Here is a 55481-nt window from a genome sequence, read left to right as displayed (position 1 = left end):
CACGCAGGTCAGAGTTTCGGTGTCGCCCGGTAAATTAGTGATAGAGAATCTTGAGCTGGCGCCGCCGGTAACGGGGCTCCCGGCAGGCCAGTCGTGCGCCGTCGGGGAGCCCTGATCGCCGCAGGGTTAATCGTCTGCGGCCTCCAGCCGGGCAAAGCCGCCGTGGCCCTGCCAGCCTGCCAGCTGCTGGTATACCCGGGCAACGGCCTCTTTTACCGGCTGGGTCATCGGATAATAAAAACCGACGATATCCGGCTGAATGCCGAGGAAGATCACCTCGCCGACGTCCTCTTTCAGCTGATCGACCAGATAGTTGAGCGGCATGTTATGGGTGGTCATCATAAACATCTCGGCGATGTCGTCGGGGTCGATGACGCGAATGTCGCCGGGGTTAAGGCCCATGTCGGTGGCATCAACAATCAGCAGGCGTTCGGGGCGTAATTCACGGATCGCCACGATGTCGTTTTCCGGCGCGCTGCCGCCGTCGATGACCACCCACTGGCCGGCCGGGTTCGCCGCGCACATCTCCGCCAGCAGCGGGCCGGCGCCGTCGTCGCCCATCATGCTGTTGCCAACACAGAGTAAAACGTCAGTCACGTAATCTCCTCACCATCAGATAGATGGCGCTCTCCTGGTGAATATCATGCAGCATGCTGAGCATCGCTTTGCTCCACGCCTGCTGCTGCGGGGTCTGCGCGGACTGCGCTTTATCAAAGGCGTTGGCCAGCATTGCCACGTGGCTGCTGTCGATGACGATTTCGCCATACTTCGGCACGCCCTCCATTTTGCGCCGCGCGACGCTGCCGGCCTCAAGGGTGGCGATCCATGCCAGATACGCCTCCCACGGGCAGCTCAGCGCCGCCTCAAGACAGTCGATGACGCCGAGGTGGTGGCCAATCGCCAGGCTGTAATAGACCACCTGCTGCGCCTGATCCGGCGTGGCGTCGTTCTCATCAATAAATTTACGGCTCAGCTGACTGAACACCACCGTCTCGCTCATCGGATACGCGCCCCCTCAACCACCTGGTTGAGATGGGTGACGATCTCGGTCAGACGCGGATCTTTTTCCGCCTCCAGCCAGCGCAGCACCTGGCTGTCGCCCTGGCCAAGCAGACGCATATAGTCGTCAGCAATCTGCCGGCCATAGCGATAGCCCGCCAGACGCCGCGCTTCGCGGTCGATGCGCACCCGCAGGGGTTGCACCATATCGGCGTGCAGCAGCTCGGTCGGCTGTTCGTCAAGCTCGCCCGGCAGGCGGGCGTGAATTTTCTGCTCCAGCAGGCCGAGGGCCATGGCGAAGCCGTACAGGGTGGCGGCGGGCGTCGGCGGGCAGCCCGGAATATAGACATCGACCGGTACGATTTTATCGGTACCGCCCCAGACGCAGTACAGGTCGTGAAAGATGCCGCCGCTGTTGCCGCAGGCGCCGTAGGAGATACAGATCTTCGGATCCGGCGCCGACTGCCAGGCTCGCAGCGCCGGGGAGCGCATCGCGCGGGTCACCGCCCCGGTAAACAGCAGGATATCGGCATGGCGCGGCGAAGGCACAACCTTAATCCCGAAGCGTTCAGCGTCGAACAGCGGCGAAAGGGTGGCGAAGATTTCGATTTCGCAGCCGTTACAGCCGCCGCAGTCGACGCGGTAGACGTAGGCCGAACGTTTAATTTTCTTCAGCAGCGAGGCCTTCATGCTGGCGATGGATTCATCAACCGTCATTGGCACCGGAATGCCGTTTTCATCGCGCGGGCCAAGTAAAGTGCTCATCAGCTGGCCTCCCTTATGTGGCGGGTCAGTTCAATACGATCGGACGGCACCAGACATTTCTGGCGCTTGCATTCCGGGCAGGTTTCGAAGCTTTCGCGGTGCAGCTCGGCGCGGGTATCGCCGTTATGCTTGAGCAGCGCGATGGCGTAGTCGATCTCCTTCTGCACCGCGAACGGCCGCTGGCACTCCCGGCAGTGGCAGATAGAGAAGCGCGACTGCTGAAGGAAATCCTCTTTCTTCCACACCGCCAGCTCATACTCCGGCGACAGCTTAATCGCCGCCGTCGGGCAGACCTCTTCGCAGCGGCCGCAGAAGATGCAGCGCCCGAGGTTGAACTGCCACGCCAGCTGGTTAGTGGCCAGATCGGTCTCGACCGTCAGGGCGTTCGATGGGCAGGCATTCACGCAGGCCGCGCAGCCGATACACTGCTGCGGGTTATGCTCTGGCTTGCCGCGGAAGTTTTTATCTACCGGCATCGGCTCCAGCGGGTAGGCGTGCGTCGCGGAGCCGGTCTTAATGACTTTTTTAATAAAGGTAAACATGGCGATTCCTTATTTCAGCGGCGAGTTTTTACGCTCGATGCTATAGCGCTCCAGCTCTTTGTACGGCACCACTTTGCTCTTCTTCTTGCGTACATCGACCACGGTCATGCGGTCGGTACAGGAGTAGCACGGGTCGAGGCTGCCGATGATCAGCGGCGCATCGGAAACGGTATTGCCGCGCAGCATATAGCGGAGGGTCGGCCAGTTGGCGTAGGTCGCCGCCCGGCAGCGCCAGCGGTACAGTTTTTGGTTGTCGCCGGTCATGCTCCAGTGGATATCGTCGCCGCGCGGCGCCTCGGAGAAGCCCAGCGCGAAGCGGTGCGGGATATAGGTGAACCCTTCCACCATCAGCGGACCGCCGGGCAGGTTATCGAGACCGTAATCAATCATGTTCAGCGCGGTATAAACCTCGTTGATCCGCACCTTGAGGCGGGAGATCACGTCGCAGCCCTGCTCGCTGTGGACTTCCATCGGCAGCAGGCCGTAGCCGACGAACGGATGGTCGGCGCGGGTATCGCGGGCGTGGCCGCTGGCGCGCACCATCGGGCCAACGTTACTGAAGTCGCGGGCGATTTCCGGGTCCAGCCGGCCAATGCCGACGGTGCGCTGCTCCATGTTCGGGGTGCTGAGCAGCATATCCACCAGCTCCTGCACATCGCGACGCATCTGCTGCGCCAGCTGACGGGTCTGGATCATGTCCTCTTTCAGCAGGTCGCGGCGGATGCCGCCGATCAGGTTCAGACCGTAGGTTTTACGCGCGCCGGTGAGGATCTCCGCCATCTTCATCGAGGTTTCGCGCACGCGGAAGAACTGCATAAAGCCTGAGTCGAAGCCGGTGAAGTGGCAGGCCAGACCAAGGTTCAGGAGGTGCGAATGCAGGCGTTCCACCTCCAGCAGAATGGCGCGGATCATCTGCGCCCGCTCCGGCACCACGATGCCCATCGCGTTCTCCACCGAGGTGGTATAAGCGGTACTGTGGGCGAAGCCGCAGATGCCGCACACGCGGTCAGACAGGAAAGTCACTTCGTTATAACCCATGCGGGTTTCCGCCAGTTTCTCCATGCCGCGGTGGACATAGAACAGACGGTAATCGGCATCGATAATGTTCTCACCGTCAACGAACAGGCGGAAATGGCCGGGCTCATCGGAAGTGACGTGCAGCGGGCCGATCGGCACCACGTTGTTTTTCTTGCTGCCGAGCTCGTTGATGAACTCGTAGGTTTCGGCGTCGGTGGTCGGCGCCGGACGCTGGCGGTAGTCCATGCTGTCTTTACGCAGCGGATAGAGTTCGTCCGGCCAGTCGTCCGGCAGCACCAGCCGGCGTTCGTCCGGCAGGCCGACCGGCACCAGGCCGTACATGTCGCGCACTTCGCGCTCGCCCCACACCGCCGCCGGCACGCGCGGCGTCACCGACGGGTATTCCGGTTTGTTGGCGTCCACTTCCACGCGCACGGTGATCCAGCATTTGGTGCCCTGCTCCATCGACAGTACGTAATAGACCGCGTAGTGGCCGTTCAGCTTACGTTCATCGTTGCCGAACAGCACCGACAGCCAGCCGCCCTGCTGGTAGTAGAGAAACTCCACCACTTCCGGCAGGTAATTGACCTTCACGGTGATGGTTAACTGGTCTTTGGTCTGCCAGGCTTCGTCCAGCACCACGCCCGGAAAGGCCTGGTGCAGCGCCGCAAGATAGTGTTGACCGATTTTTTCTTCAGACATGCTCAAACTCTCTTAAATCACGCCACCAGCAAGGAGACGAAGGCTAAAAAGGCAAAACCAAACCCGGCCCAGGTGACGCGGGAGGTGGCACAAAAACGCAGACGCGCCATGCTGTTCTCGAACAGCGCGATGATCAGCACGCCCACCACCAGCTTGACGACGGCCACCACCAGCGCCAGCAGCAGGCCGCCGACGCTGAAGCTGGTCATCTGGCCCCACGGGAAAAAGACCCCGACAAACATCTGCAGCACCACCAGCTGTTTGAGGCTGATGCCCCACTTCAGGATGCCAAAGCCGCTACCGCTGTACTCGGAAAGCGGCCCCTCCTGCAGCTCCTGCTCCGCTTCCGCCAGATCGAACGGCAGTTTGCCCATCTCGATAAAGGTGGCGAAGGCGCAGGCGCACAGCGCCAGAATCAAGGGAATGCTGCGCGCTGCCGGCCAGTGATAAAGGGTATCGGTAATGGTGCTGATGTGCGTCGAGCCGGCGACCTGCGCGGCGACCCACAGGCCCAGCAGCAGGATCGGCTCCACCAGCACGCCGAGCATCGCTTCGCGGCTGCTGCCCAGCGCGGTAAATGGGCTGCCGGTGTCCAGACCGGAAATCGCGAAGAAGAAACGGGCGATGGCGAACAGGTAGATCAGGGTGATGAGATCCCCAAGCACCGGCAGCGGAGAGTCCACCGTCACCACCGGCAAGGCGGTGGCGATGGTCAGCATCACGCCCACCATGACGTACGGCGTCAGGCGGAACACCCAGCCCGAGGCGTCGGGACCGACGCTCTGGCGGCCCAGCAGTTTCAGGATATCCCGATACTCCTGCAGCACGCCCGGACCGCGGCGGTTATGCAGCCGCGCGCGGGCGACGCGAACGATCCCGGATAACAGCGGCGCGACGGCAAACAGCGCCAGCGCCTGTAGCAATGCAATTAACAAACTCATTCTCAGGCTCCTCGCGAAATGACAATCACCACCAGCACCGCCAGCTCAACCAGCGCCATTCCGCGCAGCAGCGCTGGCGCCGAGGCCGATCGCCAGCCCGGCACCAGACGCACCGGATTCAGCCAGTGACGCAGCTTCAGCAGCGGCGCAAAGGCCTCTTTCACCGGCATGGCGAAACCGTGGGCAGTGACCACCATCGACTGTTCGTGATCGTAGCCGCAGACCCAGGCCGCGCCGCGCGAGCGCGCCGCCAGGCGATCGCCTTTAAAGAAGATCATCAACAAGAACGGCAGCAGCGGGCAGGCGATAAGCAGCAGCGCGATCATCGGCTGCGACACCACGCTCGACACCTGGGCCTGCAGCGGGAAGGCACCGCTCACCAGCGGCAGCAGCCACGGCGCGGCGATGCCGCCAACGAGGCAGAAGACCGCCGCCATGACCACGCTCAGGGTCATCAGCCAGGGGGCGCAGGTGGCGTTTTCCGCTTCTTTGCTCCGCGGCGCGCCGAGGAAGGTGACGCCATAGACTTTGGCCATACACATCACCGCCAGCGCGCCGGTGATCGCCAGACCGACCGCCAGCAGCGGCCCCAGCAGACGGCCAATAAACAGGTCGCTGGTGCTCATTTTGAAGAAGGACTGGTAGATAACCCACTCGCCGGCGAAGCCGTTCAGCGGTGGCAGGGCCGCCATCGCCATCAGCCCCACCAGCATGGCGAGGGAGATCAGCGGCATTTTTTTACCGATGCCGCCCAGCTTCTCGATATCGCGATGGCCGGTGCGGAACCACACCGCCCCGGCGCCGAGGAACAGCGTAGTTTTGAACAGGCTGTGGTTAATCAGGTGATACATGCCACCGATGAAACCCAGCACCATCAACGTGCTGTTGCGGGTGGCCACGCCGGTGACGAAGGCGCCCAGCCCCAACAGGATAATGCCGATGTTCTCCAGGGTGTGATAGGCCAGCAGGCGCTGAATGTTATGTTCCATCAACGCATACAGACCGCCGATAAAGGCGGTGATCATCCCCAGCACCAGCAGCATCACGCCCCACCACAGCGGCGGCACGCCGCCGGCCAGCGAAATGGTTAACATGCCGTACAGACCGACCTTCATGACCACAGTGGAAAACAGCGCGGCGGCCGGCGCGCTGGCCCCGGCGTGCGCCTGCGGCGCCCAGCCGTGCAGCGGGATAGCCCCCGCAAGCAGGGCGAACCCCGCCAGCCCCGGCAGCCACAGCAGCGGGCTCTGCATCATATCCACCGCCTGAAGATTGATCTGCGCCAGCTCGAGGGTGCCGTAGGTCGACCACACCAGCCAGCAGGTCCAGGCCATCAGCAACGTGCCGAGACGACCCAGGGCAAACCACAGCTTGCCGGAGGCGGCGCAGCCGGTGAGAAACGCCGCGCAGAGCGCCATGATCTCCGCCATCACCACCAGCAAGCCGATATTGGTCACCACCACCGCACAGGTGGCGGCGGCCAGCAGCAGGTTGACCAGCAGGCCGTTGGCCTTCACCTGCGGGTGGCGATGCCAGCTAATGTTAAACAGCGACACCGGCAGCGCCGACAGGCCAATGGCCAGCAGCCACAGGGCGTTCACGCCGCCCACCCGCATCGTCAGATGGAGAAACTGCAGCATGCCGCCGTGGATCCGATCCGGCATCAACAGCGCGGCGCCGCCGGCAACCACCAGCATGGCGCTGGCCACCGCGCCGCCGATCCCGGCAATGGCGCCGCTGAGCGGTTTACGCATGGCAAACACAAAGGCCAGCACGGCGCTGGCGGCGTACCATGTCACCGCCTGATTGACTAATCCAATTACACTCATTCCCTCTCCCCCTGTTGCGCCTGGAACAGCGACAAGTCGCCAAGGTCGGTATTAAAGGTCAGCTGGCGTTTACGCTTGCTGGCCAGGGCGATATCACGGCTATCCACCAGCATCAGCGCTTTGGTCGGACAGGTCCGCACGCAGGCCGGACCCTGGTCATCGAAGTGGCAGAGGTCGCATTTCACGGCAATGGCGCGCACCCCAGGCACCCAGTCGAGCAGCGAGCTGACGCGGGCCGGCGCCGGCGGCGCGGGGGGCGCCAGTCGGGTATTGGCATTGGCCGGAATATCCAGCGGACGGCTGCCAGAAAATTCGATCGCGCCAAACGGGCAGGCGATGCCGCACAGTTTGCAGCTTACGCACAGGCTCTCGTTGAGCTGGACAGCGCCATCGACGCGCTGGATGGCGTTAACCGGACAGACAGCGGCGCAGGGGGCGTCTTCGCAGTGGTGGCACATCTGCGGTGCCGATTCTTTTTCATTACGCATCACCTGCAGCCGCGGCATCGCCTGCAGGCCATGCTGGCGATGCGTCTCAGAGCAGGCGGCTTCGCAGGTGCGGCAGCCGATACAGACAGTGGAGTCAGCAATTACAAAACGGTTCACCGGGTCATCCTCGGGTGAAAGTCACTTTTGACGAAATCAGGTTGCGCAGGTGTCATTTTCGACACATGTCGACACCTTGCGATCAGTGGGTCAGAGCCAGATGGCTTAAGTCCACCGGTTGGTCTTGCTCCATGGCGTCGTACAGACGGTCATAGACGGTGGCGATAATCGCCAGATAGTGCTCCAGCACCTGGTCGCGGGAGCGGTTGCTGATCCGCCCGTCCACCGTGCCATCCGCGGCGAGCGTGGCCTGAGCAATCAGATACTTATCACCGCCGCCTTTGTTTTCGACGTAGTATTCGATGGTGTGGCTGTTGAAGCCTTCCGCCAGGGCGACGAACACCTGAAAATGGCCGAACAGCACGAAGCACAGCTCTTTGTCCGGCGCGCAGCTCATCGCGTGATGCAGGCGGGCTTTCGACAGGGTGATCCCCTGAACCAGCGAGTTACAGTAGATATGCCACTGCTCCTGCTGCTGCCGGTGACGGTCGGCGATGTAATCCGCCTTTTCACTTATTTCCCAAATAGTCATATCGGTTTCTCCGTAGCATGAGATGCACCGTTTAAGCATTTTCCGTGCCACATTTTATTTATTTGATTTAATTATGTTTTTATATTTATATCCTGCCGACGCGACATGTCGATGACAGCCCCGGCGCGTCGTCATCGACATTTCCCACCGCCATGAGTCTGTTCTGGCATCGTTATTGCATAAAAGGCGCATCGCGATACGGAGGCGACTATGCACGAAATCACCCTCAGCCAGCGGGCGCTGGAAATTATTGAACAACAGGCGCAGCAGGCCGGCGCGCGACGGGTGACCGGCGTGTGGCTTAAGGTCGGGGCATTTTCCTGCGTCGAAGCCAGCGCCCTGACCTTCTGCTTTGAGCTGGTCTGCCGCGGCACGCTGGCGGAGGGGTGTGAACTGCATATCGCCGAACAACAGGCTGAATGCTGGTGCGAACGCTGTCAGCAGTACGTCCATCTTGTCTCGCAGCACGTCCGCCGCTGCCCGCACTGCAATAACGACCAGCTACAGATCGTGGCGGATGACGGCTTACAGATTCAGCGTTTAGAATTGGAGTAAATTATGTGTACGACATGCGGCTGTGGCGAAGGCAACCTCTATATTGAAGGAGACGAACGAAACCCGCATTCCGCGTTCCGCAGCGCCCCCTTCGCGCCCGCCCCACGCCAGACGATGACCATCACCGGCGTCAAAACTGACCACTTCGCCCCCACCCGCACGACAGAGGGCGATCTGCATTACGGCCATGGCGAAGCGGGGACTCACGCCCCGGGCCAGAGCCAGCGGCGGATGCTGGAAGTGGAAATCGACGTGCTGGATAAAAACAACCGCCTGGCGGCGCGCAACCGCGCGCGCTTTGCGGCAAAGCAGCAGCTGGTGCTGAATCTGGTTTCCAGCCCCGGCTCCGGCAAAACCACCCTGCTCACCGAAACCCTCACCCGGCTGAAAGGGCGTGCCGACTGCGCGGTGATCGAAGGCGACCAGCAAACGGTCAATGACGCCGCCCGCATTCGCGCCACCGGCACTCCGGCGATCCAGGTCAACACCGGGAAAGGCTGCCATCTCGACGCCCAGATGATCGCCGACGCCGCCCCGCGACTGCCGCTGGCTGACCACGGCATTCTGTTTATTGAAAACGTCGGCAACCTGGTCTGCCCGGCGAGCTTTGATCTCGGCGAACGCCATAAGGTGGCGGTGCTGTCGGTCACCGAAGGCGAAGACAAGCCGCTGAAGTATCCGCATATGTTCGCCGCCGCCAGCCTGATGCTGCTCAACAAAGTCGACCTGCTGCCGTATCTCAACTTTGACGTGGATAAATGCCTGGCCTGCGCCCGCGAGGTCAATCCGCATATTGAAATTATCCTCCTCTCCGCCACCAGCGGCGAAGGCATGGACCAGTGGCTCACCTGGCTGGAGACGCAACGATGTGCATAGGCATTCCGGGACAAATTTGCGCCATCGACGGCGTGCTGGCGAAGGTGGAAGTCTGTGGCATTCAGCGCGACGTTGACCTGACGCTGGTGGGCGCCGTTGACGACCAGGGTCAGCCGCGTCTCGGCCAGTGGGTGCTGGTGCACGTCGGGTTCGCCATGAGCGTGATTAATGAAGACGAAGCGCGCGATACTCTCGAGGCGCTGCAAAATATGTTTGACGTGGAGCCGGACGTCGGCGCCCTGCTGTACGGCGAGGAGCGATAATGCGTTACGTTGACGAATACCGCGCCCCCGAGCAGGTCATGCAGCTGGTGGCCCATCTTCAGCAGCGTGCCCATCTGCTGCCGCACACCGCGCAGCGTCCGCTGCGCATTATGGAGGTCTGCGGCGGCCATACTCATGCCATTTTTAAATTCGGGCTCGACCAGCTGTTGCCGGAGAATATCGAATTTATTCATGGGCCCGGCTGCCCAGTGTGCGTCCTGCCGATGGGGCGCATCGACGCCTGCATTGAGATTGCCAGCCGCCCGGGGGTGATCTTCTGTACCTTCGGCGACGCCATGCGCGTGCCGGGCAAAAACGGCTCACTGCTGCAGGCGAAAGCCAGCGGCGCCGATGTTCGCATCGTTTACTCGCCGATGGACGCCCTGCGGCTGGCGCAGCAAAACCCGCAGCGTGAGGTGGTCTTTTTCGGTCTCGGTTTCGAAACCACCATGCCCGCCACCGCCCTCACCCTGCGTCAGGCGCGGGAGCGCAACGTCGAAAACTTCTTCTTTTTCTGTCAGCACATCACCCTGCTGCCGACCCTGCGCAGTCTGCTGGATCAGCCGGACAACGGTATCGACGCCTTTCTCGCCCCCGGCCACGTCAGTATGGTGATCGGCACCGAAGCCTACGGCTTTATCGCCAGCAACTATCATCGCCCGTTAGTGGTCGCCGGTTTCGAACCGCTTGATCTACTGCAAGGCGCGGTGATGCTGGTTGAGCAGACAATAGCGCAGCGTAGCGAAGTGGAAAATCAGTACCGTCGCGTGGTGCCGGATGCCGGCAACCCGCTGGCACAGGCGGCGATGGCCGACGTGTTTTGCCTTGATGGCGACAGCGAATGGCGCGGTCTGGGGGTCATCAGCGACTCCGGCGTGCACCTCACGCCGGCCTATCAGCGCTTCGATGCCGAGGCCCATTTCCGCCCGGCGCCGCAGCGCGTGTGCGACGACCCGCGCGCCCGCTGCGGCGAGGTGTTGACCGGTCGCTGTAAACCGCACCAGTGCCCGCTCTTCGCCAGCACCTGCAATCCGCAAAGCGCCTTTGGCGCGCTGATGGTCTCCTCGGAAGGGGCCTGCGCCGCCTGGTATCAATATCGCAGTCAGGAATATGAAGCATGAAAAGCGTCCAGTTAGCCCACGGTAGCGGCGGTCAGGCAATGCAGCAGCTGATCGGCGACCTGTTTATGCAGGCTTTCGCCAACCCCTGGCTGGCGGAGCAGGAGGATCAGGCGCGCCTCGATCTGGCGGCGCTTGCCGCTCAGGGGGATCGCCTCGCCTTCTCCACCGACAGCTATGTGATTGACCCGCTGTTCTTTCCCGGCGGCAATATCGGCAAGCTGGCCGTCTGCGGTACCGCCAACGACGTGGCGGTCAGCGGCGCCATCCCGCGCTATCTCTCCTGCGGGTTTATTCTCGAAGAGGGGCTGGAGATCACTACCCTGGAAGCGGTGGTCGCCAGCATGGCCGATACCGCTCGGGCGGCAGGGATCGCCATCGTCACCGGCGATACCAAAGTGGTGCCGCGCGGCGCGGCGGATAAGCTGTTTATCAACACCGCCGGCATCGGCGCCATCCCGGCGGACGTTCGCTGGGGGACGCAGCAGATCAGCGCCGGCGATGTGCTGCTGGTCAGCGGCACGCTGGGGGATCATGGCGCCACCATCCTTAATCTGCGTGAGCAGATGGGGCTCGACGGCGCGCTGTCCAGCGACTGCGCGGTGCTGACGCCGCTGATCCAAACCCTGCGGCCGCTGCGCGGCGTAAAAGCCCTGCGCGACGCCACCCGCGGCGGCGTCAACGCCGTCGCCCATGAGTTCGCCGTCGCCAGCGGCTGCGGCATTGAACTGCACGAGGCGAAGCTGCCGGTCAACGACACCGTGCGCGGGGTCTGCGAGCTGCTCGGGCTGGACGCCCTGAACTTCGCCAATGAAGGCAAGCTGGTGATCGCCGTCGCCCGCGAAGAAGCGGAAAATGTACTGACGCATCTACGGTCTCACGCCCTGGGATGCGAGGCGGCGATAATCGGCGAGGTGGTCGCCCGCCCGGGGGTGCGTTCCGTCGGGCTGTACGGCGTGAAGCGGACGCTCGATCTTCCCCACGCCGAGCCGCTGCCGAGAATTTGTTAACGACGGCGTCGGGGCCCGGTTAGCGGCTGGCGCCTTATCCGGCTACAAAACTGCGCGCACTTGTAGCCCGGCTAAGCGCAGCGTAAGCCGGGAAAAGCCAGCATGAGTATCCCGCCCAAACCAGCGGGCGCCCACGGATGGGTTAACGGCGGTCAAAACCGCCTTATTAACATACTATTATTTGTACCATCATTTTCTTATGCGCCGCGTTGCCGGCGCGTTTTGGATGTAAGCCATGTCGTATACACCGATGAGCGATCTCGGCCAGCAGGGTCTGTTTGATATCACCCGGCTTTTATTACAGCAGCCCGATCTGGCTGCGCTGAGCGAAACCCTGACCCGCCTGGTGCAACAGTCCGCGCTGGCCGACGAAGCGGCCATTATCCTGTGGAACGCAGGCAACCACCGCGCGGCCAGATACGCCTGCGATGAGGCAGGCCAGCCGGTGAGCTACGAAGATGAAACCGTGCTCGCCCACGGCCCTGTACGCCGCTTACTCTCCCGGCCGGATGCCCTGCATTGCGATCATGAGACCTTTGCCGACACCTGGCCGCAGCTTATCCGCAGCGGGATCTATCGCCCGTTCGGGTACTACTCGCTGCTGCCGCTGGCGGCCGACGGGCGGATCTTCGGCGGTTGCGAATTTCTGCGTCGTGACAACCGGCCATGGAGCGAGAAAGAGTTCCAGCGGCTGCATACCTTTGCGCAGATCGTCGCCGTGGTCACCGAGCAGATTCAGAACCGGGTCAGCAACAACGTCGATTACGATCTGCTGTGCCACGAGCGCGACAACTTTCGCATCCTGGTGGCGATCACCAACGCGGTCCTCTCGCGTCTGGATATCGACGAGCTGGTCAGCGAGGTGGCGAAAGAGATCCATCGCTACTTCCGGATCGATGCCATCAGCGTAGTGCTGCGCAGCAACCGCAAAGGGAAGCTCAACATCTATTCCACCCACTATCTTGACGCCAGCCATCCGGTTCACGACCAGAGCGAGGTGGATGAAGCCGGCACCCTCACCGAGCGGGTGTTCAAAAGCAAAGAGATGCTGCTGCTTAACCTGCACGAGCATGACACTCTCGCGCCGTACGAGAAAATGCTCTTCGAGATGTGGGGCAACAAGATCCAGACCCTGTGCCTGCTGCCGCTGATGTCCGGCAACACCCTGCTCGGCGTGCTGAAGCTGGCGCAGTGCGACGAACAGGTGTTTACCACCACCAATCTCAAGCTGCTGCGGCAGATCGCCGAGCGGGTGTCGATCGCTATCGATAACGCCCTCGCCTACCGCGAAATTCAGCGCCTGAAAGAGCGACTGGTGGATGAGAACCTCGCCCTCACCGAGCAGCTCAACAATGTCGAGAGCGAATTCGGGGAGATCATCGGCCGCAGCGAGGCGATGAACAATGTGCTCAAGCAGGTCGAGATGGTGGCTCACAGCGACAGCACCGTGCTGATCCTCGGCGAAACCGGCACCGGTAAAGAGCTTATCGCCCGCGCCATTCATAACCTCAGCGGACGAAACAGTCGGCGGATGGTGAAGATGAACTGCGCCGCGATGCCCGCCGGGTTGCTGGAGAGCGATCTGTTCGGCCACGAACGCGGCGCGTTTACCGGGGCCAGCGCCCAGCGTATCGGCCGCTTCGAACTGGCGGACAAAAGCTCCCTGTTCCTTGATGAAGTGGGCGATATGCCGCTGGAGCTGCAGCCCAAGCTGCTGCGCGTCCTCCAGGAGCAGGAGTTCGAACGCCTGGGGAGCAACAAGCTGATCCAGACCGACGTCCGACTGATCGCCGCCACCAACCGCGATCTCAAGCAAATGGTTATCGATAGGGAATTCCGCAGCGATCTCTACTACCGGCTCAACGTGTTCCCGATCCACCTGCCGCCGCTGCGCGAGCGTCCCGACGACATCCCGCTGCTGGTGAAGGCGTTTACCTTCAAAATCGCCCGCCGCATGGGACGCAATATCGACAGCATCCCGGCGGAAACCCTGCGCACCCTGACGCGCATGGAGTGGCCGGGCAACGTGCGCGAACTGGAAAACGTCATCGAACGGGCGGTCCTGCTGACCCGCGGCAACGTGCTGCAGCTCTCCCTGCCGGAGCGGGATATCGTCGAGCCTCCGCGGTCACCAGAGGTCCTGCCTGAGGAAGGCGAAGATGAATATCAACTGATCGTCCGGGTGCTGAAGGAGAGCAACGGCGTGGTGGCCGGGCCGAAGGGCGCTGCCCAGCGGCTGGGGCTGAAGCGCACCACGCTCCTGTCGCGCATGAAGCGGCTGGGCATTAATAAAGACGAACTGGTGTAGCCTCGCACGCTCCCTCTTTGCGCGCCGCCAGGAGGGAGCGCTGGCGCAGCGCGCTATTTGTCGCGGGTAAAACCGTTGCTGGTCGCCAGTTCGGCAAACCACAGCGCATTGCGTTTTATCTGTCGCTCGCCAGTCTCCAGATCCAGTCGCCAGAAGCCGTAGCGCCGTTTGAAGGCATTGATCCACGACCAATTGTCGATAAACGTCCACTGGTGCACGCCAAAGCAGTTCGCGCCGTCGGCAATGGCGCGGTGCAGCTGCACCAGATGCTCTTCCATCAGTTGAATGCGGAAAGTATCGTCTATGACCCCGTCCGCCCCGGGCTCTCCCTCTGATTGTCGATCCATCGCGATACCGATTTCCGCGAGATACCACTTAATATTGCCGTAGTTTTCACGAATATTGGCGGCAATGTCGTAAATAGCCTGCGGCAGGATCTCGTTGTTATCACGATAGGGGTTAAAGCGGCCCTGCGGGTTCACCGCGTTTTCGAAATAGTATTCCGGGGTGAAATAATCGAGGTCATATTCGCTCTCACGCGCTTTTACCCGCCGCGGCACGTAATAGTTCACCCCAAGAAAATCGATCTCCGCGCTGAGGATCAACGCCACGTCGTCTTTGCTGGTCGTCGGCAGGCAGTCGTGGGCGGCGAGGATCTCGCACAGCGCTTTAGGGAATTCATGTTTTACCAGCGGGTCAAGGAAGCTGCGGTTAAAAAACAGGTCGGCATACCAGGCGGCCTTTTTATCCGCGTCGCTGTCGGTGAGCGTATAGCTCGGAGTCAGGTTGAGCACCACGCCGATCTCGCCCGCCAGCGCCAGTTCACGATAAGCCGTTACCGCTTTGGCATGCGCCAGCATAATGTTAAACGCCACCTGCGCCGCCAGCCGGCCATCTTTCTTACACGGATAGTGGAAGTCGTACAGGTAGCCTCCCTCAACCGGTACAATCGGCTCGTTGAAGGTTATCCAGTATTTAACCTTATGGCCAAACAGGTTAAAGGCGGTGCGGGCAAAGCGGGCAAACAGCTCTGCTACGTGCGCCGATTCAAAGCCACCGTACTGTTTCTGCAGCACCTCCGGCATATCAAAATGGTAGAGATTGATCATCGGCTCAATGCCGTTGGCGATCATCTCATCAAGATAGGCGTGATAAAAACGCACCGCGTCCGGGTCCGGCGCGCCGGTTTCAAAATCCGCGATCAGTCGTGACCACTGAATCGAGGTTCGAAACGAGTTGAAGCCGGTCTGTTTCATCAGCGCCACGTCCTGCGGATACTGATGATAAGTATCACACACGGTTTGCGGCCCTACCTGTTGATAAAATCGCTCCGGCTGTTCAGCAAACCAGCTGTCCCAGATGGAACGATGGCGCTTATTGGTGACCCCTTCCGTTTGCGGGCCGGACGCCGCCGCCCCCCACAGAAACCCTTGCGGAAACTGATACTGCTGCATAACCTCTCCTTTCGAAAAAAGGCTGCGCCCGTCTGGCGCAGCCTGAGCGTACTACTCCGCGACCACTTCGATCGATTTAATAAACATATAGCCCCAGTCGCCGGCGAAGCGGCCGAAGTCAACCTGATTGCTCCCCGCTTTCAGCGTTACGGGTATCCGCAGCTGCTGGCCCTGCTCATCCGTCTGCGGGAAGGCCACGGCCTGCGGAGCGCCCCCGTTGACGACAAACGAGTTCTGCTTGCCGCCCCATTTGCCGTTGAAGGTTACGTTGAGCTGGAACTGACCGCTCCACGGCGCCTGCACCTGCCAGCTGATCTTATCCCCCTCGCTGGCAAATGGGCCGAGAAAACCGTCCTCGCCAACTGCCAGCGCGTCTTTATCACTCTTCATTACCGTCAGGCGCCCCTCAGCCACGCCATAGACTTTGCCGTGATAACGACAGAAATCCGCCGGCGCCTTCCCCGTCGCCTCGCCCACCGTCACGGTCACGGTTTTGCTGCTTTTCAGCAGCCCATCGTCGGCAGTGAACGTCAGCGCATAGGTGCCTGGCGCCGTGAACCAGGCCCGGGTTTGCGGCCGATCGGCATGGCAGAAATGTACCTGTCCGTCGCCGGCGTGCTGCCAGCCCACTTTCACCTCTCGCGACGGCAGGCCATCGTCCTGCCAGTTGGCCGTAAGCTCGACGCCCTGGTCCTGAGTGGTAGTTAAGGCGGGTTCCAGCGTGATAGCCGGCGGCTGATTCACCTCACTATGCTTCACGCTAATCACATTGGAAGGGGCAGAACGACCGCTCTCGTTTTTCGCCGTCACCCGGTAGTAGTACGTCCGCCCGAGCTGAAGCTGACGATAATCGTCGCGGAACAGAACCATGGTTTCCGGGTTCCATTCGTTAACGCCATCGGATATATCCCGGCCCACCACCGTCCACGGCCCGGTCGGCGAGCCAGCGCGTTCGACATCGTAGCTACGTCCTACCGCGGCACCCATCCAGTTGATCGCGAAGGGCGAGGTGGTCTCGCGCAGCAGAGGCGCGTCCGGCTTCGGCAGCGGCGCCATCCTCTGCTGTCCGGCCATCTGCGCTGCGGCGGTGCGCACCAGATCGACCACCGCCTGCTCCTGGTTCGCTTCGCCTTCTTTTGCAAACCCCGGCAGGTGGTAGCTGTAGTGTCCGGTCGACTCCTTATGCCAGTAGAAGCCGCCGTCGTGACGATGGCCGCGGAAGCCCCAGATAAGCCCCCCGGCGGCTTGCGCCCCGTTGACCTCGCTGTGAACAATCGACTGCATAATGGCGTTCAGCTGATCCGCCGGCAGCAAGCCAAACTCGCCGACGAGATAGACTTTTTGCCCGCCGACGGCGCGTAGATCCTGCGTCACCTGCCCGGGATGGTTATTATCGGCGTTGGTGTAATAGTGATTACTGACGATATCCACATTGGGGTCAGTCAACGCAAAAGAATTGATTTTCTTATAGGTGCCATCCATCACCAGCTGGTTGGGAGCCCACTTTTTAATCCACGCCGCGGTCTGCTGCAGAAAATCGGCATTGGTATCCTCCAGCTCGTTACCGGTCTCCCAGGCCATGATCGCCTTCTCATCAAAATAGGCGCGGCCGGTGACGGTATTTGTCCGGGTGATGACCTGACGGATCACATCCAGATAGGCTTTGAAGGTCTTGCTATCGGTACGATAAAAGTCTTCCGCTTTTTCGTGGTAGAACGCCGCCAGCTGCTCGCGCCCGCCCCACCACCACCAATGGTCGATAAAGGGCAGGATCAGACGCAATCCCTGTTTATCCGCTTCGGCAATCATGTTGTCATACACCCGCATGGCTTTCTCATTCAGCCGCGGCATGCCGTCCGCCGTTTCCGGCGCGAGAATATGGGTCTCGCGGCCGCAGGCCTTGTCAAACTCCTGCTGCACCGACAGCACGTAGACGCGCTGGGCTTTCGCCCCGGTTTGCACCATCGCCTGGATCCAGTTTTGCTGCTCCTGGGCCGTCGGCCATTTAAAGTATTGCCCCCAGCCGCGCGGGTCTGCCCTGCAGGGGCCGCGGGCGTCGTCTTCAATGCGGTGCAGCTCCGGCGCGTGGATCCCGGCGAAGCGAAACACCTTATCGCCATCCTTGAGAGCGGCGCCGTCGCGAGTGATAAAGTGTTCAAAATGCGAGCGCTCGGCGGCCAACGCCCCGCCGGCCCCCAGCGCGGACAGCAGCCCCATTAGCAGCAGGTTTTTCATCGGCTTCATCGCTGTCTCTCCTTAGAACCAGACTTCGGCCTGTACGCCGAAGTTAACGGTGTCGGTTGAGCCACTGCGGGAATAACCGCCGGCGGTGATGGTATTGGTATCCCAGTTGTAGTTGCCGTCCAGCGCATCGGAGACACCTTTGTCCCACTTCGCGTAGGTGACGAAGAAACGCAGCTGCGGGCGCGCCCAGAAGCCGGAGTCAAAGGTCAGCGTTGGCGCAACGGTGACTTTGGTCAGGCCGCCTTTGCCTTTGCCGTTAACCCCTTTGTAGTTTTTGTCATCCAGGTATTCGTAGCCCAGCTCGTACTGCATGGCAAAGTTGCGGGTGATCTGATGATAGGGGCGGATACCGGCGACCCACATCGAGCGTCCCCAGCCATTGTCATCTTCCGTCCACCAGCGGTAGTTTTTATCCTTCTGCCAGAAGGCGAAGGTGGAGATTTCCAGATCGCCCATCGAGGCCACGCTATCCAGCACCACCCGCCAGGACTGGGTGTTTTCCAGATTGGCCCAGCCCCAGCCGTTTTTACCCAGCGAATCGCCCGCCGCCAGCCCTTTGCCGTACTGCAATGCGAGGCGGGAGTACCCCCCGGTGAGGCCATAAAAACCGTCAAAGTTATAAATACCGGTCACGCCATAGCCCTTTTCGGCGGAAGTCGGATGTTTTTCGTTACGGTTCATGTGGTGGCCGATCAGCTCCAGATCGAAGCCTGTCCCGGCGATCTTTTTCAGCCACAGGTTGAGGGAGTAATCATCCGGGTAGCCCTGATCTCCCTTATCCACCGGGTAGGCTTTGGTTTCATCGGTGGGCGAAAAGGCGTAGACCCCGGCGTCGAAGCGGGCGAAGCCCAGATCCATGTTATCGAAGCCGCCGCCGGTGCCATTGTATTGAATGTACTCCCAGTCAAACTGATGGCTGGAAGTGTTGGAGCTGCTGTAGCGCTTACCGGCCCAGAAAGTCATTTCCGGCGCAAAATCCAGATTGCTCAGCTCGGCGAACCCTTCACGAAACTGCACATCATGGCCATCGTCATCCTGACAGTTCCAGTCGGAGGTGCATTTCGACTGGTGAGTGAGGTTGGCCTGCACTTTCGCCACCACGCCGCTGTCCGCCGTCAGCGTTACGGTGGGGATCAGTTCGATCTTGGTGTCTTCTTCGTTGCCCAGTCGCCACTTGCCGTCCGGCATCAGGCCGACGGAGTCCGCGCGGTTGCCATCAGAATTGGCAAGGATCCCGGAGCGAATATAGCCATGCAGCGCAAAATCATACTTCGGATCGGCGCAGGCCAGGCTGCTGGTCCCGGCCAGCGAGAGGAGAGCCAGAGGTATTGAGTGTTTCAGCTTTATCATTATTTTTTTCCCACGTTATGTTTGTTAACACGAACCGATAACGGAGGGGAAATTTACGGATCAAAAATGGAAATGTACATCCACTAATGGAAAGCGCTTTCCATAATTGCCTATCTGGTTCACAAAATTCGCTCTGCGACGAATATATTCGTGAGACTGATCACATAAAATAACAAGAATACCGCCGGAAGCCGGCAGCAGAGCGGAAGAAAGAGAAAGTGAACAGGTGCCGTCGGGGGATAAGCCGCCGACGGCGAGGGGATCAGCGCTCGGTTTCCGCGAGCTGGCGTTCGTAAACTTTGAAGAAGGGGCGATAAAGCATCCAGGCGTTAAACATCGCGAACAGGCTCATGCACAAATTTTTCCAGCTGCCGTTCGCCGACCATGCCGCCCCCAGCGGAGAAGGCATCGACCAGGGTAGCATCGCCACCGCGCGATCGAGGATGCCCAGCTGAGTCAAATACCATGCAATACAGGCATTTATCAGCGGAACAAAGAGAAACGGCAGTAAAAAAACCGGGTTCATGATCACCGGAAAACCAAACAGTATCGGCTCGTTGATATTAAACAGCGACGGCAGCAGGCCAATTTTGGCCACGCTTTTCAGCTGCCGTGAGCGGCTGCGCATCGCCATCAATACCAGCGGCAGAGTGGAGCCGATACCGCCGATCAGCAGGTAAAAATCCCAGAATCCCTGCAGATAAATATGCGGCAGCGTTGGCGAACCCGCTGCCAAAGCCTGCTGATTTTCAAACAGATAGGTCATCCAGAAGGGGTTCATAATCCCGGTGATAATCAGCGCGCCGTGGATACCGATAAACCAGAGTAAGTTACAGATTAACAAAGAGATAAGTACCGCCATCAACGTGTCGGACGCCAGCACCAGCGGTCGCACCGCTTCGCTGATTAGCTCCGGTACGATGCGCCCGGTCGTCTGCAGCAATATGGCATTCATCACGCTTATCGACAGCATCACCACCAGCAGCGGGATCAGCAGTTGAAAGCCATTGCGAGTCATCAGCGGCACTTCATCAGGCAGGCGGATACACCAGCCTTTTTTGTAGAAAAAACGAATTATCTCAATGGAATAGGTACTGGATATCAGGGCGGTAAATATCCCCATGCCGCCGAGATAAACGTTGCTCACCGCAGTCTCGCGAAAGCCAATAAACAGCAGAAAAGCCAGACACCCGGTTAAACCACAGAGCCGTTCCGGCAGACGGTACTGCTTGGCGAGACTGGCGCTGGCGCCGAAAGCGACAATCAGCGCCACCAGGCCAATGGTTAGCTGAAAGGTCGGCAGCAGGATAGGCCGCAGCAGCAAATAGACCTGGCCGAAACGCGAGGCGCCGTCGATGGAAACGGGCGGAAACAAAATGGGAACCAACAGGCTGCCAACAATCACAAATGGCATCGCCAGCGCAAAGCTATCGCGCATCGCCGTAATGTGGTTGTTGCGCGTCAGAACATTCGCCAACGGCGCCAGCCGCTGCTCGATGATGTCCACGGCCACATTCATTAACTGAATGTTCATACTCCTACCTTTGCGAATGATTGTCTCGCCGGGATGATCGCCCACAACACCGGAAAGTGAAAGCCTGCCATAGGTGATCATGGTCACAATAAATAAATCCATAAATGGAAAGCGCTTTCCGTAATGCATCCATTTTGACTATAGTCCGCACATCCAACCTCATCAGGAGCGGTACTTATGAAAAAAATTATGTTGTGTTGTTCGGCAGGCATGTCCACCAGCCTGCTGATGAAAAAAATGATTGCGGAAGCCGAACAGCGGGGCCTGCCGGTAGAGATCAACGCCTATGGCGTAGCGGAGTTCGCCGAACAGGTTGGCCATTATCAGGTGGTGCTGCTGGGGCCGCAGGTGAAATACATGCAGCAGGATTTGCAAAAGCAGGCGGATAAATACGGTATCCGCGTCGAACCCATCAATATGATGGACTACGGCATGCAAAAAGGCGCCGCAGTCCTTGATTTCGCCCTTTCCCTCATCGAAAACAAGAACTAAGGAAAGATCATGAGCTCTCTGTACGCTAAATTGATCGATGTGATCGAACGGCAGATCACGCCTATGGCGGGAGCGATCGGCCAGCAAAAATACGTTACCTCCATCCGCGACGGTTTTATTACCGCCCTGCCCTTTATGATCGTCGGCTCGTTTTTGCTGGTGTTTATCTTCCCGCCGTTTTCTCCGGATACGACGTGGGGCTTTGCCCGCGCCTGGCTGCAATTTTCGCTCGATCATCGCGAGGCGCTGATGCTGCCGTTCAACTTCAGCATGGGGGTGATGACCCTGTTTATCGCCGTCGGGATCGCCGCCAGCCTCGCCAAGCACCATCACCTGGACTCATTGACCGCCGGGATGCTGTCGCTGATGTCGTTTCTGCTGGTCGCCGCGCCGCTGAAAGATGGCCAGATCTCTACTGCCTACTTCTCCGGCCAGGGGATCTTTACCGCCATTCTGGTGGCCATCTATTCCACCGAGCTGTACGCCTTCCTCAAGCGACATAACATCACCATTCGCCTGCCGCCGGAAGTGCCTGCCGGGGTAGCGCGCTCGTTCGAGATCCTGATCCCGGTGCTGGCGATCATCCTGACGCTACATCCGCTGAACCTGTTTATCGAGGCCCAGCTGGGGATGATCATTCCGGAAGCGATCATGTCGCTGGTGAAACCGCTGGTCGCAGCTTCCGATACGCTGCCGGCGATCCTGCTGTCAGTGCTGGTCTGTCAGGTACTGTGGTTCGCCGGGATCCACGGCGCGCTGATCGTCACCGGGATCATGAACCCGTTCTGGATGGCCAACCTGTCGGTCAATCAGGCGGCGATGGCCGCTGGCACCGCTATCCCGCACATCTATGTCCAGGGCTTCTGGGATCACTATCTGCTGATCGGCGGCGTCGGCTCAACCCTGCCGCTGGCGCTGATGCTGCTGCGCAGCAAGGCCGTGCATCTGCGGACGATTGGCCGGATGGGCGTGGTGCCGGGCGTATTTAACATCAACGAACCGATTCTGTTCGGCGCGCCGATCATCATGAACCCGCTGTTCTTCCTGCCGTTCGTGCTGGTGCCGATGGTCAACGCGACCCTGGCGTACTTTGCGCTGAAGCTGGACCTGGTCAGCCGCGTAGTGTCGATGACGCCGTGGACGACGCCGGCCCCTATCGGCGCCTCGTGGGCGGCGAACTGGAGCTTTAGCCCGGTGATCCTGTGCCTTATTTGTATGGCCACCGCCATGGTGATGTACCTGCCATTTCTCAAAGCTTACGAAAAACAGCTGCTGGCCCAGGAGCGTGAAAACGCCGTCGACCAGGCTGACAACGCGGCGCAAACCGCTTAACGCTAACGATTCAGAGGATAATCATGGAATTAGAAGAACAGGTGATGGGGATCATCATCAACGCCGGCCAGTCCCGTAGCCTGTGCTACGAAGCGCTGCACGCCGCTAAAGCGGGTGATTTCGCCACCGCCGACGCCAAAATGCAGGAAGCGGCGCACTATTCCCGCGAAGCTCACCTTGTGCAGACCCAGCTTATCGAAGCTGACGAAGGCGAGGGAAAAACCAAAATGACGCTGGTGATGGTCCATGCTCAGGATCACCTGATGACCTCCATTCTGGCGAAAGAGCTGATTGCCGAACTGATTGCGATTTACCGCGCGCAACCGCTTCACGCCTAGCGCCTTGCCCGGCCAGACGTGCTGGCCGGGTCTGATTCCCCGAGGTCACTATGTTACATCTTGGAATAGATATTGGCGGCACCAAAATGGAGGCCGTACTGCTGGATCCCGCAGGCGAATGCGTCCAGCGCCTGCGTCGGCCAACCCACAAAGAGAGCTATGACGCCTTTATGCGTCAACTGCTGACCCTGATTGCCGATATGCGCGCGGTCAGCCCGCAGCCGTTCACTCTGGGGATCGGCCTGCCCGGGGCTATCGATCCGCAAAGCGGACGCATTAAAAACTGCAACTGCCTGGTGCTCAACGGCCACGATCTGCGCCGGGATATCATGCAGCAGCTTGGCCAACCGGTGTGGATGGCAAACGATGCCGACTGCTTCACCCTTTCCGAGGCGGTCGATGGCGCCGGCGCCGGCGCCACCACCGTCTTCGGGGTGATTATCGGTACCGGCTGCGGCGGCGGGATCGCCGTTCATCAACAGCTGCTCAGCGGCCCCAACGCTATCGCCGGAGAGTGGGGACATAATCCGCTGCCGGGCTATACTCCTGAGCGCGATGGCCCGCCGCAGCCCTGCTACTGCGGCAAAACGAACTGCATCGAAAGCTTTGTTTCCGGCACCGGCTTCGCCCGCCGCTACGGGGAACAAGCGCGTGCGGAAGCCATTGTCGCCGCAGCGCAAAACGGCGATCCGCGCGCGCTGGCCCACTGGCGTCATTTTATCGACGCCTTTGCCCGCAGCCTGGCGTCAGTGATCAACATTCTCGACCCGCAGGTGATTGTGCTGGGCGGCGGTTTGTCCAACGTCAGCCAGATCTATCGCGATCTGCCTGCCGCCATCGTGCCGTGGATCTTCTCCGACAGCTGCCGCACGCAGATCAAACCGGCCCGCTTCGGCGACGCCAGCGGCGTGCGCGGCGCGGCCTGGCTGCCCCGGTTGCCCGGCGCCGCGGACGGGCCTCGGTAGACACTTTTTTCAGCAGGTATGTTAAGCTAGGCGAAAATGTCCAGACAGAAAAAGCCATGCCAACGATTGATGATGTTTCAAGATTAGCGAATGTCTCAAGAGCGACGGTTTCCCGCGTGCTGACCGGCACCCGGGGCGTGCGCGAAGAGAGCCGGGAAGCTGTGCTGCGGGCCGTTGAAGAACTCAACTATCGCCCGAGCTTTGCCGCGCAAAACCTCGCCAGTCAGACATCCAGCCACGTTGGCCTGGTGATTTCCGCGCAGGACGAGAGCCACGGCGCGCGTCTGTTGCCGCTCCTCTCGCAGGCGCTGAAAGGGCTGAATAAAAGCCTGCTGGTCCAGTACGTCAGCGACCCGGTAGAGCAGGCGGCGGCGATCGACGATCTGCAGCGCCAGTGCGTGGCGGTGGTGGTGCTGGGCGCCGTTGCCGCCGACGCGCCGCGCAACGTTATCGCCTTTGACCGCTTCGGCGTCGCTGGAAGCAACAGCCAGGGCTATGACTTCGCCTTCGCCACCGAAAGCGCCTGCCGCTATGTGATTGGCAAGGGACACCGCAACATCGCCCTGCTGGTGGACAGCGATAGCGACGATGCCAGCCGCCAGATGCTGGAAGGCTACCGCAACGTCCTGCAGAACTACTCCATTCCTTTTAACCGCCAGCTGGTGCTGACGGCCAACGATGATGTCGAGCAGGCGCTGCTGACCTTAATTAACAGCTTCAGTAAATACTCAGTCATTATCGTTAAACGCGACCGCTACGCGGCTGAAGCAATGCGCCTGCTGCGCGAATTCACCATCGCCGTCCCGCAGGAGGTCTCCCTGCTGAGCCTTGAGGATTCCCCCCTCGCCTCGCTGCTCTATCCGCCGCTGACCTGCATCTCATGGCCACTGGAGGCGCTGCTGGATAACTGTATTCAGCGTATTCGCAGCCTGATAGACGACCGGCCAACGTTCACCGCCGAGGGCCGCTCGCTGGCCGGCCGCCTGATCCCGCGCCAGTCGGTCGCCGATATCTCTTGATCTCCGCCCGGTTCGCGCCGGGCCAACCTTGCCTCCCCTTTCTCGCGTTTTCGTTTCCCGGCTCATTATTATCCCCGCACGCAAATAAGAATTATTTTCATTTATAAATAGCTTGTGCTATATAACATAGCAATTGCTATAAACGCTGAGAAATTAACCACACCATTGCGAGGGATCCTATGCTGCATCTGACACCGCTGAAATCATTGCTGCTGGCCAGCGCGCTGGCCCTGCTGGCCGCGGCGCCGGCCTCGGCGCAGGAGAAATTCAGGGTTATCACCACCTTCACGGTTATCGCCGATATGGCGCAGAACGTGGCCGGCGATGCCGCCGTCGTCAGCTCCATCACCAAACCGGGCGCGGAGATCCACGACTACCAGCCCACCCCCGGCGATATCAAACGCGCGCAGGGGGCGCAGCTGATCCTCAGCAATGGTCTCAATCTCGAACGGTGGTTTGCCCGCTTTTATCAGCACTTGCAGGGCGTCCCGGAGGTGGTGGTCAGCGAGGGGATCCAGCCGATGGGCATCAGCGCGGGCCCCTATAGCGGGAAGCCCAATCCCCATGCCTGGATGTCGGCAGATAACGCCCTGATCTATGTCGATAATATTCGCGACGCGCTGGTGAAATACGATCCGCCTCACGCCGACACCTATCGCCGCAACGCCGAGGCCTACAAAGAGAAGATCCGCCAGACGATGGCGCCACTGCAGGCCAGACTGGCGCAGCTGCCGGAGGATAAGCGCTGGCTGGTCACCAGCGAGGGAGCCTTCTCCTATCTGGCCCGCGACTATGGCCTGCACGAACTGTATCTGTGGCCGATTAACGCCGACCAGCAGGGTACCCCGCAACAGGTACGCAAAGTTATCGACACCATGAAGAGAGAACAGATCCCGACCATCTTCAGCGAAAGCACCATCTCCGATAAACCGGCCCGTCAGGTGGCGCGCGAAGCCGGCGCCCACTACGGCGGCGTGCTGTATGTCGATTCGCTGAGCGCCGCCGACGGCCCGGTGCCGACCTGGCTCGACCTGCTGCGCGTCACCACCGAAACCATCGTCAACGGTATCCAGGACGGGATGAGGAAACAGCCATGAATACAGCGCAAGCGGGTCTGTATGTCGAACAGCTCACCGTTACCTGGCGCAACGGCCACACCGCCCTGCGCGACGCCTCGTTCAGCGTACCACGCGGCGCCATTGCCGCGCTGGTGGGGGTTAACGGCTCGGGTAAATCCACGCTGTTTAAAGCGCTGATGGGCTTTGTGCGCATCGGTCACGGCGAGATCGCCATACTCGGCCAGCCGGTCAATCGCGCGCTGCGCCAGAATCTGGTCGCCTATGTCCCGCAGTCGGAAGAGGTGGACTGGTCCTTCCCGGTGCTGGTGGAGGATGTGGTGATGATGGGCCGCTACGGCCATATGGGCTGGCTGCGGCGGGCAAAGCCGCGCGATCGCGAAATCGTCGATGCCGCGCTGGCCCGCGTGGGCATGAGCGAGTACCGCCATCGGCAAATTGGCGAGCTCTCCGGTGGGCAGAAAAAGCGCGTCTTCCTTGCCCGCGCCATCGCTCAGCAGGGTCAGGTGATCCTGCTGGATGAGCCTTTTACCGGCGTCGATGTGCAGACCGAAGCGCGGATCATCAGCCTGCTGCGCGAGCTACGCGATGAGGGCTGCACCATGCTGGTCTCTACCCATAACCTCGGGTCCGTAAGTGAGTTTTGCGATTATACGGTGATGGTAAAAGGCACCGTGCTGGCCAGCGGCCCGACAGAAACCACCTTCACCGCCGAGAATCTGGAGCGGGCTTTCAGCGGCGTGCTGCGCCACGTCGCCCTCACCGGCGCGGAAGCGCAGATTATCACCGATGACGAGCGGCCGTTTATCAGCCGGCGCGCGGCGGGAGGACCACGATGAGCTGGCTGCTGGAGCCGTTTGGCTATCACTATATGCTCAATGCGATGTGGGTATCGGCGCTGGTGGGCGGCGTCTGCGCCTTTCTCTCCTGCTACCTGATGCTCAAAGGCTGGTCGCTGATTGGCGACGCCCTTTCCCACTCGATTGTGCCCGGCGTCGCCGGGGCCTATATGCTCGGCCTGCCGTTTGCCCTCGGCGCGTTTCTCTCGGGCGGCCTGGCGGCGGGCAGTATGCTGTTTTTGCAGCAGCGATCGCGGCTAAAAGAGGATGCGATTATCGGCCTAATCTTCTCCTCCTTCTTCGGTATCGGACTGTTTATGGTGTCGCTGAACCCGACGTCGGTGAATATCCAGACCATTATCCTCGGCAATATTCTGGCCATCGCCCCGGAGGATATTATCCAGCTGGCGGCGATCGGCTTTATCTCGATGGCGATCCTGCTGCTGAAGTGGAAAGATCTGATGGTGACCTTCTTCGATGAAAACCACGCTCGCTCGATTGGTCTGAACACCCGCGGCCTGAAGCTGCTGTTCTTTACCCTGCTGGCGGCCTGCACCGTAGCGGCGCTGCAGACCGTCGGCGCCTTTCTGGTCATCTGCCTGGTGGTCACTCCCGGGGCCACCGCCTGGCTGTTAACCGACCGCTTCCCGCGCCTGCTGGCCATCGCCGTCGTCATCGGCAGCCTGACCAGCTTCTTCGGCGCCTGGCTCAGCTACTATCTCGACGGCGCCACCGGCGGCATTATCGTGGTGGCGCAAACGCTGCTGTTCCTCATCACCTTTATCTTTGCGCCGAAGCATGGCCTGCTGGCCAACCGCCGCCGCGCCAGGGAGGCTGCATGCTGAATCTGTTCCTGGCTCCGTTTCAGTTTCCATTTATGGTCAACGCGATAACGGTATCGATGGTCGTCGCCGTGCCCTGCGCGCTGCTGTCGGTCTTTCTGGTGCTTAAAGGCTGGGCGCTGATGGGCGACGCCATGAGCCACGCGGTATTTCCCGGCGTGGTGCTGGCCTACATTATCGGCATCCCCTTCGCCATCGGCGCGTTTATCGCCGGGCTGCTGTGTGCCGTAACGACCGGTTTTCTTGACGATAACAGCCGCCTCAAACGCGATACCATTATGGGAATTGTCTTCTCCGGCATGTTTGGCGCCGGGCTGGTGCTGTACGTAGCGATCCAGTCCGACGTCCATCTCGACCATATTCTGTTCGGCGACATGCTGGGGATCTCCCTCAGCGATATTGGACAAACGGCGGCTATCGCGCTGGTGATAGCGCTGATTATCGGGCTGAAATGGCGGGATTTTTTGCTGCACGCCTTCGATCCGACGCAGGCCAAAGCCAGCGGCCTGCGCGGCGGGCTGCTGCACTACGGCCTGCTGTGCATGATCGCCCTGACCATCGTCGCGACGCTGCAGTCGGTAGGGATTATTCTGTCGATTTCGCTGCTGATTGCCCCCGGGGCGATCGCGCTCCTGCTGGTACGGCGCTTTATCCACGCCCTGCTGCTGGCGGTGGCAGTGGCGGTCTGCTGCTCGGCGGGAGGGGTGTGGCTGGCGTTTTATCTCGATAGCGCGCCGGCGCCGACTATCGTGGTGCTGTTCACCGCGCTGTTTGTGGTCGCCTTTGTGGCAAGCACGATCCGGGATAGCCGGAAACAGAAAACTTCAGCAACCATCCCCGGCGGCGGCTAACGCCTTACCGGGGCTACAAAAAACGCGAGTTGTCCGCCGGCTGCGCGCCGCGCAGGCCGGGGAAGGCCGCTATTTTTTCGGTCGGTATTTTTCCGGCAGCGGCGGCACCGGCCGCCTGTCATCCAGCAGATGGCGAAGGGTCAGGATCGGGTGACGCCAGAGCATTCGCGGCCCGGCCCAGCGCATAATCTGCTTCATCTCTTCGCGCTTCGCCGGCTGGTAGCAATGCACCGGACACTGCTTGCAGGCCGGTTTATTGTTGCCAAACACGCACTTATCAAGGCGCTTATCGGCGTAGGCGTTCAGCGCCTGATAGTGTTCGGCGTCGTCGCGGGCCTCCGGACAGCGGCGCTGATAAAGCCCAATCATCCGACAGATCGTCTGCTTTTCACGTTCGATGCGTTTGCCCACCGTCAATTTCCCTCCCCACAAAAAGATGCATCAATAATACACCTTTTAAGCCGGCCACGCAGCCGCTTTCCTAACGATCAGGTCGGGTTAGCGGGTTTATCAACATGCCCCAATGCTTTTTCCGGGAAGCAGAGATCGCGCACCCGGCGTTTCAGCTCTGCCGCATCCGGAAAGCCGCCATCCTGCTTGCGCTCCCAGATCTGCTGGCCGTCGATATCGATAGTGAAGATCCCGCCGGTGCCCGGCACCAGCGTCACCGAGGCGATATCGGTGCTGAAGGTGTGTAACAACTCCTGCGCCATCCAGCTGGCGCGCAGCATCCAGTTGCACTGGGAACAATAGGTGATGGTGATAGCCGCTTTTGAATTCATCGTCATCTCGCTCAGGCTGAAAGGGCACAGTGTAAACAAAGTGCAGTTTAAATGAGGAATACATCAACATTTTGTTGCAAACGATAATACCTATCATTACCATTCGTAATCAACAAATGGAGTTAGACCCTATCCGCAACGGAAAAGACGGAGCAACCTGCAACTCTGGAAGTAACGCGTGAGCCGATACTAATAACGATCAAGGCGTGGCGACTATGTACAAATCGACTCCGTCAGCAGCAGGGTGTAAAAAACGCCTGCTGGTGACCTCTTTGCTTGCAGCAATTTATCAAACTTCTGCCGTCGCAGCAGGCACTTCCGCCATCGGCGGCGAGGCGGTGGATGACACCTCGGAACAAATGACCGTCACCGCTCCCGCGCCGGCGCAAAAAGCCGGTAACGAGCACAGCATCAGCGCCCGGGAGCTGGAGGATAAAGGCGCTAACGATTTCGGCTCAATCATGCGCTATGAGCCGCTCATCAGCGCCACCGGGGCCAGCGGCGGCTCCGGCAACGGCAAAAGCGGCTTCGACCGCGGGGGCTACACCGGCTACAACATTCGCGGTATGGAGAGCAACCGCGTCGGCATCGACGTGGACGGTATCGCCCAGCCCAACGCCACCGGCCGTGGCTACGTCGGTCGCGCCGGGCTCAACACCTTCGGCATCGGCCGCGATTATATCGACCCCTATATGTACGGCAGCGTGGATATCCAGTCCGGCGCCACCTCGACGGAAACGGCCAACAGCGCCATCGGGGGGAATGTCTCCTTCCGCCCGAAATCGGCGGATGATTACCTGCGCCCGGGCAAAACCAGCGCCTTCGGCTATCGCAGCGGCTACGACTCCGCGGATCGCAGCTGGCACAACGGGGTGACCGTCGCCGGCGGCGATGAGTTCCTGCGCGGCATTTTGGTCTACAGCCGCCGCGATGGTCAGGAAACCGAAAATAACAGCGGCACCGTCGATGCCTACCCGGCGAACTGGCACTCCGATGCCTTTCTGGCCTCCGGGATCTGGCAGCCCAACGACGAGCACAAGCTAACCAGCACCTTCGACTATTACCATAAAACCAACCACACCCACTACGATACCTGGGACTCCAGCGGCAACAGCACCATCGGCACCGCCAACCAGACCAGCCAGACCCGGCGCTGGGGCCTGAGCCTGAAGGATGACTGGACGCCGATGAATGACTACCTCGACAGCGTCTCCAGTAAAATCTATTACCAGCATACCGAAGCCCATGACTGGACGTATATGCCGGACAGCGTCACCCGCAGAATGCAGACGGTGAACTCCAACTACGACACCGACACCTGGGGCCTGCAGACCGCACTGGCGAAAACCCTGGGCCGCCACGATCTGAGCGCCGGCTTTAACGCCAGCACCAGCAAAACCCAGCGGCCGTTCAGCCAGTCGCCAATCCCCAGCGTTTACAGCGAGATCATGCAGCCGGAGGCGGATAGCCGCAGCTACACCCTCGGCGGTTTTGTTCAGGATAAGATCAACTTCGATCTCGATAGCCACAATTTCGCCATTATTCCCGGCGTGCGTGTGGTACATCAATCGACGAAGCCGGAAAATCTGTCCGACCTCGCCGCCAACAGCAGCGCGCTGACCGAATCGTCAGTGGCCAGGCTGTATGGTAAAAACAGCGATACCCAGGTTCTGCCGTCGTTGACCTTCCAGTACGACCTCACCCCGCGTCTGATGACCTACCTGCAGTACCAGCGCGGGGCGCAGTTCCCCAACGCCAGCCAGCTGTATGGCTCCTGGAACCTTGGCTCCAGCTACGCCGGCAGCCAGCAGTATGCCCTGATCGGCAATACCGATCTGAAGACGGAAACCAGCGATAATCTTGAGTGGGGACTGAAGGGGGAAGTTACCGAAGGCATCACTCTGCGCACGGCGCTGTTCTACAACAGCTATAAGAACTTTATCGCCTATACCCGCTATACCCGGGCGAATAATCCGGGCCAGTTCACCAACGTGCCGTCGAATATCTACACCATTTATCAGGCGGAAAACCGCGATAAAGCCTATATCTACGGCGGTGAAATCAGCACTAAATTTAACTTTGGCACCTGGTATGAGCAGGTGGACGGCCTGAGCGCCACCCTCGCCCTCGGCTATAGCGAAGGGAAATCGAAATCCAGCTACAGCGGCGATAAATACGTCGACCTCGACAGCGTAGCGCCGATGAAAGCCATCGTCGGCGTGGCGTGGGACGATCCGGCGAAACGCTACGGCACCGCCCTGACGGCGACCTTCGTCAAAGGGAAACAGGCGACCGCCACCAATCGCGAAAGCTACAGCAACAGCGGATCCGCCATCACCGATGCCAGCAGCGACTATATGCGCGTGCCGGGCTACGGCATGCTGGACTGGACCGCGTACTGGCAGGTAGCGAAAAACGTGCGCCTCAATGGCGGGGTCTACAACCTCACCGATCGTAAATACTGGGATTACCTGAGCAGCCGCAATATCGAGACCGGCACCAACCAGGACGCCAACGATAAAGCGCTGGCGGTGATGCCGGGCCGCACCTGGCAGCTCGGAGTCAACGTCGACTTCTGATTGCCCGAATAACCACTCACCTGCCCCGGCCCACCGGCCGGGGATATTGATCATCGAGAAGGATATAATTATGCCCAATGCCCACCCCGATTTGTGGCAGCGCTACCAGGCCACCAAAGCGGCCAGCGCCGCGAAATATGCCCGCGATATCGCCGCGGAAATGGGGATCAGCGAAGCCGAACTGACCGCCGCCCGCCTCGGCCATGATGCCGTGCGCCTGAGCGATGACGCCCGGGCGCTGATTGCAGCCCTGGAGCGCGTCGGTGAAACTAAATGCATCTGCCGCAACGAGTATGCCGTGCATGAGCAGGTCGGCCAGTTCACGCACCAGCACCTCAGCGGCCACGCCGGGCTGGTGCTCAACCCGCGCGCGCTCGACCTGCGTCTGTTCCTCAGCCAGTGGGCCAGCGCCTTCCATCTGAACGATAACGGTCGCCAGAGCATTCAGTTTTTCGACCACCACGGTGACGCCCTGCTGAAAGTCTATGCGACCACGCAGACCGACATGGCGGCCTGGGACACCCTGATCGCGGAGTATCGGGTGGCGGCCCCGGCACCGCTGACCCTGCGCCCGCTGGAGCCGGTGAAATATGCCGAGAGCGCCGATGGAGCCGCGCTGGAGAACGACTGGCGCGCGATGACCGACGTACACCAGTTCTTCGGTCTGCTGCGTAAATATCAGCTTTCCCGCCAGCAGGCCTTCCGTCTGGTGAGCGACGACCTCGCCTGCCGCGTTGATCGCCATGCGCTGCCAGCGTTACTGGAGACGGTGCGCCAGGAGGGCAATGAAATCATGATCTTCGTCGGCAATCGCGGCTGCGTGCAGATTTTCACCGGCGCCCTGGAAAAGCTGGCGCCGATGCGCGGCTGGCTGAATATCTTCAATCCCACCTTTACCCTCCATCTGCGCGAAGAGAGCATCGATGAAGTGTGGGTGACCCGTAAGCCGACCTCAGACGGACACGTCACCAGCGTCGAGCTGTTCGCCAAAGACGGCACCCAGATTGCCCAGCTCTATGGCCAGCGCAGCGAGGGCCACCCCGAGCAGGGGCAATGGCGCCAGCAGGTGGATCGTCTGACCCGCGAAGGACTGCCCGCATGATGCGCTGGTTACTGCTTCTCATCGCCTTCCCGCTGCTGAGCCACGCCGCTGTGGAGCGGCTCGTCACCCTCGGCGGAGATGTCACTGAGATCGTCTATGCCCTTGGCGCGCAACAGAGCCTGGTCGCCCGGGACAGCACCAGCAGCTGGCCCCCGGCGGCGCAAAAACTGCCGGATGTCGGCTACCTGCGGCAGCTGAACGCTGAGGGGATCCTCGCATTACGTCCGCAGCTGGTGTTAGCGAGCGCCCAGGCGCAGCCCTCGCTGGTCTTACAAAAGGTGCAGGCGAGCGGCGTGAAGGTGGTTAACGTGCCTGGCGGCGAAAACCTGGCCGCGATCGATAAAAAAGTGGCCGTCATTGCCGAAGCATTAGGCAAAACCCCGGCAGGCGACGCGCTGCGCCAGCAGCTTCAGCAGCAGATCGCCGCCATTCCAACGCAGCCGATTGCCAGGCGGGTGCTGTTTATTCTCAGCCACGGCGGAATGAATACCCTGGTGGCCGGGCAACACACCGCGGCCGATGGCGCCATTCGCACCGCCGGTCTGCAGAACGCGATGCAGGGCTTCGACCACTATCGGGCGATGTCGCAGGAGGGAGTAGCCGCCAGCCAGGCGGATCTGGTGGTGATCTCCGCCGATGGTCTCAAAGGGATGGGCGGCGAAGCCGGGCTGTGGAGCCTGCCCGGCCTGGCGCAGACCCCGGCGGGGCGTCATAAACAGCTGCTGACGATCGACGACATGGCCCTGCTCGGCTTTGGGCCGCGCACCCCGCAGGCAATTATCGCGCTGCGTGAAAAAGCGGAGCAACTGCCCTGATGCGCCCTGCCCTCGCCCGCCGTTTGCTGATGATGACGCTACTGCTGGTTTCGCTGACGCTGTTCGCCACCACCCTTGGCGCGATGCGTTTGCCGCTGGCCAGCCTGCTGCCCGCCGGGGATGAGATGCTGCGCCATATCTGGCTGACCATCCGTCTGCCACGGGTGCTGCTGGCCCTGCTGGTAGGCGCGGCGCTGGCCCTCTCCGGCTGCGTGATGCAGGGGCTGTTTCGCAACCCACTTGCCGACCCGGGCCTGCTGGGCATCAGCAGCGGCGCCGCGCTGGCGGTGGCCTGCTGGCTGGTGCTCCCGCTTTCCGCATCGGGGCTGATCGCCCTGTATATGCCGATGCTGGCGGCGTTTATTGGTAGCCTGGCAGTGATGGTGGTGATTTTTATCCTCAGCCGGGCGGAGGAGGGTTCGCTGTCGCGCCTGCTGCTGGTAGGGATCGCCATCAACGCGCTGTGCGGGGCGCTGGTCGGCGTGCTGGCCTGGCTGAGCAACGACGCCCAGCTGCGCCAGCTGTCGCTGTGGGGCATGGGCAGCCTGGGCCAGGCCGAGTGGCCGACCCTGCTGGTGGCTACGACCCTGATCATCCCGGCGGCGCTGGCGGTGTGGTGGATGGCATCCCACCTGAATCTGCTGCAGCTCGGCGATGAAGAGGCGCACTATCTCGGGGTCAACGTGCGGGCGCTGCAGCGCTGGCTGCTGCTGTGCAGCGCGGTGCTGGTGGCCGCGGCGGTGGCCATCAGCGGAGTCATCGGCTTTATCGGCCTGGTGGTGCCGCACCTGATGCGCCTGTGGCTGGGGCCGGATCATCGCGGGCTGATCCCCGGCTCGCTGCTGGCCGGCGCCATCCTGCTTCTGCTGGCCGATACCCTGGCCCGCACCGTAGCGGCGCCGGCGGAGATGCCGGTCGGTCTGCTCACCAGCCTGCTGGGCGCCCCCTGGTTTCTGTGGCTGGTCTTTCGTCGGGAGAACTCCAGACATGGCTAATGCATACTGCGCCCAGGGTCTGTCACTTCGCCTTGGTAAACGACAGATTATCGACAACGTCTCCGTCGCGCTGCGCGGCGGCGAGATGACGGCGCTTATCGGGCCGAACGGCGCAGGCAAATCCACGCTGCTGCGGCTGCTTACCGGGTACCTGACTCCGGATAGCGGCACTCGCCATCTGGCGGGCACGCCGCTGGAGGAATGGTCACCCGAGGCGCTGGCGCGCCGGCGGGCGGTCATGCTGCAGCGCACGGCCCTGCAGGCTGACTGGACGGTGGAAACGGTCATCGCCATGGGGCGCTCGCCGTGGGGTCCGACCGCGGACCCGTCGGTGCTGGCGGCGGTAATGGCCGTCACCGGCTGCGATGAACTTGCCGGCCGCCGCTATCCCGGCCTCTCCGGTGGCGAGCAGCAGCGGGTACAGCTCGCCCGCTGTCTGGCGCAGCTGTGGCGCGACGGCGCGCCGCAGGGCTGGCTGTTTCTTGATGAACCCACCTCGGCGCTGGACCTTTACTATCAACAGTATCTGCTGCGCTTGCTCAAACGGCTCACCGCCGGCGGGCAACTGCACGTGTGCGTGGTGCTGCATGACCTTAACCTCGCCGCCCTGTGGGCCGACCGCATCCTGTTGCTTCACCAGGGCCATCTGGTCGCCCAGGGCACGCCGCAGGAGGTGTTCCAGCAGCCGGTTATCCATCGCTGGTACGGGGCGGATATCCGCCTCGGCCAGCATCCGGACAACGCGGCCCCCCAAGTCTATCTGGCGCCGTAACCCCCACGCGGCGCAACTGGAATCCGGATCGCGCCGCGCGCGTTCGTCAGTTTCCCTCGCCTGCCCATCTCCGTTATCATGTCTCATCCATGTGATAACGACGAAAACAACAAAATCGCAGCCATTTCAAATCAGGGATCTGGATAACACCCCATGAGCACAATTGACAATCTCGACGCCCACACGCCGATGATGCAGCAGTATCTCAAGCTGAAGGCGCAACATCCTGACATTCTGCTGTTTTACCGGATGGGGGATTTTTACGAGCTGTTTTATGACGATGCGAAACGCGCGTCGCAGCTGCTCGATATCTCGCTGACCAAGCGCGGCGCCTCCGCGGGCGAACCCATTCCCATGGCCGGCATCCCCCACCACGCGGTGGAAAACTATCTTGCGAAACTGGTTAATCAGGGCGAGTCGGTAGCCATTTGCGAGCAGATAGGCGACCCGGCCACCACCAAAGGACCGGTCGAGCGTAAAGTGGTGCGTATCGTCACGCCGGGCACCATCAGCGATGAAGCGCTGCTGCAGGAGCGCCAGGACAACCTGCTGGCCGCCATCTGGCAGGACAGCAAAGGCTTTGGCTACGCGACGCTGGACATCAGCTCCGGCCGCTTCCGCTTGAGCGAACCGGCCGACCGCGAAACCATGGCGGCAGAGCTGCAGCGCACTAATCCAGCGGAGCTGCTGTATGCGGAAGATTTTGCCGAATCGTCGCTGATCGAAGGCCGCCGCGGTCTGCGCCGTCGCCCGCTGTGGGAATTTGAAATCGACACCGCGCGCCAGCAGCTTAACCTGCAGTTCGGCACCCGCGATCTGGTTGGCTTCGGCGTGGAAAACGCCCCCCGCGGCCTGTGCGCCGCCGGCTGCCTGCTGCAGTATGTCAAAGACACCCAGCGCACCTCGCTACCGCATATTCGCTCCATCACCATGGAACGCCAGCAGGACAGCATCATTATGGATGCCGCCACCCGCCGTAATCTGGAGATCACCCAGAATCTCGCCGGCGGCACCGATAACACGCTGGCCTCGGTGCTCGACTGCACGGTGACGCCGATGGGCAGCCGGATGCTCAAGCGCTGGCTACATATGCCGGTCCGCGATACCGCCGTGCTGGTGGAGCGCCAGCAGACCATCGGCGCGCTGCAGGAGCGCTATACCGAGCTGCAGCCGGTGCTGCGCCAGGTCGGCGATCTGGAACGTATTCTGGCGCGTCTGGCGCTGCGTACCGCCCGACCACGCGATTTAGCCCGTATGCGTCATGCCCTGCAGCAGTTGCCTCTGCTGCGCGAGCAGCTGGCTGACGTTGACAGTCAGCCGGTGCAAAAATTGCGCGAGAAAATGGGCGAGTTTAGCGAACTGCGCGAACTGCTGGAGCGCGCGGTGATCGACGCGCCGCCGGTGCTGGTCCGCGACGGCGGGGTTATCGCCCCGGGCTACAGCGAAGAGCTGGACGAGTGGCGGGCGCTGGCCGATGGCGCCACTGATTATCTCGATAAGCTTGAGATCCGCGAGCGCGAGCGACTGGGCCTCGATACCCTGAAGGTCGGCTACAACGCCGTCCACGGCTACTATATCCAGATCAGCCGCGGCCAGAGCCACCTGGCGCCGATCCACTACGTGCGTCGCCAGACGCTGAAAAACGCCGAACGCTACATTATTCCTGAACTGAAGGAATACGAAGATAAGGTGCTGACCTCCAAGGGCAAGGCGCTGGCGCTGGAAAAACAGCTTTATGACGAACTGTTCGACCTGCTGCTGCCGCATCTTGCCGACCTGCAGGCGAGCGCCAGCGCGCTGGCCGAGCTGGACGTGCTGGTCAACCTGGCGGAACGCGCGGAAACCCTGAACTACTGCTGCCCGACCTTTAGCGATAAGCCGGGCATTCGCATCAGCGAAGGCCGCCATCCGGTGGTCGAGCAGGTGCTGAAAGAGCCCTTTATCGCCAACCCGCTGCAGCTGGCGCCGCAGCGGCGAATGCTGATCATCACCGGGCCGAACATGGGCGGTAAAAGTACCTATATGCGCCAGACCGCGCTGATTGCGCTGCTGGCCTATATCGGCAGCTACGTCCCGGCGCAGAAGGTGGAGATCGGGCCGATCGATCGCATCTTTACCCGCGTCGGCGCGGCGGATGACCTGGCCAGCGGCCGCTCGACCTTTATGGTAGAGATGACCGAAACCGCCAATATTCTGCACAACGCCACCGAACACAGCCTGGTGCTGATGGATGAGATTGGCCGCGGCACGTCCACCTACGACGGTCTGTCGCTGGCATGGGCCTGTGCGGAAAATCTCGCCAACAAAATCAAGGCGCTGACGCTGTTCGCCACCCACTACTTCGAGCTCACTCAGCTGCCGGAGAAAATGGAAGGCGTCGCCAACGTCCATCTCGACGCGCTGGAGCATGGCGACACCATCGCCTTTATGCACAGCGTGCAGGATGGCGCGGCCAGCAAGAGCTACGGCCTGGCGGTCGCCGCGCTGGCAGGGGTGCCGAAAGAGGTGATCAAGCGCGCGCGGCAGAAACTGCGCGAGCTAGAGAGTATTTCGCCCAACGCGGCGGCGACCCAGGTCGACGGCACGCAGATGTCGCTGCTCGCCGCTCCGGAAGAGACCTCGCCTGCGGTTGAGGCGCTGGAGAATCTTGATCCGGACTCCCTGACCCCGCGTCAGGCGCTGGAGTGGATCTACCGTCTGAAAAGTCTGGTCTAGCGCCCCATTAAGGCGAAAAATGGCAGCGCCGCTCCGCGCTGCCGTTTTAACAAACTAAAAATGGGTGCAAGAGGATGCGTCCTGACAACCAATACGCGGGGTTGCCCCCGCGCGGATGCTACTTCTTCGATTCGTAAGCGAGAACAGCTTTAAACTCAATACTACGCTCTTTAATACTCAGCTCGCATAGCGAGCTGTGCACCAACAGCGTAAATCCCAGTACCGTAATACACAGTACGATGATTGCCACAAGGGCATATTTTGTCAGCATATCTTGCCTCCCTGCAAAGAAGAGACTAACATCTGAATTGTCGATGTTCATTCGCTAGCCTCAGTTGATAGAAATATCTCCTGGGGCTTTCGTCTGTCTGGGGTCCTGGTCTTGCTCAAGGCCAGACAGCCTCAAGCACCCGCCGCTATTCTATACTCGTCAGGGCGTGAAATTTATCTGCAAGGAATTAATCAGACGGATTTTATATTGATCTGGAAGCCGACTCGCAAAAGCGCCCCATTATATTACCCCTTTACATAATTTCTGGATTTAATGAGTAAATAACTTTTATCATTCTGCGAAATATAAAAAAACCGACTGAGAGATTATCCCAGTCGGCGTATTTGTCGCAGGCAGTTTGCGCACTGCCCAGTTTTAATATGGCCGGTAAAATAGCCCAAATGAAATAGGCCCTTAGCGGGCCCTTTTCATTAACGCTTATCTTCCGGCAATAGCGGCGGTACGTGCGGCACCTGCGGCGCCTCATCAATATCTTTCTGCGTCATCCGGAACGCTTCCGGATAGTGCTCGCGGCTGGTGCGGCGCAGCGGCTCGGTATCCCGCCAGGTATAAAGGCAGTGCTGGCACTGATACACAGTCCAGACCCCTTTCACCGGCGATGTTGCCATGACTTCAATCTTTTCATCGGCGCAACGTGGACAAATCATCTTCTTCTCCTTATTTACGGTTGGCCAGCATGGCGGTCAGTTTTTCAGCCCAGGCTTTGGTTTCCGGCAGATCCTGCACCGGCTGGCTGTAGTGGCCGCGTAGGTCCGGCGCAACCGGGGTGGTGGCGTCGATAATGAGTTTGTCGGTGATGCCCGCTGGGCTGGAGCCTGGGTCAAGTTCAAGGACCGACATGTTCGGCAACTGCACCAGGTCTCCCGCCGGGTTAACCTTAGAGGAGAGCGCCCACATCACCTGCGGCAGATTGAACGGGTCGACGTCTTCATCAACCATAATCACCATCTTCACATAGCCGAGGCCGTGGGGAGTGGTCATCGCCCGCAGTCCCACCGCGCGGGCAAAGCCGCCGTAGCGTTTTTTGGTGGAGATGATCGCCAGCAGACCGTGGGTGTACATGGCGTTGACCGCCTGCACTTCCGGAAACTCTGCCTTCAGCTGCTGATACAGCGGCACGCAGGTGGCCGGGCCCATCAGATAGTCGATTTCGGTCCATGGCATACCGAGATAGAGCGATTCAAAAATCGGTTTGCTGCGATACGAGACTTTGTCGATGCGCACTACCGTCATGTTACGACCGCCGGAGTAGTGGCCGGTAAACTCACCGAACGGCCCCTCTATCTCACGCTTGCGGCCTTCAATCACCCCTTCGAGGATCACTTCCGAACCCCAGGGCACGTCAAAGCCGGTCAGCGGCGCGGTGGCGATGGGATACGGGCTCTCGCGCAGCGCGCCGGCCATTTCATATTCTGACTGATCGTATTTCAGCGGCGTGGCGCCCATCAGGGTGATAATCGGGTCGTTACCGAGGGTAATGGCGATCGGCAGGTCTTCCCCGCGCTCTTCCGCCTTATGCAGATGCAGGGCGATATCGTGCATCGGCACCGGCTGCAGGCCGAGCTTGCGCTTGCCTTTCACTTCCATACGGTAGATACCGACGTTTTGCTTACCGAAGTTGTCAGGGTCAAGCGGATCGCGCGAAACGACACAGGCTTTGTCGAGGTAGAACCCGCCATCGCCATCGTTGAGGCGGAACAGCGGCAGAATATCGAACAGGTTGATATCGTCGCCATCCACGGTGTTTTCCGCCCATGCCGGGTTGGCGCGGCGCTCTGGCGTCACCGGGAAGTTATCCCAACGGCGGATGAATTCATCAATCTGCTTTTTCACCGGCGTGTTGGGCGGCAGGCCCAGCGAGATGGCATGGTTCTGCCACGAGCCGATGGTGTTCATCGTCACCCGGGCGTCGGTAAAGCCGCGAATATTATCGAACCACAGCGCCGGGGCGCCGTCGCCGATGCGTCCGGTGGCATTGGCCGCCGCCGCCAGGTCTGGCTCAGCGTTCACCTCTTCACTGATTTTCAGCAGTTGTCCCTGGTCATCCAGCGCCTGCAAAAAGCTGCGCAAATCATCAAAAGCCATTATTCGATCTCCTGTGCAAATTGTTCTGCCGTACGCAAGCCGTTCCAGCGGCGCGCCTTGTGGTAGTCGAGGCCAAACTGATCCAACACCCGGGTCACAATATGGTTGGTGATATCGTCAACCGTTTCCGGGTGGTTGTAGTAAGCCGGCATCGGCGGCACCATCGCCACGCCCATCCGGGACAGCGCCAGCATGTTCTCCAGATGGATCGTGCTGAGCGGCATTTCCCGCGGGACCAGCACCAGCTTGCGCCCCTCTTTAAGCACCACGTCCGCCGCGCGGCCCACCAGCCCTTCGGCATAGCCCGCGCGAATGCCCGCCAGCGTCTTCATACTGCAGGGAATAACGATCATGCCGTCGGTGCGAAATGAACCTGATGAGATGGTGGCGGCCTGGTCGGCCGGGCTGTGGGAAAAGTCCGCCAACGCGGCCACTTCCCGTGCCGTCCACGGCGTTTCCAGCTCGATGGTGGTTTTGGCCCATTTCGACATCACCAGATGGGTTTCCACCTCCGGCATATCGCGCAGCGCCTGCAGCAATGCCACCCCAAGCGGAGCCCCGGTGGCCCCCGTCATCCCAATAATCAGTTTCATTTCACACCTCATTCACTTTGTTCGTACACGAACTTTATGTTTAAATTACCCCCTCCTGATTCAAATAACAAGATCGTTCGTATACGTGCGCATTTTTAATCAAACAGGGAAAAGGTATAAAAAGGCGTACGAACAGCTATCATAGAGGTGACAGTTTTGTTACGGAGTATTCATGGAGTTACGAAACGAAGCATTCCACCTGCTGCGCCAGCTTTTTCAACAACATACCGCCCGCTGGCAGCAGGCGTTACCGGACCTGACTAAGCCTCAGTATGCGGTGATGCGCTCGGTTGCCGAGCAGCCGGGGATCGAACAGGTGGTGCTGATTGAAGCGGCGGTCAGTACTAAGGCCACGCTGGCGGAGATGCTCAGCCGGATGGAAGCGCGCGGCCTGGTGCGCCGGGAGCACGATCCGGCCGATAAACGCCGCCGTTTTGTCTATCTGACCGACGAAGGCGAGGCGCTGCTTAACCGTTCCATTCCGCAAGGCAATGAGGTCGATGACGAGTTTCTCGGCCGCCTGAGCGATGATGAACGCGAGCAGTTCTCCCGGCTGGTGCGTAAAATGATGGTTCCCTGAGCAAGCGCCTAGCCAAGCTGTTCGCGCAGAAAGTCGATAAACGCCCGCACCCGGGTCGGCATATGCTGCGCATCGGGATAAAGGGCATACACGCCCTGCGGCGGGAAATGGTATTCCGGCAGGACAGCCACCAGCTCCCGCTGCGCCAGTTTCCCGGCCACCAGCCAGGCAGGCAGCAAAGCGACGCCGCATCCGGCCAGAGCAAAGCTCATTAGCGCCGTGGCGCTGTCGGCTGAAAACCGTGGCGCGTTGACTATCGTAAAATCCACCTCTGCCTGTTCATCCGTTCGCAGCTGCCAGCGCAGCGGCGCCGGCAGACGCTCGTGAATAATCCAGTCAGCTTGCGCCAGATCGGACAGCGTCTGCAGCGGATGGCTTGCCAGCCAGGCCGGTGAGGCGACGGGCAGGATCGCAAAACTGGCAATCCGCGTCGCCCGGTAGCGGGAATCGGCCAACGTGCCGAGGCGTATCGCCACGTCAAATCGTTCGGAGATAAGATCCGCATGATGGGAGGACGAGACGTGCCGCACCCGTAACGCCGGATGATGACGGGAAAACGCCGCCAGCGCCGGGATGATAACCTGTGCGCCATACTCCGGCGTGGTGGTGATCCGCAGCTCTCCGCTTAAACCGCTATGGCTGGCCCGAACCTCATCCTGCAGATTTTCCGCCGCTTTCAGCAGCGCCACCCCACGCTGATAGAACAGCGCCCCGGCGTCAGTGAGCCGCAGACGTCGCGTCGAGCGCAGCAGCAGGGTCACCCCCAGCTCATTTTCCAGTTGCCTTACGTTAAAGCTGACCACCGCTTTGGTCTGCCCCAGCGCCGCGGCGGCCTGGGTGAAGCTGCCGGCGTCCACCACGGCGATAAACATGGTCACGCGCTGAAGGTTTAGCATCGTCGTCCGGATGATTGTCAAAAATATTCAGACAGTATATCCCGATTCACCCCGTTTATCCCCCGTGGCGCCGGGTTTACAGTAGCCGCCTGTCTGAGGGAGTGAATCATGACCTATCGCCACCGCGTTGCCACCGTTTTTCTGTTCGGCTTTTTTCTCGACTTAATCAATATGTTTATCGCCAGCATCGCCTTCCCGGCTATCAGCCACGCGCTGGCGGTATCCGTCTCGCAGCTGGCGTGGGTCAGCAATGCCTATATTCTTGGCCTGACGGTCGTCGTGCCGTTCAGCGCCTGGCTCAGCCAGCGCTGTGGACCAAAACGGCTGTTTTTACTCTCGCTGGGGCTGTTCAGCCTCGGCGCGCTGGCATCAGGGCTGGCCCACAGCCTGGGTGCGCTGATTTTCTGGCGGACGTTGCAGGGGATGGGCGGCGGGCTGCTAATCCCCCTCGGTCAGGCGCTGACCTGGCCGCTGTTTCAGCCGCAGGAGCGGGCGAAGCTATCGGCGGCGGTGATGCTGGTCGGCCTGCTGGCGCCCGCCTGCTCGCCGGCGATCGGCGGTCTGCTAGTCCAGGCCTTCAGCTGGCGCTGGGTCTTTTTCGCCAGCCTGCCTGTCGCCCTGCTTACCTTTATGCTGGCGGCGCGATGGCTGAACGACACCTCCGCCCCTGTCCGGCCGGCCCGCTTGCTCCCGCTGTCGTTGCTGGCCGATCCTCTCCTGCGCTTCGCCATGCTTATTTATCTCTGCGTACCGGGAATGTTTATTGGCGTCAACGTCGTGGGAATGTTCTACCTGCAACGCGTCACCGGGATGGCGCCGGGGGCCATTGGCGCCCTGATGGTGCCCTGGTCGCTGGCCTCGTTTGTCGCCATCACCTTTACCGGCAGGTATTTCAACCGCTTCGGACCGCGGCCTCTGGTGATAGTCGGCTGCCTGCTTCAGGCGGCAGGGATCCTGCTGCTGCTGCAGGTCGATGCGCACAGCCCGCTGGCGCTGTTGATTCTGGCCTTTACGCTGATGGGCGGCGGAGGTAGCTTATGCAGCAGCACCGCGCAAAGCAGCGCTTTCCTGCATACGCCTGGCGAAGAGATGCCTGACGCCAGCGCGCTGTGGAACCTTAACCGCCAGCTCAGCTTCTTTGCCGGCAGCGCGCTGCTCGCTCTGCTGCTGAGGATATTCCCGCCGGCCTACGCCTGGCAAGGCGCGTTTAGCTGCGCCGCCGCCATAACCCTGTTGCCGCTGCTGTGTTGCCTGCGGCTGAATAATCGGGCGATTATCCATCGCCTGCACACCACTCTGGAGAAGTCATGAACCCGTATCTGCAGGAAGTCCTCGACGCCCATGTCCTTATCGAACGCTGGTTAAGCCAGGGGGAAGGGAGCGCTGAGGCGCTGATGAGCCGTTTTGCCGCCGAATTCACTATGATCCCTCTGAGCGGCGAGAAGATGGACTACCCGACGGTGAGCCGTTTTTTCCACCAGGCGGGCGCAAGCCGTCCGGGATTACACATCGTGGTGGATCAGACGAAAATCATCAGCGAGTGGCAAGACGGCGCCGCCGTGCTATACCGTGAACGCCAAACGCTGGCGGATGGCAGTGAGAACGTACGCTGGTCGACGGCGATTTTTCAGCAAGCGGAAGGGAAAATTGTCTGGCGCCATCTGCAGGAAACCCGCCGCGGCTAGCGCAAAGAAAAAGGCCCCGACTTTCGAGGGGGCCTTTTTGAGAGAAAAGATCTTATTCGCGGAAGAGCGCTTCGATATTCAGTCCTTGCCCCTGCAGAATTTCCCGCAAACGACGCAGACCTTCCACCTGGATCTGACGCACACGCTCGCGGGTGAGGCCAATTTCACGGCCCACATCTTCCAGGGTGGCGGCTTCATAACCCAGCAGACCGAAACGACGAGCCAGAACCTCACGCTGCTTGGCGTTCAGTTCGAACAGCCATTTAACGATGCTTTGTTTCATATCATCGTCCTGCGTGGTGTCTTCCGGGCCGTTCTCTTTCTCATCGGCCAGAATATCCAGCAGCGCTTTTTCTGAATCGCCACCAAGCGGGGTATCCACCGAGGTGATGCGCTCGTTCAGACGCAGCATACGGCTGACGTCATCGACCGGTTTGTCCAGCTGTTCGGCAATCTCTTCCGCGCTCGGCTCGTGGTCCAGCTTATGGGACAACTCGCGCGCGGTACGCAGATAGACGTTCAGCTCTTTGACAATGTGGATCGGCAAACGGATCGTACGGGTTTGGTTCATGATCGCCCGTTCAATGGTCTGGCGGATCCACCAGGTCGCATAGGTCGAAAAACGGAACCCACGTTCCGGGTCAAACTTCTCAACGGCGCGGATCAGGCCGAGGTTACCTTCTTCAATCAGATCCAGCAGCGCCAGACCACGATTGCTGTAACGACGGGCAATCTTCACCACCAGACGCAGGTTGCTTTCAATCATGCGACGGCGTGAAGCGACATCACCACGCAGTGCGCGACGCGCGAAATAGACTTCCTCTTCCGCGGTCAGCAGTGGGGAATAACCAATCTCTCCAAGATAAAGCTGAGTGGCGTCAAGCACGCGTTGCGTTGCGCCTTGCGACAGCAGCTCTTCCTCAGCCAGATCGCTATCACTGGGTTCCTCTTCTACTAAGGCCTTCTCGTCGAAAACCTCAATTCCGTTCTCATCAAATTCCGCGTCTTCATTTAAATCATGAACTTTCAGCGTATTCTGACTCATAAAGGTGGCTCCTACCCGTGATCCCTGAGCAAAGCACCTTCCACGGTGCATCAACAAAAGACGCCAGGACGATTTCCCCTACTCCTCTCTGCGAGAGGCGCATAGACACCGCCCTGGCGCCTGTTAGCTAATGCTTCGCTTATCCGTACTTTGCCAAATTATCGCTGCGGTAAGTACTGCAGCGGGTTGACGGATTTCCCCTTGTAACGAATTTCAAAATGTAATCTTGTTGAGCTGGTTCCGGTGCTACCCATGGTAGCGATTTTCTGCCCCGCTTTGACTTCCTGTTGCTCCCGAACCAGCATGGTATCGTTATGAGCGTAGGCACTCAGGTAATCATCGTTGTGTTTGATGATAATAAGATTACCGTAGCCGCGCAGTGCGTTACCGGCATAGACGACGCGCCCATCGGCGGTCGCGACAATAGCCTGTCCCTTACTGCCTGCAATGTCGATACCTTTATTGCCGCCTTCCGCGCCACTAAAGTTCTCGATAACTTTGCCATCAGTCGGCCAGCGCCATGATGAGATCGGCGAACTGGTTGACGTACTGCTTGCAGTCGGCTGGGTTGTGCTCACCGTTGTTGGTGCCGTCACCGGCGCGACGACCGTCGAGGTCGTGGTCGCTGGTTTATTATTAGGCAACATCTTGGTAGCACTTTGTTCACCTGAGGATTCAGAATACGTAATAGTCGGTTGTGAAGCAACCACCGCGGTCGATTTTTGTGCAGAAGTTGTGGTGGCCGTCGCACCGCCGCTCGCCCTTGCGCTGGCCTGAGAAACGGCATTTTCACCGGTGATCGGCTGGCCTGAAGCGTTGCCGACCTGCAGCACCTGGCCGACGTTCAGGGCGTACGGGGCCGGGACATTGTTGCGTTGCGCCAGGTCACGGAAATCGTTGCCGGTGACCCAGGCGATATAGAACAGCGTGTCGCCGCGTTTGACCGTATAGGTACTGCCGCCGGTATAGCTACCTTTCGGAATATCGCCATATTTGCGGTTATAAACGATCTTGCCATTCACCGTCTGCACCGGCTCCTGCGCCATTGGCTGCGGCTGAATGGTCTGGGTCTGTACCGGCTGGATCGGCTGCGCCTGAGGAGCAGACTTGACGCCGGAGGATGGCGGCGTAATCAACATGCCGGAGTTGGTGCTGGAAGAGGCGGCGCCGCCGGCAGAGCTGACCGGCGCAGGCGGATTATTGGTGTTGGTACATCCGGCCAGCCAGAGTGAAACCAGTGAAAGAGCCGCAATACGGCTGACGGTAAATTTGGTGCTTCCCGCGCTCATTTATCCCCCAGGAATATGTTAACTGCCAATATCTTGCTTACCGGGCGACGCCCGGCCAGGACACTGAAAAATGTGTCCACCCTACGCCTAAAGTCAGGCAAAAAAAACCTGGAATAATCCGGGTCTCAGGCCAGCTCCCCTTTCACCAGGGGAACAAAGCGAACGGCCTCGACGGTATCAATGATAAATTCGTTGCCCCGGCGACGGATCCGTTTGAGAAACTGATGCTCCTCGCCAACCGGCAGTACCAGCACGCCGTCGTCATCCAGCTGCGCCAGCAGCGCGGTCGGTATTTCCGGCGGCGCCGCCGTCACAATAATGGCATCAAACGGCGCCCGCGCCTGCCAACCTTGCCACCCATCGCCATGACGGGTTGAAACATTATGTAAATCAAGTTGTTTCAGGCGACGACGCGCCTGCCACTGTAAACTCTTAATTCGCTCTACCGAGCAAACGTGATGCACCAGATGCGCCAGGATGGCCGTCTGGTAACCGGAACCGGTGCCGATCTCCAGCACCCGCGACTCCGGCGTCAACGTCAGCAGCTCGGTCATCCGCGCCACCATGTACGGCTGGGAGATGGTTTGCCCCTGGCCAATCGGCAGCGCGGTGTTTTCCCACGCTTTATGTTCAAAGGCTTCATCAACAAACTTTTCGCGCGGGACGCGCGCGATCGCCTCGAGGACACGTTCATCGACGATGCCCTGCGTGCGCAGTTGATTCAACAAACTTTCAACACGTTTACTTACCATTGCCTGTCAACCCCGACACGTTCCAGCCAATCGGTGACCACCTCATGCGCCTGATGGGCGGTTAAATCGACGTGCAATGGCGTAACGGAAACATAGCCTTCATCCACTGCCGCAAAATCGGTGCCCGGCCCGGCGTCGCGCTTATCGCCCGGGGGGCCTATCCAGTACAGGGTATTGCCGCGCGGATCCTTTTGCGGGATCACCTGGTCGGCAGGATGGCGGTTGCCGCAGCGGGTCACGCGGATGCCTTTGATCTGATCAAGGGGCAGGTCCGGGACATTGACGTTGAGGATCCGCCCGGTGCGCAGCGGTTCACGGCTGAGTCCGCGCAGGAGAGTACAGGTCACCGCCGCGGCGGTGTCGTAGTGTTGATAGCCATTGAGCGACACGGCTAGCGCGGGGAACCCCAGATGGCGGCCTTCCATCGCCGCCGCCACGGTGCCGGAGTAAATGACGTCATCGCCCAGGTTGGGTCCGGCGTTGATGCCGGAAACGACGATGTCCGGGCGCGGGCGCATCAGCGCGTTCACGCCAAGGTAGACGCAGTCCGTCGGCGTCCCCATCTGGACGGCGATATCGCCATTTTCATAGGTAAAGGTGCGCAATGACGATTCCAGCGTCAGCGAATTCGAAGCCCCGCTGCGGTTACGATCGGGTGCAACCACCTGGACCTCGGCAAACTCCCTTAAGGCCTTCGCCAGGGTCTGTATCCCCGGCGCATGGATCCCGTCATCGTTACTCAGCAATATTCGCATAGTCACCCGTTGTATTGATAAGCTCCCTGACCACGCTGGTGGCGAAGCTGCCCGCCGGCAGCCAGAAACGCAGTTCAACGGTTACATCATCCCACCAGTTCCAGCTCAACTGCTGCGGATAGAGGAGCATCGCCCGGCGCACCGCCTCGACTTTCTCCCGCACCAACAGTGTCTGCAGCGAGGTTTCCTCGGCGATGGCGGCCTGCTCGGCGGCCAGGGCGTCGCGCTGGCTTCCCCAGTCGCCGCTGCCCGGTAGCGCAGCCGTGATCATCAGTTCGCGGTTGTGCACCCGCGCCTGCGAAACCTCGAGTTCTTCCGGTGTGACGACAAACCAGCTCCCACGCCCCGCTAATTGTAGCGCATCGCCATCAACAACCTGATTAAATTCCGTTTTTTTTAATCTAATACTGACTTGCTGATTAAACAACGCACTGCGGGCCGCCGACAACCAAAAACTGCGCTTATTGCGATCGCGCACCGGCGCGCCGCTCTCCGCCCAGCGCAGCGCGCCCTGCAGGTTACTGCCGCCAATGCCGAAGCGCTGAGCGCCGAAATAGTTTGGCACGCCCCGTTCAGCGATGGCCTGCAGACGCGTCTCCACCTCCTGGCGATCGCTAATCTCGCGCAGGATCAGGGTAAACTGGTTGCCCTTCAGCGCGCCTAATCGCAGCTTACGCTTATGGCGGGCATATTCCAGTACCTGGCAGCCCTCAAGCTGAAATTTGCTCAGATCCGGCATCTCTTTGCCGGGCACCCGAGCGCACAGCCACTGCTCGGTGACGGCGTGCTTATCTTTTTGCCCGGCGAAGCTCACTTCACGGGCATGGATTTTGAGGAATTTCGCCAGCGCGTCGGCGACAAAGCGCGTATTGCAGCCGTTTTTAAGGATCCGCACCAGCACGTGCTCGCCTTCGCCGTCCGGGGCAAAGCCCAGGTCTTCCACTACCAGAAAATCTTCCGGATTGGCTTTCAGCAGCCCGCTGCTCTGCGGCTTGCCGTGCAGCCAGGTCAGTTGGTCAAAGGCGATCATTTGTCGGCCTTACGCAGCAGCGCGACCGCTTCGCAGGCGATCCCTTCCCCGCGGCCGGTGAAGCCCAGCTTCTCGGTGGTGGTCGCTTTCACGTTGACGTCGTCCATATGGCAGCCGAGATCTTCAGCGATAAAGACACGCATTTGCGGGATATGCGGCAGCATTTTCGGTGCCTGGGCGATAATGGTGACGTCGACGTTGCCGAGCGTATAGCCTTTGGCCTGAATGCGGCGCCACGCTTCGCGCAGCAGTTCGCGGCTGTCGGCGCCTTTAAACGCCGGATCGGTATCCGGGAACAGCTTGCCAATATCGCCGAGCGCCGCAGCGCCCAGCAGCGCGTCGGTCAGCGCATGCAGCGCGACGTCGCCGTCGGAGTGGGCCAGCAGCCCTTTTTCATAAGGAATGCGTACCCCGCCAATGATGATTGGGCCTTCACCGCCAAAAGCGTGTACGTCAAAACCATGTCCAATTCGCATTAAGCTTTCTCCTGGTGTCGGGAACGGGTGAGGTAAAATTCCGCCAGCGCCAGATCTTCCGGGCGCGTCACTTTAATATTATCAGCGCGTCCGGCGACCAGCTGCGGATGGAAGCCGCAATACTCCAGCGCCGAGGCTTCATCGGTGATGGTGGCCCCCTCGTTCAGCGCCCGGGTGAGGCAATCCACCAGCAGCTCGCGAGGGAAAAATTGCGGGGTGAGCGCGTGCCACAGGTCATTACGATCGACGGTATGGGCGACGGCGGTTTTGCCCGGCTCGGCGCGCTTCATGGTGTCGCGCACCGGGGCCGCGAGGATCCCGCCGACGCGGCTGGTTTCACAGAGTGCCAGCAGGCGGCTGAGGTCATCCTGATGCAGGCAGGGGCGCGCGGCGTCATGCACCAGCACCCACTGCGCTTCCGGTAACGCCTGCAGGCCGGCGAGTACCGAATCGGCGCGCTCGGCGCCGCCATCCACGACGGTAATTTGCGGGTGCTGGGCCAGCGGCAGCTGGCTGAAGCGCCGATCGCCGGGGCTGACGGCAATCACCACGCGCTGGACGCGCGGATCCGCCAGCAGCGCGGCGACCGCGTGTTCGAGAATCGTTTTGTTACCGATTGAGAGATATTGTTTCGGGCATTCCGTTTGCATGCGGCGGCCAAAACCGGCTGCCGGCACCACGGCGCAAATGCCCGGAAAAGTGGCTGCCATGTCGTAATCCTGGGCCTGGTTATCGATTGTTCTGCTGTTGCCCCGATGCCTGGTTGCGTTTAGACGCATCCGGTACCAGACGATAGAAGGTTTCGCCCGGGCGGGTCATGCTGAGTTCATTGCGCGCACGCTCCTCGATCGCTTCCTGACCGCCGTTGAGGTCGTCAATTTCGGCAAACAGCTGATCGTTGCGTGCTTTTAATTTGGCGTTAGTCGCCTGCTGGGCGGTGACGTCGTCGTTAACCCGCGTGTAGTCATGCAGGCCGTTTTTACCGAACCACAGCGAATACTGTAGCCAGACCAGCAAAGCTAATAATAGCAGCGTTAGTTTACCCATCCTGCCCCCTGAAAAACGGCATCATCATCCCAAAACTCGCCCGGGTACGCTACCGGGGCGCGCGGACGATGCCGCGTAACGCGGGGACTGTACCATATTTTTGCCGCTGATACCCATGCTTGATTCATACCAGAAACGGGTTATCCCAACAGCCAGAGGAAGAGTAGCGCAAACATCAGCCCGACGGTCAGGATGGTCGCGCTGGCGCTATAGAGCAGTTTGCCATTGAGCAGAGAGTGCAGCGCAATACCGACCACCACCGCCACTGGCATCAACGCAAGGAAGAATGGCCAGGTGTAGAGGAGGAAGAAAAGTGTATTACTGCCATAGAGAAGGAAGGGAATACCCAGCGCCAGCAGCCATGAAATAAAGCCCACGGCAGCGCCCGACAAAGACCAGGTGGTCTCGTCGCCGGTCGCCGGAGGCGGTTCTGAACGAATAATACTGAGGTTCTGGGTATTGCGCATATCGAATCCTGTAGACCGGGCAACCGGCACCCCTCGATGCCGCTGCCGTTTCAGGATCTGATAATATCGCTCTGTTGCAGCAGGTCTAATAGTTGGTGCACCAAATTTGTTACCAATTGTTCACCATCCAGATGAATTTCCGCCTTTTCCGGTGCCTCATAGACCGAGTCTATGCCGGTAAAATTGCGTAATTCCCCTGCCCGCGCCTTCTTATACAATCCTTTCGGATCCCGCGCCTCGCAAATGGCCAGCGGGGTATCGACGAACACTTCGATAAAGCGTCCCTCCCCCAGGCGCTCGCGCACCATCTGTCGCTCCGCGCGGTGCGGAGATATAAATGCCGTCAATACAACCAGCCCGGCATCGACCATCAGCCTGGCCACTTCACCGACGCGGCGAATGTTCTCTTTGCGATCCTCATCGCTGAATCCCAGGTCGCTGCACAGGCCATGACGCACGTTATCGCCGTCCAGCAGATAGGTGCTGACGCCGCGCTCATGCAAGGCTTCCTCCAGCGCCCCGGCAACGGTGGATTTACCCGACCCCGAAAGGCCGGTAAACCACAGCACCACGCCGCGATGGCCGTGATGCTGTTCCCGCTGCTGCTGGGTCACAGGGTGGGCATGCCAGACGACGTTTTCGTCATGCTGGGCCATTATTTGCCTCCCAGCAGGTCGCGGGCGTCCCAGTGCGGGAAGTGTTTGCGGATCAGCTGGTTCAGTTCCAGCTCGAAAGCGCTGTACTGCGATGCCGACGTCGACGCCTGCAGGTGCGGCTCGTTGACCATCCCGGCGCCGACGGTGACGTTGGTCAGACGATCGATAAAGATAAGCCCGCCGGTCACCGGGTTTTGCTGATACGGATCCAGCACTAAAGGTTCGTCAAAGGTCAGCTCCACCAGCCCGATGCCGTTCAGCGGCAGAGACTCGACTTCACGCTGGGTCAGGTTGTTAATATCCACCTGGTAACGGATAGCGTCCACGCGGGCGCGGGTCTTCTTACCGGCGATTTTGATGTCGTAGCTCTGCCCCGGGGTCAACGCCTGCTCGGCCATCCATACTACGTCGATGCTGGCGCTTTGCACCGCCGGCAGCGTGGCTTGCGCGTCAACCAGCAGGTCGCCGCGGCTGATGTCGATTTCATCTTTCAGCACAATGGTAATGGCTTCCCCGGCGGCGGCTTCCTGCAGATCGCCGTCGAAGGTGACGATCCGCGCTACGCTCGATTCGACGCCCGACGGCAGCACCTTCAGGCGCTGGCCGACCTGCACGGTGCCGGAGGCGACCGTACCGGAGAAGCCGCGGAAATCGAGGTTCGGACGGTTAACATACTGCACCGGGAAGCGCAGCGGCTGGCTCTCTACTACCCGTTGGATCTCCACGGTTTCGAGGACTTCCAGCAGGGTCGGGCCGCTGTACCACGGCATGTTCGCGCTCTGACTGGCGACGTTATCGCCCTCCAGCGCCGACAGCGGTACAAAGCGGATATCGAGGTTGCCCGGCAGCTGCTCGGCAAAGGTCAGGTAAGCTTCACGGATCTCGTTGAAGCGCGCTTCGCTAAACTCGACGAGATCCATTTTGTTGACCGCCACCACCAGGTGTTTAATGCCCAGCAGGGTTGAGATAAAGCTGTGACGACGGGTCTGATCCAGCACGCCTTTGCGCGCGTCGATCAGCAGGATCGCCAGATCGCAGGTGGACGCGCCGGTGGCCATATTGCGGGTGTACTGCTCGTGCCCCGGGGTGTCAGCGATGATAAATTTGCGCTTCTCGGTGGAGAAATAGCGATAGGCCACGTCGATGGTGATGCCCTGCTCACGCTCGGCCTGCAGGCCATCCACCAGCAGCGCCAGGTCCAGTTTTTCGCCCTGGGTGCCGTGGCGCTTGCTGTCGTTATGCAGCGAAGAGAGCTGATCTTCATAGATCTGGCGGGTATCGTGCAGCAGACGGCCAATCAGGGTGCTTTTACCGTCATCGACGCTGCCGCAGGTCAGAAAACGCAGCAGGCTCTTGTGCTGTTGCGCGTGCAGATAAGCTTCTACGCCGCCTTCATTAGCAATTTGTTGGGCAATGGTCGTGTTCATGGCGGCTCCTTAGAAATACCCCTGACGTTTCTTCAGCTCCATCGAGCCGGCCTGGTCGCGGTCAATGACGCGCCCCTGACGTTCGCTGGTGGTGGATACCAGCATCTCTTCAATAATTTCCGGCAGCGTTTGCGCTTCAGACTCCACTGCGCCGGTCAGCGGCCAGCAGCCGAGGGTACGGAAACGCACCATCCGCTTTTCAATCACTTCGCCCGGCTGCAGATCGATACGGTCGTCATCGATCATCATCAGCATGCCGTCGCGCTCCAGCACCGGGCGCTCAGCGGCCAGATACAGCGGCACGATTTCGATGTTTTCCAGATAGATGTACTGCCAGATATCCAGCTCGGTCCAGTTGGAGAGCGGGAAGACGCGGATGCTTTCGCCTTTGTTAATCTGGCCGTTGTAGTTGTGCCACAGCTCCGGACGCTGGTTTTTCGGGTCCCAGCGGTGGAAGCGGTCGCGGAAGGAGTAGATGCGCTCTTTGGCGCGGGATTTCTCCTCATCACGGCGCGCGCCGCCGAATGCGGCGTCAAAGCCGTATTTGTTCAGCGCCTGCTTCAGCCCTTCGGTTTTCATGATATCGGTATGCTTGGCGCTGCCGTGGACGAACGGGTTAATGCCCATCGCCACCCCTTCCGGGTTTTTATGCACCAGCAGCTCGCAGCCATAGGCTTTGGCGGTACGGTCGCGGAACTCATACATCTCACGGAATTTCCAGCCGGTATCGACGTGCAGCAGCGGGAACGGCAGGGTTCCCGGATAAAACGCTTTGCGCGCCAGATGCAGCATTACGCTGGAATCTTTCCCGATGGAGTACATCATCACCGGGTTAGAAAATTCGGCGGCCACCTCACGAATAATATGGATGCTTTCCGCCTCCAGTTGCCGCAGGTGAGTGAGTCGTTTTTGGTCCATAACCGTTCCTTAAGCCAGATTGACCACCGAAGAGTTAAACCCCTCGGCGGATGATGTATGTTGAAACCAGGCGAGCTGCTGATGCAGCTGCACCACTTCGCCGACCACCAGCAGGGCGGGCATCGGGGCGTCTTTCGCCAGGTGTTCGAGTTGTTGCAATGTGCCGGTTATCGTCTGCTGATCGTCGCGGGTACCGCGGGATATCACCGCCACCGGCGTGTCGCTGTCGCGACCGTGGGCGATCAGCTGGGCGCTGATTTCCGCCGCCTTCATGGTGCCCATGTAGATCGCCAGCGTTTGTTGGCTCTTCGCCAGCAGCGACCAGTCGAAGGGGGCGCTGTCCGGCTTATAGTGCCCGGTGACAAAGACGGCGCTTTGCGCATAATCGCGATGGGTCAGCGGAATACCGGCGTAGGCCGTCGCGCCGGCGGCTGCGGTGACGCCAGGCACCACCTGGAACGGGATCCCCGCCTCGGCGGCAGCCTGCAGCTCTTCTGCGCCGCGGCCAAAAATAAACGGATCGCCGCCCTTCAGGCGCACGACGGTTTTCCCCGCCTTCGCCGCCTCCACCAGCAGCTGATTGGTTTCATGCTGCGGCACCGAGTGCTCGCCGGCGCGTTTGCCGACGCAAACCAGCTCGGCATCGCGGCGCACCAGCTCGAGAACCGGCTGGGTCACCAGATGATCGTGGAAAACCACGTCCGCCTGCTGGATCGCCTGCAGGCCACGCAGGGTCAGCAGCCCGGCATCGCCCGGTCCGGCCCCTACCAGAATAATTTCACCCGTTTCGCGTTCGGGCTTATCCAGCTCATCCTGCAGCGCCTTTTCCGCCTCCGCAGCGTTGCCCGCCACCATCAGGCTGGCGAAGCGACCGGTAAAGACCCGCTCCCAAAAGCGGCGACGCGCTTCGGTGGTCGTCAGACGGGTTTTCAGATGGTTGCGCCAGTAGCTCGCCGATTCCGCCAGACGCCCGAGGTTCGTCGGCAGCAGCGCTTCGATTTTTTCGCGCAGAATGCGCGACAGCACCGGCGCTTTCCCGCTGGAGGAGATCGCCACCAGCAGCGGCGAACGGTCGACGATAGAAGGGAAAACAAACGAGCACAGCGCCTGGTTATCCACTACGTTGACCAGTCGGTAGCGCGCGTTAGCCGCCGCAAACACCCGCTGGTTAAGCGCCTCGTCCTCCGTGGCGGCAATCACCAGAAAGACATCGTCCATCAGAGCGTCGCTAAATTCCGTCGCCCGCCAGCTAAGCGCCTGGCGCGCCGCCAGATCGGCCAGCGCCGGAGACAACGTCCCGGCGACCACCTGCACCTGCGCCTGGGCTCGC

The 55481-nt window shown here is 60.4% G+C and carries 58 protein-coding genes (2 of these 58 only partly in view); 25 read left to right on the top strand and 33 right to left on the bottom strand.

The genetic code is table 11. The annotated features are described in order from the left end of the window. Positions 1 to 115: the 3' end of a SymE family type I addiction module toxin gene (locus ACLEXF_RS17590; protein ID WP_043520702.1), read on the top strand. The gene continues 179 nt to the left of window position 1, outside the view; only the last 115 of its 294 coding nucleotides appear in the window; its start codon lies off the left edge, out of view; the stop codon is at positions 113 to 115. 11 nt (positions 116 to 126) lie between these two features. On the opposite strand, the gene hycI is transcribed toward ACLEXF_RS17590, so the two are convergent. The 9 genes from hycI to hycA form a co-directional block, all read right to left on the bottom strand. Beyond that, entirely contained in the window at positions 127 to 597 is a 471-nt protein-coding gene (gene hycI, locus ACLEXF_RS17585) for a hydrogenase maturation peptidase HycI (protein WP_017899636.1), read from the bottom strand. Further along, on the bottom strand, positions 590 to 1000 hold the full coding sequence (locus tag ACLEXF_RS17580; protein WP_043520704.1) for a formate hydrogenlyase maturation HycH family protein: 411 nt from the start codon (positions 998 to 1000) through the stop codon (positions 590 to 592). The genes hycI and ACLEXF_RS17580 overlap by 8 nt, the downstream gene beginning before the upstream one ends. Next, a complete protein-coding gene (locus ACLEXF_RS17575; protein ID WP_002914891.1) occupies positions 997 to 1764 on the bottom strand; it encodes an NADH-quinone oxidoreductase subunit B family protein in 768 nt (255 codons plus the stop codon). The genes ACLEXF_RS17580 and ACLEXF_RS17575 overlap by 4 nt, the downstream gene beginning before the upstream one ends. Beyond that, positions 1764 to 2306: a formate hydrogenlyase complex iron-sulfur subunit gene (locus ACLEXF_RS17570; protein WP_043520706.1), complete on the bottom strand. Its 543-nt coding sequence runs from the start codon at positions 2304 to 2306 to the stop codon at positions 1764 to 1766. Before ACLEXF_RS17570 ends, ACLEXF_RS17575 begins: the two co-directional genes overlap by 1 nt. Positions 2307 to 2315: 9 nt before the next feature. Beyond that, positions 2316 to 4025, bottom strand: coding sequence for a formate hydrogenlyase subunit HycE (gene hycE, locus ACLEXF_RS17565; protein WP_004205649.1), 1710 nt, complete (start codon positions 4023 to 4025; stop codon positions 2316 to 2318). A gap of 17 nt (positions 4026 to 4042) precedes the next feature. Continuing rightward, complete coding sequence (locus ACLEXF_RS17560) at positions 4043 to 4966, bottom strand: respiratory chain complex I subunit 1 family protein (RefSeq protein ID WP_004205648.1); 924 nt, start codon at positions 4964 to 4966, stop codon at positions 4043 to 4045. Positions 4967 to 4968: 2 nt separating this feature from the next. After that, the gene (gene hycC, locus ACLEXF_RS17555) at positions 4969 to 6795 is read right to left on the bottom strand and encodes a formate hydrogenlyase subunit 3 (protein WP_200927809.1); all 1827 of its coding nucleotides are present in this window, start codon (positions 6793 to 6795) and stop codon (positions 4969 to 4971) included. After that, on the bottom strand, positions 6792 to 7400 hold the full coding sequence (locus tag ACLEXF_RS17550; RefSeq protein ID WP_004205646.1) for a 4Fe-4S dicluster domain-containing protein: 609 nt from the start codon (positions 7398 to 7400) through the stop codon (positions 6792 to 6794). The genes hycC and ACLEXF_RS17550 overlap by 4 nt, the downstream gene beginning before the upstream one ends. An 82-nt stretch (positions 7401 to 7482) precedes the next feature. Then, complete coding sequence (gene hycA, locus ACLEXF_RS17545) at positions 7483 to 7932, bottom strand: formate hydrogenlyase regulator HycA (RefSeq protein WP_004205645.1); 450 nt, start codon at positions 7930 to 7932, stop codon at positions 7483 to 7485. Positions 7933 to 8142: 210 nt separating this feature from the next. Between hycA and hypA the strand changes: the two genes are divergently transcribed. The 6 genes from hypA to flhA all read left to right on the top strand — a co-directional run bounded on the left by hypA (position 8143) and on the right by flhA (position 14062). After that, positions 8143 to 8487, top strand: a complete 345-nt coding sequence (gene hypA, locus ACLEXF_RS17540; RefSeq protein ID WP_004205644.1) for a hydrogenase maturation nickel metallochaperone HypA — start codon at positions 8143 to 8145, stop codon at positions 8485 to 8487. A 3-nt stretch (positions 8488 to 8490) separates the two neighbouring features. Next, positions 8491 to 9363 carry a hydrogenase nickel incorporation protein HypB gene (gene hypB, locus ACLEXF_RS17535; protein WP_004205643.1) on the top strand — a complete coding sequence of 291 codons (873 nt, stop codon included), beginning with the start codon at positions 8491 to 8493 and terminating at the stop codon, positions 9361 to 9363. After that, positions 9354 to 9626, top strand: a complete 273-nt coding sequence (locus ACLEXF_RS17530; RefSeq protein ID WP_043520714.1) for a HypC/HybG/HupF family hydrogenase formation chaperone — start codon at positions 9354 to 9356, stop codon at positions 9624 to 9626. Before hypB ends, ACLEXF_RS17530 begins: the two co-directional genes overlap by 10 nt. After that, positions 9626 to 10747, top strand: a complete 1122-nt coding sequence (gene hypD, locus ACLEXF_RS17525; RefSeq protein WP_108433592.1) for a hydrogenase formation protein HypD — start codon at positions 9626 to 9628, stop codon at positions 10745 to 10747. The genes ACLEXF_RS17530 and hypD overlap by 1 nt, the downstream gene beginning before the upstream one ends. Next, positions 10744 to 11754, top strand: coding sequence for a hydrogenase expression/formation protein HypE (hypE, locus tag ACLEXF_RS17520; RefSeq protein ID WP_004205640.1), 1011 nt, complete (start codon positions 10744 to 10746; stop codon positions 11752 to 11754). The genes hypD and hypE overlap by 4 nt, the downstream gene beginning before the upstream one ends. A 235-nt stretch (positions 11755 to 11989) precedes the next feature. Further along, complete coding sequence (gene flhA / locus ACLEXF_RS17515) at positions 11990 to 14062, top strand: formate hydrogenlyase transcriptional activator FlhA (RefSeq protein ID WP_004205639.1); 2073 nt, start codon at positions 11990 to 11992, stop codon at positions 14060 to 14062. A 53-nt stretch (positions 14063 to 14115) separates the two neighbouring features. On the opposite strand, the gene ACLEXF_RS17510 is transcribed toward flhA, so the two are convergent. The 4 genes from ACLEXF_RS17510 to ACLEXF_RS17495 form a co-directional block, all read right to left on the bottom strand. Next, a complete protein-coding gene (locus tag ACLEXF_RS17510; protein WP_080841372.1) occupies positions 14116 to 15516 on the bottom strand; it encodes a glycoside hydrolase family 1 protein in 1401 nt (466 codons plus the stop codon). A 51-nt stretch (positions 15517 to 15567) separates the two neighbouring features. Further along, positions 15568 to 17760, bottom strand: coding sequence for a CBM35 domain-containing protein (locus tag ACLEXF_RS17505; RefSeq protein WP_043520719.1), 2193 nt, complete (start codon positions 17758 to 17760; stop codon positions 15568 to 15570). A gap of 12 nt (positions 17761 to 17772) precedes the next feature. After that, positions 17773 to 19110, bottom strand: coding sequence for a maltoporin (locus ACLEXF_RS17500; RefSeq protein ID WP_004205637.1), 1338 nt, complete (start codon positions 19108 to 19110; stop codon positions 17773 to 17775). Positions 19111 to 19372: 262 nt separating this feature from the next. Beyond that, on the bottom strand, positions 19373 to 20644 hold the full coding sequence (locus ACLEXF_RS17495) for a PTS sugar transporter subunit IIC (protein WP_004205636.1): 1272 nt from the start codon (positions 20642 to 20644) through the stop codon (positions 19373 to 19375). Positions 20645 to 20821: 177 nt separating this feature from the next. Here ACLEXF_RS17495 and ACLEXF_RS17490 point away from each other — a divergent pair, with 177 nt between their 5' ends. The 9 genes from ACLEXF_RS17490 (at position 20822) to ACLEXF_RS17450 (ending at position 28398) form a co-directional block, all read left to right on the top strand. Further along, positions 20822 to 21136, top strand: coding sequence for a PTS sugar transporter subunit IIB (locus ACLEXF_RS17490; protein ID WP_002914979.1), 315 nt, complete (start codon positions 20822 to 20824; stop codon positions 21134 to 21136). A 9-nt stretch (positions 21137 to 21145) separates the two neighbouring features. Next, on the top strand, positions 21146 to 22468 hold the full coding sequence (locus tag ACLEXF_RS17485; RefSeq protein ID WP_004205635.1) for a PTS sugar transporter subunit IIC: 1323 nt from the start codon (positions 21146 to 21148) through the stop codon (positions 22466 to 22468). 23 nt (positions 22469 to 22491) lie between these two features. After that, on the top strand, positions 22492 to 22806 hold the full coding sequence (locus ACLEXF_RS17480) for a PTS lactose/cellobiose transporter subunit IIA (protein WP_002914983.1): 315 nt from the start codon (positions 22492 to 22494) through the stop codon (positions 22804 to 22806). 50 nt (positions 22807 to 22856) lie between these two features. After that, a complete protein-coding gene (locus ACLEXF_RS17475; protein ID WP_023318996.1) occupies positions 22857 to 23771 on the top strand; it encodes an ROK family protein in 915 nt (304 codons plus the stop codon). 56 nt (positions 23772 to 23827) lie between these two features. Continuing rightward, the gene (locus ACLEXF_RS17470; RefSeq protein WP_004205633.1) at positions 23828 to 24790 is read left to right on the top strand and encodes a LacI family DNA-binding transcriptional regulator; all 963 of its coding nucleotides are present in this window, start codon (positions 23828 to 23830) and stop codon (positions 24788 to 24790) included. A 179-nt stretch (positions 24791 to 24969) separates the two neighbouring features. Then, complete coding sequence (locus tag ACLEXF_RS17465) at positions 24970 to 25887, top strand: metal ABC transporter substrate-binding protein (RefSeq protein ID WP_032456514.1); 918 nt, start codon at positions 24970 to 24972, stop codon at positions 25885 to 25887. Further along, complete coding sequence (locus tag ACLEXF_RS17460) at positions 25884 to 26705, top strand: manganese/iron ABC transporter ATP-binding protein (RefSeq protein WP_043520723.1); 822 nt, start codon at positions 25884 to 25886, stop codon at positions 26703 to 26705. The genes ACLEXF_RS17465 and ACLEXF_RS17460 overlap by 4 nt, the downstream gene beginning before the upstream one ends. After that, positions 26702 to 27550 (top strand): iron/manganese ABC transporter permease subunit SitC, encoded by an 849-nt coding sequence (gene sitC / locus ACLEXF_RS17455; RefSeq protein WP_048325503.1) that lies wholly within the window; start codon positions 26702 to 26704, stop codon positions 27548 to 27550. Before ACLEXF_RS17460 ends, sitC begins: the two co-directional genes overlap by 4 nt. Beyond that, positions 27544 to 28398, top strand: coding sequence for a metal ABC transporter permease (locus ACLEXF_RS17450; RefSeq protein WP_023319001.1), 855 nt, complete (start codon positions 27544 to 27546; stop codon positions 28396 to 28398). The genes sitC and ACLEXF_RS17450 overlap by 7 nt, the downstream gene beginning before the upstream one ends. A gap of 69 nt (positions 28399 to 28467) precedes the next feature. On the opposite strand, the gene ACLEXF_RS17445 is transcribed toward ACLEXF_RS17450, so the two are convergent. Together ACLEXF_RS17445 and ACLEXF_RS17440 are read right to left on the bottom strand one after the other, a co-directional pair. Next, positions 28468 to 28809: a nitrous oxide-stimulated promoter family protein gene (locus ACLEXF_RS17445; protein WP_074377604.1), complete on the bottom strand. Its 342-nt coding sequence runs from the start codon at positions 28807 to 28809 to the stop codon at positions 28468 to 28470. Between the two features lie 77 nt (positions 28810 to 28886). Continuing rightward, the gene (locus ACLEXF_RS17440) at positions 28887 to 29180 is read right to left on the bottom strand and encodes a SelT/SelW/SelH family protein (RefSeq protein WP_048295863.1); all 294 of its coding nucleotides are present in this window, start codon (positions 29178 to 29180) and stop codon (positions 28887 to 28889) included. Positions 29181 to 29395: 215 nt separating this feature from the next. On the opposite strand from ACLEXF_RS17440, the gene ACLEXF_RS17435 reads away from it, so the two are divergent. From ACLEXF_RS17435 to mutS, 6 genes are all read left to right on the top strand, one after another. After that, positions 29396 to 31759: a TonB-dependent receptor domain-containing protein gene (locus tag ACLEXF_RS17435; protein WP_017899164.1), complete on the top strand. Its 2364-nt coding sequence runs from the start codon at positions 29396 to 29398 to the stop codon at positions 31757 to 31759. Positions 31760 to 31829: 70 nt separating this feature from the next. Continuing rightward, the gene (locus ACLEXF_RS17430; protein WP_080841374.1) at positions 31830 to 32861 is read left to right on the top strand and encodes a hemin-degrading factor; all 1032 of its coding nucleotides are present in this window, start codon (positions 31830 to 31832) and stop codon (positions 32859 to 32861) included. After that, positions 32858 to 33676, top strand: coding sequence for a heme/hemin ABC transporter substrate-binding protein (locus ACLEXF_RS17425; protein ID WP_407259614.1), 819 nt, complete (start codon positions 32858 to 32860; stop codon positions 33674 to 33676). Before ACLEXF_RS17430 ends, ACLEXF_RS17425 begins: the two co-directional genes overlap by 4 nt. Then, positions 33676 to 34671: a FecCD family ABC transporter permease gene (locus ACLEXF_RS17420; protein ID WP_049004712.1), complete on the top strand. Its 996-nt coding sequence runs from the start codon at positions 33676 to 33678 to the stop codon at positions 34669 to 34671. Before ACLEXF_RS17425 ends, ACLEXF_RS17420 begins: the two co-directional genes overlap by 1 nt. Next, positions 34664 to 35443, top strand: coding sequence for a heme ABC transporter ATP-binding protein (locus ACLEXF_RS17415; protein WP_080841375.1), 780 nt, complete (start codon positions 34664 to 34666; stop codon positions 35441 to 35443). Before ACLEXF_RS17420 ends, ACLEXF_RS17415 begins: the two co-directional genes overlap by 8 nt. A gap of 153 nt (positions 35444 to 35596) precedes the next feature. Further along, positions 35597 to 38158, top strand: a complete 2562-nt coding sequence (gene mutS, locus ACLEXF_RS17410; protein WP_023290813.1) for a DNA mismatch repair protein MutS — start codon at positions 35597 to 35599, stop codon at positions 38156 to 38158. A 118-nt stretch (positions 38159 to 38276) separates the two neighbouring features. Here the strand turns inward: mutS and ACLEXF_RS17405 are convergent, their stop codons facing one another. The 4 genes from ACLEXF_RS17405 to ACLEXF_RS17390 form a co-directional block, all read right to left on the bottom strand. Further along, entirely contained in the window at positions 38277 to 38429 is a 153-nt protein-coding gene (locus tag ACLEXF_RS17405; RefSeq protein WP_025999150.1) for a Hok/Gef family protein, read from the bottom strand. A gap of 431 nt (positions 38430 to 38860) precedes the next feature. Further along, on the bottom strand, positions 38861 to 39097 hold the full coding sequence (locus ACLEXF_RS17400) for a non-oxidative hydroxyarylic acid decarboxylases subunit D (protein WP_002915098.1): 237 nt from the start codon (positions 39095 to 39097) through the stop codon (positions 38861 to 38863). Between the two features lie 10 nt (positions 39098 to 39107). Further along, the gene (locus ACLEXF_RS17395) at positions 39108 to 40535 is read right to left on the bottom strand and encodes a non-oxidative hydroxyarylic acid decarboxylases subunit C (RefSeq protein WP_004205612.1); all 1428 of its coding nucleotides are present in this window, start codon (positions 40533 to 40535) and stop codon (positions 39108 to 39110) included. Next, a complete protein-coding gene (locus ACLEXF_RS17390) occupies positions 40535 to 41128 on the bottom strand; it encodes a non-oxidative hydroxyarylic acid decarboxylases subunit B (RefSeq protein ID WP_002915099.1) in 594 nt (197 codons plus the stop codon). Before ACLEXF_RS17390 ends, ACLEXF_RS17395 begins: the two co-directional genes overlap by 1 nt. Before the next feature lie 172 nt (positions 41129 to 41300). Here ACLEXF_RS17390 and ACLEXF_RS17385 point away from each other — a divergent pair, with 172 nt between their 5' ends. After that, positions 41301 to 41708, top strand: a complete 408-nt coding sequence (locus ACLEXF_RS17385; protein ID WP_023290815.1) for a MarR family winged helix-turn-helix transcriptional regulator — start codon at positions 41301 to 41303, stop codon at positions 41706 to 41708. An 8-nt stretch (positions 41709 to 41716) separates the two neighbouring features. Here the strand turns inward: ACLEXF_RS17385 and ACLEXF_RS17380 are convergent, their stop codons facing one another. Beyond that, complete coding sequence (locus ACLEXF_RS17380) at positions 41717 to 42604, bottom strand: LysR family transcriptional regulator (protein ID WP_064183179.1); 888 nt, start codon at positions 42602 to 42604, stop codon at positions 41717 to 41719. Between the two features lie 108 nt (positions 42605 to 42712). Here ACLEXF_RS17380 and ACLEXF_RS17375 point away from each other — a divergent pair, with 108 nt between their 5' ends. Both ACLEXF_RS17375 and ACLEXF_RS17370 read left to right on the top strand, forming a co-directional pair. Continuing rightward, the gene (locus ACLEXF_RS17375; protein ID WP_004205608.1) at positions 42713 to 43915 is read left to right on the top strand and encodes an MFS transporter; all 1203 of its coding nucleotides are present in this window, start codon (positions 42713 to 42715) and stop codon (positions 43913 to 43915) included. Then, complete coding sequence (locus tag ACLEXF_RS17370; protein ID WP_407259613.1) at positions 43912 to 44289, top strand: DUF4440 domain-containing protein; 378 nt, start codon at positions 43912 to 43914, stop codon at positions 44287 to 44289. The genes ACLEXF_RS17375 and ACLEXF_RS17370 overlap by 4 nt, the downstream gene beginning before the upstream one ends. A gap of 52 nt (positions 44290 to 44341) precedes the next feature. Here the strand turns inward: ACLEXF_RS17370 and rpoS are convergent, their stop codons facing one another. The 13 genes from rpoS to cysG form a co-directional block, all read right to left on the bottom strand. After that, positions 44342 to 45334: an RNA polymerase sigma factor RpoS gene (gene rpoS, locus ACLEXF_RS17365; protein WP_002915106.1), complete on the bottom strand. Its 993-nt coding sequence runs from the start codon at positions 45332 to 45334 to the stop codon at positions 44342 to 44344. A gap of 158 nt (positions 45335 to 45492) precedes the next feature. Next, positions 45493 to 46623, bottom strand: a complete 1131-nt coding sequence (gene nlpD, locus ACLEXF_RS17360) for a murein hydrolase activator NlpD (RefSeq protein ID WP_004205605.1) — start codon at positions 46621 to 46623, stop codon at positions 45493 to 45495. 125 nt (positions 46624 to 46748) lie between these two features. Continuing rightward, positions 46749 to 47375 carry a protein-L-isoaspartate(D-aspartate) O-methyltransferase gene (locus tag ACLEXF_RS17355; RefSeq protein ID WP_004205602.1) on the bottom strand — a complete coding sequence of 209 codons (627 nt, stop codon included), beginning with the start codon at positions 47373 to 47375 and terminating at the stop codon, positions 46749 to 46751. Next, positions 47369 to 48130 carry a 5'/3'-nucleotidase SurE gene (gene surE / locus ACLEXF_RS17350; protein ID WP_004205600.1) on the bottom strand — a complete coding sequence of 254 codons (762 nt, stop codon included), beginning with the start codon at positions 48128 to 48130 and terminating at the stop codon, positions 47369 to 47371. The genes ACLEXF_RS17355 and surE overlap by 7 nt, the downstream gene beginning before the upstream one ends. After that, positions 48111 to 49160: a tRNA pseudouridine(13) synthase TruD gene (gene truD, locus ACLEXF_RS17345; protein WP_064795114.1), complete on the bottom strand. Its 1050-nt coding sequence runs from the start codon at positions 49158 to 49160 to the stop codon at positions 48111 to 48113. The genes surE and truD overlap by 20 nt, the downstream gene beginning before the upstream one ends. Beyond that, a complete protein-coding gene (ispF, locus tag ACLEXF_RS17340; RefSeq protein ID WP_004181093.1) occupies positions 49157 to 49636 on the bottom strand; it encodes a 2-C-methyl-D-erythritol 2,4-cyclodiphosphate synthase in 480 nt (159 codons plus the stop codon). The genes truD and ispF overlap by 4 nt, the downstream gene beginning before the upstream one ends. Beyond that, entirely contained in the window at positions 49636 to 50346 is a 711-nt protein-coding gene (ispD, locus tag ACLEXF_RS17335; RefSeq protein ID WP_017899180.1) for a 2-C-methyl-D-erythritol 4-phosphate cytidylyltransferase, read from the bottom strand. The genes ispF and ispD overlap by 1 nt, the downstream gene beginning before the upstream one ends. A gap of 19 nt (positions 50347 to 50365) precedes the next feature. Next, a complete protein-coding gene (gene ftsB / locus ACLEXF_RS17330) occupies positions 50366 to 50683 on the bottom strand; it encodes a cell division protein FtsB (RefSeq protein ID WP_002915156.1) in 318 nt (105 codons plus the stop codon). A gap of 140 nt (positions 50684 to 50823) precedes the next feature. Further along, positions 50824 to 51150 (bottom strand): DUF3561 family protein, encoded by a 327-nt coding sequence (locus ACLEXF_RS17325; protein WP_004205590.1) that lies wholly within the window; start codon positions 51148 to 51150, stop codon positions 50824 to 50826. Positions 51151 to 51200: 50 nt separating this feature from the next. Then, the gene (cysC, locus tag ACLEXF_RS17320) at positions 51201 to 51806 is read right to left on the bottom strand and encodes an adenylyl-sulfate kinase (RefSeq protein WP_002915158.1); all 606 of its coding nucleotides are present in this window, start codon (positions 51804 to 51806) and stop codon (positions 51201 to 51203) included. Then, on the bottom strand, positions 51806 to 53233 hold the full coding sequence (gene cysN, locus ACLEXF_RS17315) for a sulfate adenylyltransferase subunit CysN (protein ID WP_004205589.1): 1428 nt from the start codon (positions 53231 to 53233) through the stop codon (positions 51806 to 51808). Before cysN ends, cysC begins: the two co-directional genes overlap by 1 nt. Positions 53234 to 53242: 9 nt before the next feature. After that, positions 53243 to 54151, bottom strand: coding sequence for a sulfate adenylyltransferase subunit CysD (gene cysD / locus ACLEXF_RS17310; RefSeq protein WP_002915160.1), 909 nt, complete (start codon positions 54149 to 54151; stop codon positions 53243 to 53245). Between the two features lie 9 nt (positions 54152 to 54160). Beyond that, positions 54161 to 55481 carry the 3' portion of a siroheme synthase CysG gene (cysG, locus tag ACLEXF_RS17305; protein WP_407259982.1) on the bottom strand. The gene runs 86 nt beyond the window's last position, so the window shows 1321 of its 1407 coding nt (coding positions 87-1407); the start codon falls outside the window, past its right edge — the gene reads right to left on this strand; its stop codon occupies positions 54161 to 54163.

Origin of the sequence: Klebsiella pneumoniae complex sp. WS1778 (assembly GCF_049472055.1) — a bacterium.
Classification (GTDB): domain Bacteria; phylum Pseudomonadota; class Gammaproteobacteria; order Enterobacterales; family Enterobacteriaceae; genus Klebsiella; species Klebsiella quasipneumoniae.
The sequence above is the reverse complement of the archived record's forward strand: the minus strand, read 5'-3'. Positions and strand labels throughout refer to the sequence as shown.

Excerpts from the sequence above, each read along its gene's own strand:
- ACLEXF_RS17485 (WP_004205635.1), top strand. The coding sequence starts at position 21,146 with ATGAGCTCTCTGTACGCTAAATTGATCGATGTGATCGAACGGCAGATC.
- hycE (WP_004205649.1), bottom strand. The coding sequence starts at position 4,025 with ATGTCTGAAGAAAAAATCGGTCAACACTATCTTGCGGCGCTGCACCAG.
- ACLEXF_RS17395 (WP_004205612.1), bottom strand. The coding sequence starts at position 40,535 with ATGGCTTTTGATGATTTGCGCAGCTTTTTGCAGGCGCTGGATGACCAG.
- ACLEXF_RS17425 (WP_407259614.1), top strand. The coding sequence starts at position 32,858 with ATGATGCGCTGGTTACTGCTTCTCATCGCCTTCCCGCTGCTGAGCCAC.
- ACLEXF_RS17480 (WP_002914983.1), top strand. The coding sequence starts at position 22,492 with ATGGAATTAGAAGAACAGGTGATGGGGATCATCATCAACGCCGGCCAG.
- nlpD (WP_004205605.1), bottom strand. The coding sequence starts at position 46,623 with ATGAGCGCGGGAAGCACCAAATTTACCGTCAGCCGTATTGCGGCTCTT.
- ACLEXF_RS17370 (WP_407259613.1), top strand. The coding sequence starts at position 43,912 with ATGAACCCGTATCTGCAGGAAGTCCTCGACGCCCATGTCCTTATCGAA.
- flhA (WP_004205639.1), top strand. The coding sequence starts at position 11,990 with ATGTCGTATACACCGATGAGCGATCTCGGCCAGCAGGGTCTGTTTGAT.
- hypD (WP_108433592.1), top strand. The coding sequence starts at position 9,626 with ATGCGTTACGTTGACGAATACCGCGCCCCCGAGCAGGTCATGCAGCTG.
- cysD (WP_002915160.1), bottom strand. The coding sequence starts at position 54,151 with ATGGACCAAAAACGACTCACTCACCTGCGGCAACTGGAGGCGGAAAGC.
- rpoS (WP_002915106.1), bottom strand. The coding sequence starts at position 45,334 with ATGAGTCAGAATACGCTGAAAGTTCATGATTTAAATGAAGACGCGGAA.
- ACLEXF_RS17450 (WP_023319001.1), top strand. The coding sequence starts at position 27,544 with ATGCTGAATCTGTTCCTGGCTCCGTTTCAGTTTCCATTTATGGTCAAC.
- ACLEXF_RS17470 (WP_004205633.1), top strand. The coding sequence starts at position 23,828 with ATGCCAACGATTGATGATGTTTCAAGATTAGCGAATGTCTCAAGAGCG.
- ACLEXF_RS17570 (WP_043520706.1), bottom strand. The coding sequence starts at position 2,306 with ATGTTTACCTTTATTAAAAAAGTCATTAAGACCGGCTCCGCGACGCAC.
- mutS (WP_023290813.1), top strand. The coding sequence starts at position 35,597 with ATGAGCACAATTGACAATCTCGACGCCCACACGCCGATGATGCAGCAG.
- ACLEXF_RS17510 (WP_080841372.1), bottom strand. The coding sequence starts at position 15,516 with ATGCAGCAGTATCAGTTTCCGCAAGGGTTTCTGTGGGGGGCGGCGGCG.
- ACLEXF_RS17435 (WP_017899164.1), top strand. The coding sequence starts at position 29,396 with ATGTACAAATCGACTCCGTCAGCAGCAGGGTGTAAAAAACGCCTGCTG.
- cysN (WP_004205589.1), bottom strand. The coding sequence starts at position 53,233 with ATGAACACGACCATTGCCCAACAAATTGCTAATGAAGGCGGCGTAGAA.
- hypE (WP_004205640.1), top strand. The coding sequence starts at position 10,744 with ATGAAAAGCGTCCAGTTAGCCCACGGTAGCGGCGGTCAGGCAATGCAG.
- ACLEXF_RS17380 (WP_064183179.1), bottom strand. The coding sequence starts at position 42,604 with ATGCTAAACCTTCAGCGCGTGACCATGTTTATCGCCGTGGTGGACGCC.
- ACLEXF_RS17400 (WP_002915098.1), bottom strand. The coding sequence starts at position 39,097 with ATGATTTGTCCACGTTGCGCCGATGAAAAGATTGAAGTCATGGCAACA.
- ACLEXF_RS17580 (WP_043520704.1), bottom strand. The coding sequence starts at position 1,000 with ATGAGCGAGACGGTGGTGTTCAGTCAGCTGAGCCGTAAATTTATTGAT.
- ispD (WP_017899180.1), bottom strand. The coding sequence starts at position 50,346 with ATGGCAGCCACTTTTCCGGGCATTTGCGCCGTGGTGCCGGCAGCCGGT.
- hycA (WP_004205645.1), bottom strand. The coding sequence starts at position 7,932 with ATGACTATTTGGGAAATAAGTGAAAAGGCGGATTACATCGCCGACCGT.
- ACLEXF_RS17390 (WP_002915099.1), bottom strand. The coding sequence starts at position 41,128 with ATGAAACTGATTATTGGGATGACGGGGGCCACCGGGGCTCCGCTTGGG.
- ACLEXF_RS17430 (WP_080841374.1), top strand. The coding sequence starts at position 31,830 with ATGCCCAATGCCCACCCCGATTTGTGGCAGCGCTACCAGGCCACCAAA.
- ACLEXF_RS17495 (WP_004205636.1), bottom strand. The coding sequence starts at position 20,644 with ATGAACATTCAGTTAATGAATGTGGCCGTGGACATCATCGAGCAGCGG.
- ispF (WP_004181093.1), bottom strand. The coding sequence starts at position 49,636 with ATGCGAATTGGACATGGTTTTGACGTACACGCTTTTGGCGGTGAAGGC.
- ACLEXF_RS17560 (WP_004205648.1), bottom strand. The coding sequence starts at position 4,966 with ATGAGTTTGTTAATTGCATTGCTACAGGCGCTGGCGCTGTTTGCCGTC.
- cysC (WP_002915158.1), bottom strand. The coding sequence starts at position 51,806 with ATGGCCCAGCATGACGAAAACGTCGTCTGGCATGCCCACCCTGTGACC.
- sitC (WP_048325503.1), top strand. The coding sequence starts at position 26,702 with ATGAGCTGGCTGCTGGAGCCGTTTGGCTATCACTATATGCTCAATGCG.
- ACLEXF_RS17465 (WP_032456514.1), top strand. The coding sequence starts at position 24,970 with ATGCTGCATCTGACACCGCTGAAATCATTGCTGCTGGCCAGCGCGCTG.
- ACLEXF_RS17490 (WP_002914979.1), top strand. The coding sequence starts at position 20,822 with ATGAAAAAAATTATGTTGTGTTGTTCGGCAGGCATGTCCACCAGCCTG.
- ACLEXF_RS17475 (WP_023318996.1), top strand. The coding sequence starts at position 22,857 with ATGTTACATCTTGGAATAGATATTGGCGGCACCAAAATGGAGGCCGTA.
- ACLEXF_RS17420 (WP_049004712.1), top strand. The coding sequence starts at position 33,676 with ATGCGCCCTGCCCTCGCCCGCCGTTTGCTGATGATGACGCTACTGCTG.
- ACLEXF_RS17460 (WP_043520723.1), top strand. The coding sequence starts at position 25,884 with ATGAATACAGCGCAAGCGGGTCTGTATGTCGAACAGCTCACCGTTACC.
- ftsB (WP_002915156.1), bottom strand. The coding sequence starts at position 50,683 with ATGGGTAAACTAACGCTGCTATTATTAGCTTTGCTGGTCTGGCTACAG.
- ACLEXF_RS17500 (WP_004205637.1), bottom strand. The coding sequence starts at position 19,110 with ATGATAAAGCTGAAACACTCAATACCTCTGGCTCTCCTCTCGCTGGCC.
- hypA (WP_004205644.1), top strand. The coding sequence starts at position 8,143 with ATGCACGAAATCACCCTCAGCCAGCGGGCGCTGGAAATTATTGAACAA.
- surE (WP_004205600.1), bottom strand. The coding sequence starts at position 48,130 with ATGCGAATATTGCTGAGTAACGATGACGGGATCCATGCGCCGGGGATA.
- ACLEXF_RS17530 (WP_043520714.1), top strand. The coding sequence starts at position 9,354 with ATGTGCATAGGCATTCCGGGACAAATTTGCGCCATCGACGGCGTGCTG.
- truD (WP_064795114.1), bottom strand. The coding sequence starts at position 49,160 with ATGATCGCCTTTGACCAACTGACCTGGCTGCACGGCAAGCCGCAGAGC.
- ACLEXF_RS17385 (WP_023290815.1), top strand. The coding sequence starts at position 41,301 with ATGGAGTTACGAAACGAAGCATTCCACCTGCTGCGCCAGCTTTTTCAA.
- hycC (WP_200927809.1), bottom strand. The coding sequence starts at position 6,795 with ATGAGTGTAATTGGATTAGTCAATCAGGCGGTGACATGGTACGCCGCC.
- ACLEXF_RS17375 (WP_004205608.1), top strand. The coding sequence starts at position 42,713 with ATGACCTATCGCCACCGCGTTGCCACCGTTTTTCTGTTCGGCTTTTTT.
- ACLEXF_RS17440 (WP_048295863.1), bottom strand. The coding sequence starts at position 29,180 with ATGAATTCAAAAGCGGCTATCACCATCACCTATTGTTCCCAGTGCAAC.
- ACLEXF_RS17415 (WP_080841375.1), top strand. The coding sequence starts at position 34,664 with ATGGCTAATGCATACTGCGCCCAGGGTCTGTCACTTCGCCTTGGTAAA.
- ACLEXF_RS17405 (WP_025999150.1), bottom strand. The coding sequence starts at position 38,429 with ATGCTGACAAAATATGCCCTTGTGGCAATCATCGTACTGTGTATTACG.
- ACLEXF_RS17575 (WP_002914891.1), bottom strand. The coding sequence starts at position 1,764 with ATGAGCACTTTACTTGGCCCGCGCGATGAAAACGGCATTCCGGTGCCA.
- ACLEXF_RS17355 (WP_004205602.1), bottom strand. The coding sequence starts at position 47,375 with ATGGTAAGTAAACGTGTTGAAAGTTTGTTGAATCAACTGCGCACGCAG.
- ACLEXF_RS17505 (WP_043520719.1), bottom strand. The coding sequence starts at position 17,760 with ATGAAGCCGATGAAAAACCTGCTGCTAATGGGGCTGCTGTCCGCGCTG.
- ACLEXF_RS17325 (WP_004205590.1), bottom strand. The coding sequence starts at position 51,150 with ATGCGCAATACCCAGAACCTCAGTATTATTCGTTCAGAACCGCCTCCG.
- hypB (WP_004205643.1), top strand. The coding sequence starts at position 8,491 with ATGTGTACGACATGCGGCTGTGGCGAAGGCAACCTCTATATTGAAGGA.